Below are 55381 nucleotides of genomic sequence, written 5' to 3'. Positions count from 1 at the left end.
CAATGGCTTGTCGAAAATATCGTTCGGGCCGGGAATAACAGCGCCCCGCTGGCGATCTAGTTCGTCAGCGAGGGCGTCAGATGAATTGCAGTCTTCGCCAGTCGAAATACCATCAACAAGAGGAGGCATATTCATGTTTACCATGTCACGTCGCGCCGTCCTGGGATCGGCCGCTGCTGCGGCTGCATTCGGCCTGTCATCGAAGCTCGAATTCGTCATGCCGGCACTTGCCGCGACACCGTTGGAGCCGACGGTCGGCTTTTATAAATACAAGGTCGGCGATATCGAGGTTACGGCGATCTATGACGGCATCTGGAAAAAACCGCATGATCCTGCATTCATCAAGAACGCCTCGATCGGGGATACCAAAGAGGCGCTTTCCAAGGCAGGGCTGACGACCGAATTCATGCCGATCCCGCTGACGGTGGTCGTTTTGAAAGTCGGCGGGCGGCTGATCATGATGGATGCCGGCTCAGGCGTCGGTCAATGGCAGGAAAATGCCACACATCTTCCGGCGAATATGGCGGCGGCCGGTATCGATTATAAGAAGATCGATACGATCATGATCTCGCATTTCCATCCGGACCATGTCTGGGGCCTGATGGAAAAGGGAACGAACAATCCGGTCTTCCCGAATGCCGAACTCATCGTCAATGCTGCTGAATATAATTGGTGGACGGCACCGGGTCGTGTCGAGAAGCTCGCTGAAGGTCGGAAGCCGGCCGGCAAGCGCATCGCCGCCGTTTTCCCGACGYGGAAGAACTGGAAGCTGGTGGATGACGGGGCCGAGGTTGCTCCCGGCATCAGGCTGCTTTCAGCGCCCGGCCACACGCCCGGCCATTCGACCTACCTTGTCACCTCGGGCAACAAGCAACTGCTCGTCTCCGCCGACATCATGTATGTGCCGGCGCTGCTTGCCCCGCATCCCGAATGGCAGGGCAGCTACGACCAGGACGGGCCGACAGCCATCGACACGCGTCGCCGTCTCATCGATCGCGTCATTGCCGACAATATCGCGATCTGCGGCTCCCACTTCCCGTTTCCCGGCTCGGGCACCTTCGTCAAGGACGGAAGCGCCTATGCGTTCACCCCAACAATCCAGGCCTGAAAGGCCGAAGGAGGTTACAATGATGAAGTATGCAATTCTGGGATTCATCTGGGTTTGCGCCATTTCCGCCGGCTTTTCCGCGGTCACCGCATTTCCAGCCTTCGCCGTCGACAACATGGAGTCGACCGACGCTCCGGACCTGACTGCGGTGCGGGCCAAGATCGACGCCAAGGACTATACCGGCGCGCTTGCAGAGCTGCGCGATCTTGCCGAAGATAATCAGCAGGCGGACGTCTACAATCTGATGGGGTTCACGCTGCGCAAGACCGGTGATTACCGGACGTCGCTGACCTATTATACCAAGGCGCTGGAGCTTCAGCCCGATCATAAGGCGGCACGCGAATATCTCGGTGAACTCTATGTCGAGACCGGCGATATGGCGAAGGCTGAAGAGCAGGTGGCGGTCCTTAAACAGCTTTGCCCCGGCGGCTGCGAGGAGCTCGAAGACCTTCAGGGAGCCATCGCCGCAAAGGGCGGTAAGTGACCGACATATCAACGGCAGGAGCAGGCGGTTCGCCGCCTGCTCGTGATAAAGTGGAGGATATGATGGAAAACGCTGCAAGCTGGCCTCGGCTGGCCGATCTCATTCTTCTTCTGGGTAGGCTTCTCCTATCCCTGATCTTCCTGCATGAGGGTTCGTCGCTCATCTCAGACATCACCGCGACGCTTGCTATCTTCGAAAAGCTTGGCCTGCCGGCGCTGGTGACGTTTGCCGTCATTGCTCTGCAGCTCGGTGCCGGCCTTTCTATTGCTGCCGGTTTCCTCAGCCGGCTCGGTGCGGTGGCCCTCGGGCTGTTCTGCCTCGCGACGGCTTTTCTGTTCCACACCAACTTCGCGAACCAGAACGAACTGCTGCATTTCGAGAAGGATCTCGCAATTGCCGGCGGCATGTTCGTGCTTGCGGTTTCGGGTGCAGGATCGGTGTCTATCGACAATCTCATGAAAAGGCGGGTTAAGGGAATGCATCCCTGGCTGACGGCGGTGCTGTAGCGAACTTGTTTTGAAAAGCTGCCGTCGTCGTTATGCCATCTGGCATAGCCCCGTGGCTAGAAGATCGCCTGTCCTGCCATCAAGGCCAGGATGAGGAAGATCAGGAAGACGACGAGGAATATGCCGAAGAGCACGCGGGCGATCGTCGCGGTCGCCGCGGAGATGCCGGAGAAGCCGAAAAAGCCGGCGACGATAGAAATTACCAGAAATATAAGAGCCCATTTTAACATGGATATCTTCCTTCCGTGATTGCCGGAAGAAGACGCGCCAAAACTGATTTTGTTCCAGATCGGTTAGAATGGAACGGCAATCCTTGAAGGCGTGCTGCTCCGGCCTGCAAGGGCTTTTCAAAGGTGTCTCGATCTGTTTGAAGGGATCATCATCGATTTGCCCCATCGACGAAAGCCACCCTCCATGCACGCTTTTCTGGACCCCCAGGTCATTTCCGCCTACCTCGAAGTCATCATGATCAACATCATCCTATCAGGGGACAATGTGGTCGTTATCGGTATGGCAGCTGCAGGCCTTTCCACCGAGCTGCGCGGCAAGGCGATCGTCACCGGCATTGCCGCAGCCGCCGTTATCCGCATCGTTTTCGCCGTCATTGCCGCGCAGTTGCTCGTCATCAAGGGCATCAATCTCGTCGGAGGTCTGCTGCTTCTGTGGATCTGCTGGACGATGTTCAGGGAATTGCGCGAGGCAGAGGAAGAAGGGACTGGGCAGGAAGCCGGTCACCACGCTCACAAGCCGAAGCTTTTCCGACAGGCGATCGGCCAGATCATCTTTGCGGATCTTTCCATGTCGCTCGACAACGTCCTGGCCGTTGCCGGTGCTGCGAAGTCGAACATGAATGCCTTGATCTTCGGCCTCATCCTTTCCGTCGTCCTCATGGGTGTCGCATCCAACTTCGTGGCAAAGCTGCTCAACCGCTTCCGCTGGATCGGCTGGATCGGCCTTGCCATCATCGTCTATGTGGCGTTCGACATGATATGGGAAGGCGGCATTGAGCTGCTTGCGCTCTACGGTCAGGCCTAATAACCGGGTCTAGATTTTCAGGCTTGAGAGCAGGGAGATAAGCTGGGACTGGCGCTGTGTGCCAGTCTTGGCGAGAACCTTCTTCACGTAGCCGCGCGTTGTCTCATAAGTCAGGCCGGATATTTCGGCGATCTGGCGCGGCGACGAACCATCCATCAGCAGGCGCGCTACCGTCGTTTCCTGAGGAGTGAGCGAAAAGAGCCGGCGCAGCAGATCGCGGCTCGGGGCCGCGCGTTCGGAGAGATCCGTGATGATGGCGACGGCGGCGGAATGCGAGAAGAGTTCGGCCGGTACTCCGTTCAGTCGCTGAGCACGGATTATCAGCGGCGCCTTTCCCGGGCGGGAAAACAGAACCGGCGTGGAGACGGCCGGATTGGTGAAAGGCTCCTTCGAAAGGATTGCCTGCAGATGGCGGCGCAGGAGCCCCGTCTCCTCCTGACTGAGAGCAACGAGCTCCCGATCGAGAACCCGGATATTGCCATCGAGCAGCATCTCAGCGCGCTGGTTCAGCCGGGTGATGCGGCCAAAACGATCGAAGAAGACCACGGCAGTGCCGGCGAGCTCAAATGCCTCGCTCATGCTGTCGATCTTGGCGACATGCAGCGCGCGAATGATCTCGGCTGCGGCGGTCAGTTTCGACTGCATCTTTATGAGCAAGCGCTCGTCATCGCGATCGAACGGCTGGTCTTGAATGCGACGCTGCAGGTTGATGCTTAGCATCGTATCGCCGGAGGTGAAGCCCACCATGGCGGAGTAGCGGAAGCCGAAGCGGGCCAGGAACTCCGTATAGAAGATCTGATGGTTGAACTCCTCATCGCCGGCGATGTCGTGTTCGATGATGACCCCCTTGGCCATCGCAACCGCCAGGCCGCGTTCGCGGAAGTCGCGCTTGTACCATTCTTCGTCAAAATAGACCTGGAAGGCCTCCAGCAGATTCGGCGTGCTCAGGAAGCCGGAGGGGAATTTCCCGCGCACCGGCATGATATGCGTGCCGATGGAGCCGGTGGCGCCGCTGATCTGCTCCAGCGTGCGCTCCCAGCTTGCCGGCACCAGAGCGGATTCCAGCAATCCGTCCAGGGCCGTTTCGAGCTCGGAGATGTCGATGCGCGTCGCCATGGGTAAGTAATGCCTGACCGATTTCTTTGATCCAGTGAAGAACCACGTTTATCGCGGGTTGCCATATATAGCGAAACGGCAATTCCACGCTCAGAAATAGTATCTGCAGTTGTATTGTGACAAAGTGACAAAAGTCACTGATGGCGGCAGTGACTTTTGAAGAAGATTAAGACGCTTCTGTTCAACTATCCGTGATTGATCATCACATGGCGAACTGCCGTATAGTCTTCCAGGGCGTAGACAGACATGTCCTTGCCGTAGCCTGATTGTTTCAGGCCACCGTGCGGCATCTCATTGACCAGCATGAAATGCGTGTTGATCCAGGTACAGCCATATTGCAGGCGAGCAGCAGTCTTCATGCCGCGGCCGACATCCTTGGTCCAGACGGAGGAGGCGAGGCCGTAATCGCTGTCGTTTGCCCAGTTCACCGCATCCTCGACATCGGTGAAGCGGGTAACAGAGACGACGGGGCCGAAAACTTCGCGGCGGACGATTTCATCTTCCTGCGTGGCGCCTGCAATAACCGTCGGCGCGAAGAAGAAGCCCTTGTCGCCCGAGACCTTGCCGCCGGTGGTGATTTCCATATGCTTGTGTTCGGAGGCACGGGTGACGAAGCTTTCGACACGATCGCGCTGGCGCTTGGAAATCAGCGGGCCGATTTCGTTGTCGGTGTCATCGGCGTGGTTGAAGCGGATGCTGGAAACAGCGGAGGTCAGATCGGCGACGAAATTGTCGTAAACCTTCGCATCGGCATAGATGCGGCAGGCGGCAGTGCAGTCCTGACCGGCATTGTAGTAACCGAAGGTGCGGATGCCGGCGACCACGGTATCGATATCGGCGTCGTCGAAGACAATGACCGGCGCCTTGCCGCCAAGTTCCAGATGGGTGCGCTTGACGGTCTTGGCGGCAGCCTGCAGCACTTTCTTGCCGGTCGCGATGTCGCCGGTGATCGACACCATATTGATTTTCGGATGGTTGATCAGCGTGTTGCCAACACTCTCGCCGCGGCCGAGGATGACATTGACCACGCCCTCGGGGAGAATATCGGAAAGGAGCTTTGCCATCTTGAGCGCTGTCAGCGGCGTCTGTTCAGACGGCTTGAAGACGACGGTATTGCCGCCGGCTATGGCGGGCGCCAGCTTCCAGGCCATCATCATCAATGGATAGTTCCACGGCGCAATCGAGCTGACAATGCCGATAGGGTCACGGCGGATCATCGAGGTGTGTCCGGGAAGATATTCGCCGGCGACCGGTCCGTGCAGATTGCGCACCGCACCGGCAAAGAAGCGGTAGCAATCGACAATGGCCGGGATTTCGTCATTCAGCACGGCATTGATAGGCTTGCCACAGTTCAGTGCCTCGAGCGTGGCGAAGCCCTGCGCGTCCTTTTCGATGGCATCGGCGATTTTCAATAGATAGGCGGAGCGTTCGGATGGCGTCGTCTGCGACCAGGCGACAAAGGCCTTCTCCGCCGCATCCACGGCGGCATCGATCTGGCCGAGCGAAGCTTCGGCAAGGTTCAGCACGGTCTCACCCGTCTTCGGGTTCAGGATGTGCTCTTCCATTTCCGTGCCGGTCTCGAAGCGGGAACCGATCAGCATTTGCGTGTCCATGGGCGTTCTCCCTTGTGGTTGATCGAGTGGGAGCGGAAGGGGCTCCGCGTCCCACTCCGGGTTATTTGCCGGCGCCGGCGATCTGGTCGCCGTCGCGCGTAAGGTAATAGGCTGCCAGGATCGGCAGGAAGGTGACCAGCACGACGACCATCGCGACCACATTGGTGACCGGGCGCTGGCGCGGGCGGATCAGCTCTTCGAGCATCCAGATCGGCAGGGTGGATTGCTGGCCACCGGTGAAGGTGGTGACGATGACCTCGTCGAAGGACAGAGCGAAGGCGAGCATGCCGCCGGCCAGGAGCGCCGTGCCGATATTCGGCAGGATGACATGGCGGAAGGTCTGGAAGCCGTCGGCGCCGAGATCCATCGAGGCTTCGATCAGCGAGCCTGACGTGCGCCGGAAGCGGGCGACGGCGTTGTTGTAGACGACAACCACGCAGAAGGTGGCATGGCCAAGCACGATCGTCCAAACCGAGAAGGGTATGTCGAACAGGCTGAAGGCGGAGCGCAGCGCGATGCCGGTGATGATGCCGGGAAGGGCGATCGGCAGGATGACGAGCAGTGAGATCGCCTCGCGGCCGAAGAATTTCGTCTGGCTGACGGCGGCCGCGCAAAGCGTACCGAGGACCAGCGCGATTGCCGTTGCAATGCAGGCAACCTGCAGGGAGAGGCCAAGTGCCGACCAGACATCCGGCCGGTTCCAGGCGATGCCGAACCATTGCAGCGTCAGGCCGGGTGGCGGCCACTGATAGCTCTTCTCCTCGGTCGTGAAGGCGTAGACGAAGATCAGCAGGATCGGCAGATGCAGGAAGAGCAGGCCGCCGGCCGCGGCGATCTTCAGGACGAGGGGTGATTTCTGTCCGCGGTCAGAGCGCATCGAAGGCCCCCATGCGTTTGGCGAGCCAGAGATAGATCGCCATGATGACGATGGGTACGACGGAGAAGGCGGCGGCGAGCGGTACATTGCCGGCCGTTCCCTGCTGCGTATAGACGGCCTGACCGATGAAGAGGCGGGAAGAGCCGATGATCTGAGGGATGATGTAGTCGCCGAGCGTCAGTGAGAAAGTGAAGATCGAACCGGCGACTATGCCGGGCAGCGCCAGCGGGAAAAGCACAGTGCGGAATGTCTGGCGCGGGGTGGCGCCGAGATCGGCGGACGCTTCGATCAGATTGCCGGGCACACGTTCGAGTGCTGCCTGCGTCGGCAGGATCATGTAGGGCAGCCAGATATAGACGAAGACGATGAAAGTGCCGAGATAGCTGACGGAGAGCGAATTACCGCCGACAACAGGCAAAGCGAGGACGCCGTCGAGCAGCCAGGAGAGATAGAGCTTGTCGAAGAGCCAGGTGAGGATGCCTTCCTTGGCGAGGATCAGCTTCCAGGCATAGATCTTGACGAGATAGCTCGACCAGAGCGGCAGCATGACACCAAGGTAAAACAAGGCCTTCCATTTTCCTTGCGCATAGCGGGCGGCGTAATAGGCGATCGGGAAGGCGATGACGGCGGAGGCCACCGTCACCAGCGCCGCCATCAGGACGGTTCTGACGATGATGTCGAAATTGCCGGGGTTCAGGAGCTGGGCATAGGTATCGAGGGTGAATTCGTGGTTCACCATCCCCGAGAAATCATCGATCGAGAAGAAACTCTGCAACAGCAGCGCGATCAGCGAGCCGATATAGATGATGCCGAGCCAGAGCAGCGGCGGCGTCAGCATCAGGAACAGAAGGAGTTTCGGGTGACGCCAGAAGCTATCCGACAGGCCGCCGAAGAAACCGCCGCGGCGCGGCAGGATCGAGGTTTCCGCCTTGATCATCGCCAGAGCCGTCATGCCGCATCATCCATGTAATGCACGTCGCCCTGCTGCCACACGAGGCGGATGGCGGTGCCGATATCGGGGATGTCGCTGCCGGCCGGCAGCATGACATGCAGGCACGTTCCCCTGATATCGACGGTAAGCCGGGTCGCCGCGCCGAGGAAGCTGGCATTCTCGACCCTGGCTTCGACGCCGTCAGCGGCGAGGTGAATTGCCTCGGGACGCAGGCTCGCCCAGCGCTTCTCGCCGCCAAGAGCCGTCATGACGTCAGGGGAAATGACATTCGACGAGCCGACGAAATCGGCGACGAAGCGGGTCTTCGGACGGCGGTAGATATCCTGCGGCGTGCCCTGCTGGACGATGCCGCCATTGTTGAAGACCGCAACACGGTCAGCCATGGAGAGCGCCTCCCCCTGATCGTGGGTGACGAAGATGAAGGTGATGCCGAGGGCGCGCTGCAGGCTCTTCAGCTCTTCCTGCATCTGCTCGCGCAGCTTCAGATCCAGAGCGCCTAGGGGCTCATCGAGCAGGAGCACCTGAGGCTTGTTGACGAGTGCGCGGGCGAGCGCCACGCGCTGCCGCTGGCCGCCGGAAAGCTGGCCGGGGCGGCGGCTGCCATAGCCCGGCAGTTTCACCAGTTCCAGCGTCTTTTCAGCCTCTTTGATCCGCTCCGCCTTGCCGACGCCTTTGACCATCAGTCCGTAGGCGACGTTGTCGAGGATATCGAGATGCGGAAAGAGCGCGTAATCCTGAAAGACGGTGTTCACGTTTCGGCGATAGGGCGGGATGCCTTCGGCGGTTTCGCCGAAGATTTCGATATGTCCCGATGTAGGCTGTTCGAAGCCTGCAACCAGCCGCAGGCAGGTGGTCTTGCCGGAACCGGACGGGCCGAGCATAGCGAAGAACTCGCCGGGTACGATTTCGAGATCGACGCCATCGACGGCGCGCACCGCGCCGAAATGGCGAGAGACCTTCTGGAAACGGACGGCGGACGTCATGGGGGCTCCGGAGCTGTATTATCTGAGAGAGGCTTTGATCTTCAAAAAGACCCCGCCCCAAACCCCTCCCCACAAGGGGGAGGGGCTTAATCTGCCGCGCCCACGCTCAAACCTTTCGGCGTTTCGGCAGGAATGCGGCGGCGCCACTCTGGTCCCTCCGCCTTGTGGGGAGGGGTTGGGGAGGGGACTTTGTTTACGTGAACCGGCTTGGCGTTACCGCCCGCCGATCACACCGATATAATCCGATACCCAGCGATGATAGGGTACGCATTCGCTCTCGCTTGCGCATTTGGCGACCGGCGTTTTCCAGAACTTGATCTTGTCGAAGTGATCATAGCCGTTGGTATTGCAGCCTGCATCGGTCAACAGTTCATTGCCCTTGCAGGCAGCCGGAACGGATGGCACGGCGCCGAACCAGGCGGCAGCATCACCCTGGACCTTGGCCTTCAGCGAATGTTCCATCCACATATAGGCGCAGTTCGGATGTTCGCTGTCGGCGTGCAGCATAGTCGTATCGGCCCAGCCGGTGACGCCTTCCTCGGGGAAGGTGGAGGCGATCTTCTGTTTGTCGGCCTGCAGCAGGTTGACCTGGAACGGCCAGGAACCGGAGGCGACGACACCTTCGTTCTTGAAGTCGTCGACCTGGATCATCGCATCGTGCCAGTAGCGCGAGACGATCTTGCGCTGGCCGCGCAGCAGGTCGAGAGCGGCCTTGTACTGGTCCTCGTTGAGCTCATAGGGGTCCTTGATGCCGAGATCGGGCTTGTGCGCCATCAGATACAGAGCGGCATCGGCGATGTAGATCGGGCCGTCATAGGCCTGCACGCGGCCCTTGTTGGACTTGCCGTCCGGCAGGTTCTGTTCGTCGAAGACGATGTTCCAGCTCGTCGGCGCCTTATCCTTGAAGGCGTCGGTATTATACATCAGCACGTTCGGCCCCCAGAGATAGGGCACCCCGTAATGGACGCCGTTCACCGTATTCCACGGCGCATTCTGCAGGCGCTCGTCGACAGTCTTGAAGCTCGGGATGAGATCGGTGTTGATCGGCTGGACGCGTTTACCGGCAACGAGGCGGAGGGAGGCGTCGCCTGAGGCGGTGACGAGGTCGAAACCGCCTTCGTTCATCAGCGCCACCATCTCATCCGAGGTGGCGGCGGTCTTGACGGAAACTTTGCAGCCGGTTTCCTTCTCGAAGTCGGTGACCCAGTCGTAATTCTTGTCGGTCTCGCCGCGCTCGATATAACCGGCCCAGGCGACGATGCTGACGGCGCCTTCCCCCTTGCCCAGTGTCTTCAGGGGTTCGGCAGCAACAACCTGTGTGGCGAAGCTCAGACTCGCGAGCGCAGCAGTGCACGATTTCAGAAGATTCATCGTCTGTCTCCCGGTTCGGTGCCGCTTTTGCGGCGTTTTGTTCCCAGAAGAAAGGGTGACGCGGAAAGGCCGGTTTCGCAAATTCATTTATCAGAAAGGCGATATCGGAAATTCCGATATCTAGCGGGATCTTCCCGATCGCATGTTCTCGGCGATGGCCACGAAATCGCGTGCGGCCTGCGGCAGGCTGGAGCCCCTGCGCCAGACCATGCCGACCTGCACGACGGGCAGGGCGCCCGAAACATCGCGGCTCTCTATGCGGTCACCTTCCAGCGACCAGGGGCGGTAGACGAGATCGGGCAGCAGCGCGACGCCGGCGCCGGTCGCAACCAGGCTGCGCACCGCTTCAACCGAGCGGGTGCGGAAGGCGACATGCGGGCGGGCGCCGAGTGCGGTCAGCAGCTTGCCGGTATTCTCCTCGATTTCATCCACTGTCAGCATGATCAGAGGCTCGCGGGCGATATCGGCGATGGAGATGATATCTGCCGAAACCAGAGGATGGCCCATCGGCAGCCAGAGGCGATAGGGTGAGGTTTCCAGAATTTCGGCCTGCAGAGCCATGCGATCACGCAGATTTGAAATCACCATGACGGCGACATCAAGCTCGCCGCCGACCAGCAGATGCTCAACGTAACTGCCATTGTCCTCAATGGCGCTGACCTCCACACCTGGACAGGCGCGGCGATAGCGTGCCAACAGGTCCGAGAGCACATAGCCTGCAACGAGCGAGGTGACGCCGATATTGAGCGTGCCGGAGGGTATGTTCTCCTGGCCGGAAAAGCTGGTGCGGGCGTCGGAGACGGTTGCCAGGATTTTCGTGGCGTGCCGCAGGAACTGATGGCCGTTGTGGGTGACTGACAGCCCCCGCGGGTGACGCTCGAACAGCACGACGCCAAGGTCGTTTTCCAGTTCCTTCAGCGCCTCCGTTATCGAGGATTGGGAGATCGACAGGTTCTGCGCGGCGCGCGTGACCGAACCCTGTTCGGCAACGGCGACGAAATATTGAATCTGGCGAAGCGTGAAGGCCATGGCATTTTAGAGCATGTGCTTGAGTGATCTGGCAAGCTTGCGAATGGCTGGACCTTTTTTGGTATTTATTCAATTCGAGACAAAGTTGGACGGTCCACTTAAAGATTCGGAAACGTCATTTCCCTAGCTTCACAGTCACTTGTATTGCGTTGGAGTTTTCAGATGGCGGAGCAGTTGGCGTGAAGGCCTTACTGCGCATATTCCGGCCTTCCCGGAAATTGGCTTTGATCATCGGTGGTAGCGCCCTGTTAGCGGGCGTTTCCGGCGGTGCTGCGGTTTATGTCGGTAAAGACAGGCTGCTCGGTGATGAGGAATCCGCTGATGGCGTGGCCTGCACCGACGTCAATCTGGTGACGATCAAGAAGCAGGATCACGTCTGGGTCCGCAAATACATCAAGACCGAACCTGTTGACGGCATGACGCGCATCAAGACGGCGTTGCGTGTCGCTCAGGCGGTCTATGAAGCGCAGAAACCCGACCTCGTGCAGGTCGTCGTCCTCGACGAGAATGGTCCGACCTTGCGTTCGGATATTCGCGGCCGGGCGATCGGTGCCGATGTGGTCTATATTGCGCATCCCGACAAGATGGTCGAAGGGCTCGACGACAAGCCCTATACGGCCCGTTATTATGACGGCAAGGCGAGCGAGCAGGGCCTCTTTTATGGCGAGCGCATCGAATTGCCGGACGATCGGATCGCGGCGCTGAATGCGAGCCTTAAGGATCCTGCCGATTGCATCGATCCGGTTGCCGTTGCTTCCACCAAGAAAGAGAGCAAGCCGGAGGCCAAGGAGCCTGAGGAACCGTCTGCTGAAGAACAGGCTGCCAAAGATGCCGCTGCTCCGGGAGAAGCCGCCTCCGCAGAGGCACCGCCGGCCAAGAGCGGGCACTAACCCGAAAATCGTCAGGCCGCAGGCCTTATGTTTTCCATCATCAATAGGAATCGCAAAACGGAGCGTCCTTACCGGCGCTCCGTTTCTTCATTCAAACAGCGTGTTATTCAGTCGGCCTTGTTACGGCGAGCCGGGAAGAGAATGACGTCGCGGATCGACGGTGCGTTGGTCAGCAGCATGATCAGGCGGTCGACGCCGATACCGAGACCACCTGCGGGCGGCATGCCCTGGTCGATCGCATCGAGGAATTCTTCGTCGAGCTGCTTTTCCTTCTCACCGCGGGCATGGGCCTGTTCGAGCTGCTCCACCATGCGGCGGCGCTGCTCTTCCGGATCGTTGAGTTCGGAGAAGGCGTTGCCGAGTTCCCAGGCATTGCAATAGGTCTCGAAACGTTCGACGAGGCGCGGCTCGCCCGGCACTTCCTTGGCGAAGGGTGAGATGTCCTTCGGGAAATGGGTGACGTGCGAGGGCTGGATCAGCGTCTGCTCGACCCTCTCTTCGAAGATGAAGGCGAGGCATTCGCCCCAGGTCCAATCCTTCTCGACCTCGAAGCCGGCAGCCTTGGCTGCGGCGCGGGCTTCCTCGTCGGTCTTGATCGCCAGGAAGTCGATACCGGTCGCTTCCTTGACGGCATCAGGCATCGGGACGCGCTTGAACGGCCCCTTGAAGGACATGGTCTTGTCGCCGAAGGGGAATTCCGTYGTSCCGTGGATGGAAAGCGCCAGGCTCTCAAACAGCCGCTCGACGAGGTCCATGATATCCTCGTAATCGGCGTAAGCCCAGTAGCACTCCATCATGGTGAATTCCGGATTGTGCCGGGTGGAGACGCCTTCATTGCGGAAGTTGCGGTTGATCTCGAACACTTTGTCGGTGAGGCCCGAGACCAGCGTGCGCTTCAGGAACAGTTCCGGCGCGATGCGCAGGTACATGTCGAGCTTCAGCGTGTTGTGATGCGTCTTGAACGGCTCGGCGGTCGCGCCGCCGTAGACCGAATGCAGCATTGGCGTTTCGACTTCCATGAAGCCGTCATTTTCCATGAAGCGGCGGATGCCGGAGAGGATCTTCGAACGCTGCTGGAAGCGCAGCTTCGATTCCTCATTGGTCATGATGTCGAGGTGGCGCTTACGGTAGCGCAGCTCGATGTCGGACAAGCCGTGCCACTTTTCGGGCATCGGCAGCAGCGACTTCGTCAGCATCTCGATCTTCTGGGCGTTGATCGTCAGCTCGCCGCGTTTGGTGCGGCGCACGACGCCTGTCACGCCGATGATATCGCCGATATCGATCATCGGCAGCAGGGCACGAGCCTCTTCCGGGGTCGTGTCCTTGTGACTGAAAATCTGGATCTTGCCGCCGGCGTCGTGGATGTCCATGAACATGCCGGAGTTGCGCGACGAGTAAACGCGGCCGGCGACGGTCACGACATCCTGTGTCTCGACGTCAGGTTCCAGGCCCTCGTATTTCGCGGCCAATTCGGCATTGGTCAGCGTGCGGTGGAAATGCGCCGGATAGACGTCGCCGATCTGCTCGCGCAGCAGCTTCAGCTTCTGGGCGCGCACTTCCGTTGCGTCGGAAGAAAGGGTGTTTTCGGTCTTGTTGTCAGCCATTGTCGAAATCCTCTGACTGTTCTTACTTCGCGCCGACGAGGGCGGCGACGGCCTGCGAGGCGAGCTTGAGGCGCTGGCGAACGACCGAGCGGCCGAGGATCGCCATGGAATCGAAGAGCGGCAGCGAGCGCGACGAGCCGGAAACGGCGACGAAGAGCGGGGCCACCACGACCTTCAGTTTCTTGCCCATGCGGTCGGCGATGGCGCGCAGTTCGGCTTCGATCGTCTCGACGTTCCATTCCAGGATCTTTTCGAGATCCGGCTGAACCGTGTTGAGGATCTCAAGGATCTCTTCCGGCGGCGACTTGATCTTGGCGAAGTCTGACGGCTGCAGGCCGAGATCGGACTTCAGGAGGAAGCCTGCAAGATCCGGCAGTTCGCCGAGCTTCGAGATACGCGTCTGCGACAGGCGCAGGCCTGCCATCAGGCGATCGTTTTCCATCGCCCAGTTGAGCACGCGGTCGCGGAAGTCCTCTTCCGACAGCTTTTCGCGGATCCAGCGTCCGTTCAGCCAGTCGAGCTTCTGGATGTCGAAGATCGCGCCGGCCTTGGAGAGGTTCTCCGGATCGAACTTTTCCGACAGCTCGTCCATCGTCAGCAGCTCTTCGCCTTCGGAGATCTGGATGAAGAACAGGCCGAGGAAGTTCATCAGCGCTTCGGGGATGTAGCCGAGCGCGGAATAATAGGAGATCGAGGTCGGGTTCTTGCGCTTCGACAGCTTCGACTTGTCGGCGTTGCGCATCAACGACAGATGCATGAACACTGGCTGGCCCCAGCCGAAATAGCGATAGAGCAGAATGTGCTTTGGCACGGATGCCAGCCACTCTTCGCCACGCGCGACGTGGGTGATCTTCATCAGATGGTCGTCGATGACGTTTGCCATATGATAGGTCGGCATGCCGTCGGCCTTGATCAACACCTGCATGTCGACGGAATCCCACGGGATCGACACATCGCCATAGACGCCGTCGGTGAAGTCGCACGAGCCTTCGGTCGGGATCTTCATGCGGATGACGGTGGTTTCACCGGCTGCCATGCGCGAGGTGACCTCCTCGGCCTTGAGCGTCAGGCAGAGGCCATCATATTTCGGCGGCTTGCCGGCGGCGCGCTGGCTTTCGCGCATCTGCTCCAGCCGCTCAGGCGTGCAAAAACAGCGGAAGGCATGGCCCTTGTCGAGCAGTTCCTGGGCGTAGGGCTGATACATGTCCTTGCGGTCGGACTGGCGATAGGGGCCGTAGGGGCCGCCGATATCGGGGCCTTCCTTCCATTCCAGCCCGCACCATCTCAGCGCATCCAGCACTTTGGTCTCGAATTCCGGGGTCGAGCGCGTCGCATCGGTATCCTCGATGCGCAAGATGAACTCGCCGCCGTGCTTCTTGGCAAAGAGATAGTTGAAGAGAGCGATGTAAGCGGTGCCGACATGCGGCTCGCCGGTCGGCGAGGGAGCGATGCGGACGCGGACGCCGGAAGCTGTCATTTTATGTGCCCGTCAATGAATGCCGAGCGGCTTTTCAATGAAAGCGACGTCCGGCCTGGAGAATGCAGATATCTATCAGAAATCGGCTGGAGCAAGGCGTCTGCCCGCATAATCCGCCGATTATCCGTGTGGCTGCGCTTAGGCCATATTCAAAAGGGCGCGTCAAGAAAAACCGCTTCCAGCGGGCCTCTTCCGGCCCCTCCGGGCGACCGTTTCGAATGATCTGTTCTTCGAGGTGAAGCCCGGCGACGACATGAAACAGGCGATGTCTGTGCTTTTCACCACGGCCACCATGCACAGAGGAACCTCCGCCTTACCGAGTAAGGCGGAGAATTGGGTCTCAGATGGATGGACCGCCTTAGTGGCCGCCCTCACGCTTTCGCCGGCGCGCGTTCCTCGCCAGCATGTTCAGCATCTCCACGAGGGCCGAGAAGGCCATGGCGGCGTAGACGTAGCCCTTCGGCACGTGGAAGCCCATGCCATCGGCAATCAGCGTCGTGCCGATCATCAGCAGGAAGGCGAGCGCCAGCATGACGATCGTCGGATTGCGCTCGATGAAATTGGCCAGCGGCGTTGCGGCGACGAGCATGACCGTGACGGCAGCGATGACGGCGATGATCATGATCGGCAGATGCGGGGTCATGCCGACGGCGGTGATGATGCTGTCCACCGAGAAGACGAGATCGAGCAGCAGGATCTGGCCGATCGCCGAGGCGAAGCTTGTACCTGTTGCGCCTGCAATGAAATTCTCGTGCTGATCCTCCGGATCGACATTGTGGTGAATTTCCTTGGTGGCCTTCCAGACGAGGAAGAGACCGCCGGCGATCAGAATGAGATCCTTCCAGGAGAAGCCGTGGCCGAAAAGCTCGAAAAGAGGTTCGGTGAGCTGGACGATCCAGGCGATGGTGCCGAGCAGGGCAAGACGCATGACGAGAGCAAGAGCGATCCCGGTCTTGCGGGCTCTTTCCCGATGCTCGGGCGGCAGTTTGTTGGTGAGGATGGAGATGAAGATGAGGTTGTCGATCCCGAGAACCACTTCCATCACCACGAGCGTGACAAGCGCCACCCAGGCAGCCGGGTCCTGAATGAGCGTCATGATATCCTGCATCGGCGTATTTCCCCCTTGCGTCGCATATGGACGCGGACAATGTATCGTTGCGGCCCTGCCGGGCAAGCGCCGCAAGGGGGTATACGAAAACGGTCAGGCTTTTATTCCTTGACCGGCAGCCAGATTTCCGTTCCGCCCATCCCCGTGTGGGGATCGAAGCGCTCATCGTAGCGTTCGAACATGTCGGGCATGCTGCCGTGTTCGAGGCCTGAAGTCGGCCACCAGTTGCCGAAGATCAGGTCCATCGTGGCCGGTATACCGGAAACATGACCGCGGTGAGAGAAGACGGCGTAGCGCTGCGCCGGCAGCTTCAGTGTGGCAAAGCCATCCGGCAGATCGTCCGCATCGGATACCTCGACGGCCGCCATGTAACGGAATTTCTCTGCTTCTCCATCGATATGGGTGCAGATCCCGTAGGCGACATTACCCTTCTGGTTGGGGATATGGCCGAAATGCTGGTTGAACTTCTGCCAGAGCGAGGGGATCGCGGCATTACCGCCATAGGCGTAGGTTTCCTGCAGGCCGGCAAAAAGCATCGGCTGAAGGGTTTCGAAACGCGGCGGTTCGAGATCGGTAAGGCTTGCGGTTTTCATCCTGATAGGCTCCATCAAAGCGAGATTGCGAATGTGCCCCTGTCGKCGCACCGCTTCCGGTGTCATGCCGAATTGGTCGCGGAAGGCACGGGTGAAAGCCTCGTGCGAGCCGTAGCCTGCGTCGAGGGCAACCTCGAGAATGCTGGATGAGCCTGAGATGAGAGACAGCGCGGCGCCGCTCAGACGCCGTGCGCGGATATAGCCGCTGATCGAATGGCCGGTTACCAGACCAAAGACGCGCGAAAGATGGTAGCGCGACAATCCGGCGGCTTCTGCGATCTCATCGAGGCTTATATCGGTTTCGAAATGGCTCTCGATGAACCATATCGCCCGTCCGATGGCGCTCATCTGTTCTCCCCTGGTTGCCGCTTCATTCCTAGATGAAATGCGGCGGCCGGATTTGATCGCTATTGCGCAAATCCGGCAGAAAACCAATCAGGGTCGGGATGGGGATCAGGCGGGCTCGTGTTTGCGCACGCCATAGGCGGCCATGAAGACAAAGATCGCGCCGCGGATGACGCGCTCAATCTCGTTGCGCGGCGGCGGGCCTTCCATGTTGCCGAAGAGGCGCAGCTTGAAGAAGCTGCCGCTTGCAAGGTCGAGAAACTGGCCGGCGGCGAGATCGATATCGTCGATCTTCAGGGTGCCGGCTTGCACATGCCGCTCCAGGAAGTCGTGCATGATGGTGCGCAGGTTCTGCGGCCCCTTGAAGAAGCGCTGACAGAGAAGGGGCATGCGCTCACGCACACCGAGCACGGTGCGCATGGCGTCGATGACCTTGTCTTCGGTCATATGGGTGACGAAGGTTATCCCGAATTCGTATAGGCCGGCCTCGACATCGTCGTGCTCCGCAAGGACCATGCGCACGGCTGCGACGAAGGCGGCGCGCTCGGTCTCGACCATGGCGTGGAAGAGTTCTTCCTTGTTGGCGAAGTAGACATAAAGCGTTCCTTTGGAAACGCCGGCCTCGCGGGTCACGTCATTCATGCTGGCCGCGTCGAAGCCCATCTTCAGGAATACGCGCCTGGCACCATCAAGGATCTGCTGGCGCTTGGCGGGATCCTCACCCGCAGCAAAGCGGCCTCCCGGAACGGGTGGGCTGAATACGGCGGTCTCCTCGGGCTTCAGTGTCATGTCTCCTTAACCGTCTTGGCGAATTCGTGTTTTCTTTTAAAGAAATCGAACCGATTGGTTCTATGCATCTTGATATGAAGTCAAAAACCATTTATGTCAACTGAACCGAACCGTTCAGTTCGATTATTTTACTCCAGATCGGTAGCCTGTCTATGTCGACAAACCAGAAAAGCAACGTCGCGCGCATCGTCAGCGAAAATGCCGACGCCGAAGAGGCAAAAGCGGAAACCGCAGTTCCCGTTGAAGCCCCGAAGGCCGAGGCACCGCAGACGGCTCCCGCGCAGTCCGCGCCTGCTGTCGCACTGGCTCCGTCTGCCCCGAAGAAGCGCCGTAGCCTCGTACTGCCCGTCATCGTGCTCGCTTTTCTCGCCGGTGCCGGCTGGTATGGCTACGACTGGTGGACCAATGGCCGCTTCATGGTGTCGACCGACGACGCATACATCGAGGGCGATATCGCGACGATATCGCCGAAGGTCACCGGCTATGTCGCGAAGGTGAATGTTGTCGCCAACCAGGAAGTCAAGGCAGGCGACGTTCTCGCTACCCTTGATAACGGCGACTACCAGAACGCCCTCGACCAGGCCAACGCTCAGATCGAAACCGAGCAGCTGTCGCTCAGCCGCATCGATGCGCAGATCGAAGGCGCCAAGGCGAGCCTCGTGCAAGCCCAGGCCCAGAAGACTGCCCTCGAAGCCACCGTGCGCGGCGCGGAGATCAAGCAGAAGCGTCAGAGCGACCTGCAGGCGAAGTCGGTCGGCACCACCGCAGATCTCGATGACGCGAATACGGCTCTTGATCAGGCGAAGGCAAATCTTGCCGGCGGCGATGCCAATATCGTTGCTGCCCAGGCCAATATTGCCATCCTCGAAGCCCAGCGCAAGGAAGCTGAGGGTTCCGTCCGTACGCTGGAAATCCAGCGCGACAAGGCCGCCCGCGACCTTTCCTTCACGGTGCTGAAGGCACCCTATGACGGCGTCGTCGGCAACCGTTCGGTTCAGGAAGGCGATCTCGTCTCGCCCGGCCAGCGGCTGATGGCGCTCGTGCCGACCCGCCAGCTCTATATCGACGCCAACTTCAAGGAAACGCAGATCCAACATCTCGTTGCCGGCTCGAAGGTGAACGTGCATGTCGATGCCTATAGCGATTATCCTGTTGTCGGCACCGTTGAATCGATCGCGCCGGCCTCCGGCTCGGTCTTCTCGATGCTACCGCCGGAAAATGCGACTGGTAATTTCACCAAGATCATCCAGCGCGTGCCGGTTCGCATCGCCTTGCCGCAGGATGCGCTTGATAGCGGCCGCCTGCGCGCCGGTCTCAGCGTCGTCGTCGACGTCGATACCCGCACGGCGCCGGTGAAGTAAGCGCCAGGGCGGAGGTAATCCCATGGCCGGGAGCGCGACAGCAACGGCAGGTTCGATCCCGGCAGCGCCTGCGCATGCCGCCGATCGCATGGATCCCAAAAGGCTCATCGCTTTCTTCGCGATGGTGCTTGGCATGTTCATGTCGATCCTCGACATTCAGATCGTCTCCGCTTCGCTCGCCGAAATCCAGGCAGGCCTATCTGCCGGCACGGACGAAATCGGCTGGGTGCAAACTGCTTATCTGATCGCCGAAGTCATCATGATCCCGCTGTCGGGCACGCTGGCTCGTATCATCTCGACACGGTATCTCTTCGCAATCTCGGCTGCCGGTTTCACCATGGCGAGCGCCCTGGCCGCAACGGCGACGAATATCGACCAGATGATCGTCTACCGTGTCATTCAGGGCTTCATCGGCGGCGGCATGATCCCCTCGGTCTTCGCGGCCGCCTTCACGATCTTCCCGCCGTCGAAGCGTGCGATCGTCTCGCCGATCATTGGCCTCATCGCGACGCTGGCGCCGACCATAGGCCCGACGGTCGGCGGTTACCTGAGCCATGCCTTCTCCTGGCACTGGCTGTTCCTGGTCAATATCGTGCCCGGTATCATCGTCACGATCGTCACCTGGAATTTCATCGATTTCGACAAGCCGGAACTGTCGCTCTTCAAGAAGTTCGACTGGTACGGCCTGCTGTCTATGGGTGTTTTCCTTGGCGCACTGGAATATGTGCTGGAAGAAGGCAATTCGAACGACTGGTTCAATGACAGCTACATCGTCATCGGCGCCGTTGCCTCCGCCGTCGCCTGTGTCGTCTTTTTCTACCGGGCCTTCACGGTGGAATTTCCGGTCGTCGATCTCACGGCCTTTGCCAACCGCAATTTCTCCTTTGGTTCGGTGTTCTCCTTCGTCATGGGCATCGGCCTTTACGGGCTCACTTATATCTATCCGGTCTATCTCGGCCGCATCCGCGGTTACGATTCGCAGATGATCGGCGAGACGATGTTCGTGTCGGGCCTTGCGATGTTCTTCACCGCGCCGATTGCTGGCCGGCTGTCGACGAAACTCGACCTGCGTTTCATGATGGCGATCGGTTTCGTGAGCTTTGCCGCCGGCACCTACATCATGACGCATCTGACGCAGGACTGGGACTTCTACGAACTCTTCATCCCGCAGATCCTGCGCGGTTTCGGCCTGATGATGTGCATGGTGCCGATCAACAACATCGCGCTCGGCACCCTGCCGCCGCAGCGTATCCGTGGCGCATCCGGCCTCTTCAACCTAACGCGTAATCTCGGCGGCGCCGTTGGCCTTGCTGTTATCAACACCGTGCTGACCACCCGACAGGACGTGCACTACGAACGCCTGCGTGAAAACGTGCACTGGGGCAACACGGCTGCGATCGACCAGATGAACAACATGACCAACAACTTCAATAATTGGGGTCTGGATGGTGCGAATGTTGCAGTCAAGCAGATGGTCGGCTTGGCCACCAAACAGGCGATGATCCTTTCGTTCGGCGACATTTTCCTGATGCTGACTGTGCTTTTCCTGGCGATGGTCCTTGGCGTCTTCATGATCAAGAAACCCGCACCGCAAGGCGGCGGGGGAGGCGGTGGCGGCCACTGACCTCCGGCCGTCATTGCGAGAAAGGCCCTCTTCGGAGGGCCTTTTTGTTTTTCTGCACAGGTGGCTTCAGTTCCCCTTCAACAGGGTGTTTGCCACCTCGCGCACTTTTTTGATTTACGTACATCAAATTTGGCGCTAATGGTCTCGTCCAGGAGGAGTGATGAGGCCAACCGTTCATGATATCGCCGCTGCGGCGGGCGTCAGTCTTGCGACCGTGGACCGGGTTCTGAACCAGCGTCCGGGTGTGCGCCATGTGACGCGGGAGAAGGTCGAAACCGCGATCCGCGATCTCGGCTATGTGCGCGACGTGGCCGCTGCAAACCTCGCCAAAGGTCGCGTCTATCCGCTGACCTTCATCCTGCCCGCCAGCGACAACTCCTTCATGCATGGCCTGAATGCCGAAATCCGCACAGCGATCGCGCGCTCGGTCGCCGAGCGTACGGATATCCGCATCGTCGAGGTGCCCGCCTTCGATCCGCAGGCGCTGGTGCGTGAGCTGGAAATGCTCGCGGCCGAAAAGCCCTCCGGTGTCGCGCTTGTCGCGACTGATGCGCCTGACGTGCGCGCCGCCGTCGACCGGTTGGTGAAAGATGGCATTCCGGTCGTCACGCTCGTCTCTGATCTGACAGGATCGCTGCGCCACCACTATGCCGGCGTCGACAATATTGCGGCAGGGCGCACCGCTGCGCGTCTGCTCGGACGCTTCCTTGGCGGCGCCAAGGGCGAGATTGCCATTCTCGCCGGCTCCATGCTGGTACGCGACCATCGCGAACGCCTGGAGGGCTTCGCCGCCATCATGGCTCAGGAGTTTCCGGCGCTGCATCTACTATCGGTTCTCGAAGGCCGGGACGACCCTGAAGTTGCACACATGCTGATTGCCGATGCGCTTGGGAAGAACGACGGCATCATCGGCATTTACAGCCTCGGTGCCGGTAACCGCGGTCTGATCCGGGCGCTCAAGGAAAAGGCAGCAGACAGGTCGCTGACGGTGATTGCCCATGAATTGACGGCGCATACGCGCGCTGCGCTTCTCGACGGCACTATCGACGCAATCCTCAATCAGGATGCCGGCCATGAAGTGCGCAGCGCGATCCGTGTTCTCAAGGCAAAGGCGGACGGGCTTTCGGTCATCGACGCACAGGAGCGCATTCGCCTCGACATATTCCTGAAAGACAATCTGCCGTAACGGCAAAGGGAGAAATACCACATGTATCTGGGTCTCGATCTCGGAACTTCGGGCGTCAAGGCGATGTTGATCGATGGCGATCAGAAGATCATCGGCTCCGCCAATGGTTCGCTCGACGTCTCGCGTCCGCATTCCGGCTGGTCCGAACAGGAGCCGGCCCATTGGGTACGCGCCACGGAAGAGGCCGTTGCCGGCCTCAAGGCCAAACATCCGAAGGAGCTTGCAGCCGTCAAGGGTATCGGCCTCTCCGGCCAGATGCACGGCGCCACTCTGCTCGACGCCTCCGATAAGGTGCTGCGTCCCTGCATCCTCTGGAACGATACGCGTTCCTATATCGAGGCTGCGGCCCTCGACGCCGATCCGCGCTTCCGCAAGCTGACCGGCAATATCGTTTTTCCAGGCTTCACCGCACCGAAGCTTGCCTGGGTCGCCAAGAACGAGCCCGAGATCTTCGCCAAGGTCGCTAACGTTCTGTTGCCGAAGGACTATCTGCGCCTCTGGCTGACGGGTGAACATATCTCTGAGATGTCCGACTCGGCCGGTACGTCCTGGCTCGATACCGGCAAGCGCGCCTGGTCGCCCGAACTGCTGGCTGCAACCAATCTCGACGAGAAGCAGATGCCGACGCTTGTTGAAGGCACCGAGCAAGGCGGCAAACTGCGCGGTGAGCTCGCTTCGGCCTGGGGCATTTCCGGCGATGTCGTCGTTGCCGGCGGAGCAGGGGACAATGCGGCTTCCGCCTGCGGCATGGGTACGGTCAGCGATGGGGCTGCTTTCGTTTCGCTCGGCACGTCGGGCGTTCTCTTTGCCGCCAATGCTGCCTATCTGCCGAAGCCGGAAAGTGCTGTTCATGCCTTCTGCCATGCGCTGCCGGATACCTGGCACCAGATGGGCGTTATCCTCTCTGCGACCGATGCCCTGAACTGGCATTCGTCGGTTACCGGCAAGTCGGCCGCTGATCTCACCGGCGAACTCGGCGAAAGCCTGAAGGCGCCGACCGGCGTCACCTTCCTTCCTTACCTCTCTGGCGAGCGCACGCCGCACAATGATGCGGTCATCCGCGGCGCCTTCATCGGCCTCGAGCATGAAAGCAGCCGTGTCGTGCTGACGCAGGCAGTGCTCGAAGGCGTCTCCTTCGCGATCCGAGACAATCTGGAAGCGCTGCGTTCTGCCGGCACGGATATTTCCCGTGTCACGGCGATCGGCGGTGGCTCGCGTTCACGCTACTGGCTGGCCTCTATCGCCACCGCGCTCGGCGTTCCCGTCGACTTGCCTGCGGACGGCGATTTCGGTGCTGCCTTCGGTGCTGCCCGCCTCGGCCTGATTGCGGCAACGGGCGCCGATCCGGTTGCCGTCTGCACACCGCCGGTCACGGCCGGCACGATCGAGCCAGTCGCCGCGCTCAGCGGCGCCTATGAAGATGCCTACAAGCGCTACCGCTCCGTCTACCCGGCGATCAAGTCGCTGGCCCATTGATCCATCCATACGAACTGAACCCAAGGAGAACCCAAATGAGCACCGGATTTTTCGGCGACATCCAGAAAGTGAAGTACGAAGGCCCTGACAGCACCAACCCGTTGGCCTTCCGTTACTACCAGCCGGACGAAATCGTTCTCGGCAAGCGGATGGAAGATCATCTGCGCTTCGCAGTCGCCTACTGGCACACGTTTACCTGGCCTGGCGGCGACCCCTTCGGCGGTCAGACCTTCCTGCGTCCGTGGTTTGAAGACACGATGAAGGCTGCCAAGCTCAAGGCTGACGTAGCCTTCGAATTCTTCTCGCTGCTCGGCGCGCCCTATTACTGCTTCCACGACGCCGACGTGCGCCCGGAAGGCAAGAATTTTGTCGAAAACACCAAGAACCTGAACGAGATCGTCGACTACTTCGCCGAAAAGCAGGCTGCCTCCGGCACGAAACTGCTCTGGGGCACGGCGAACCTTTTCTCGAACCGCCGCTACATGTCGGGTGCTGCGACCAACCCGGATCCGGATGTCTTCGCTTTCGCCGCTGCGACGGTCAAGACCTGCATAGACGCCACGCAGAAGCTCGGCGGAGAAAACTATGTTCTGTGGGGTGGCCGCGAAGGCTATGAAACCCTGCTCAACACCGATATCGGCCGCGAGCTCGACCAGCTCGGCCGCTTCCTCAACCTTGTTGTCGAGTACAAGCACAAGATCGGCTTCAAGGGCACGATCCTCATCGAGCCGAAGCCGCAGGAACCGACCAAGCACCAGTACGACTACGACGTTGCGACCGTCTATGGCTTCCTGAAGAAGCATGGCCTCGAAAACGAAGTGAAGCTCAACATCGAGCAGGGCCACGCGATTCTCGCCGGCCACTCCTTCGAGCATGAGCTGGCACTCGCCAACGCTCTCGGCATCTTCGGCTCGATCGACATGAACCGCAACGACTACCAGTCCGGCTGGGATACCGACCAGTTCCCGAACAATGTTCCGGAAATGGCGCTTGCCTATTACCACGTTCTGGCAGGCGGCGGCTTCAAGACCGGCGGCACCAACTTCGATTCGAAGCTGCGCCGTCAGTCGCTCGACCCGGCAGACCTGCTGATCGGCCATATCGGCGGCATGGATTGCTGCGCCCGCGGCCTGAAGGCCGCTGCCAAGATGATCGAGGACAAGGCGCTCTCCCAGCCGCTCGCAGACCGCTATGCCGGCTGGAATTCGGCTGAGGGACAGAAGCTCTTCCGCGGCGAATATTCGCTGGAAGAGATCACCCATTGGGTCGAGAGCAAGGACGTCAACCCGCAGCCGAAATCCGGTAAGCAGGAACTGCTCGAAAACATTGTCAACCGCTACGTTTGATTGCCGGTTTGATTTTACTGGAAGAGCCGGGGAGCGAAGCTTCCCGGCTTTTTCGTTTACGGAGACGGGAGATGGCCAGTTGTGCTGGTCGGGCAGACGGAAATCTGGCATGCCATCAGTGGCGGTGGAGAAAACGTTTGGAGCGTTTCATGACTGACGATCGCAAGCTGCACTGGGAAAATGTCTATTCGACCAAGGGCGAGAATGATGTCAGCTGGCTTCAGGAAAATCCAGCACCCTCCCTCGAGCTGATCCATCTGGTGCAGGCAAAACAATCGGACGCCATCGTCGATGTGGGCGGCGGAGCTTCAAGGCTGGTCGACAGCCTTCTTGCCGACGGGTTCGGCGATGTGACGGTGCTCGATCTTTCGGCGGCAGCCCTCGATACGGTGCGAAAGCGCCTTGGTGCCAAAGGCAACGAGGTGATGTGGATTGCCGCTGACGCGACCCTTTGGGAGCCGCCGCGGACCTATGATATCTGGCACGACCGAGCAGCCTTTCATTTCTTGACCGATGCGGCCCAGCAAGCAGCCTATATCGAGCGGCTGAAACGCGCGTTGAAAATGGGCGGACATCTAGTCATGGGGACTTTTGCCCTCGATGGGCCGGAAAAGTGCAGCGGCCTGCCTGTGGCGCGTCATAGTTCCGACAGTCTGGGAGAGCTAATCGGACCAGGTTTCGAGCTGATCGACAGCCGCCGCCACGATCATTCGACACCCTGGGGTAGCGTGCAGAGGTTTCAGTTCAGCACGTTCAAGCGGATCGCGTAATCGGAGGGGAAGCTCCGTGTTTCAAAGCTGGGCTTCGATGGCTGCCCTGTCTATGACCGACCAGACGCTCTCGATCTTTCCATCCAGAAACTCGTAGAAGACGTTTTCGGCGAACTGCACTCTCCTGCCGTTGACGGGAAGACCGAAAAGTTCGCCCTTCGGTATGCAGTCGAACTGCAAACGGCTCGCCACACGTGGCGGCTCGCAGATCAGGAGCTGGATGTCGAAGAAGAGATCGGGGATGGCGCGAAAATCACCTTCCAGCATTTCCCGATAGCCGGACAGGCCGATGTGCTTGCCATTGTAGCGAACCTCTTCGTGGACGAAATTTCCCAGGTTTGCCCAGTCCTGTTCGTTCAAGCAAGCGATGTAGCCTCGGTATCTATCGGCCAGCAGTGTCATTTCGGTTGCCTCGTCTTCGCAAAGGAGTCTGTCGGCAAACTAGAACGGGGCGGAGATCAGGCAATGGCAGATGGTTGGTCGAGGTTTCGAGGCTACCGCTTCTGCCAGTTACGCGGCGGTGCGGAGACCGAATTGCGCACCACAAGATCCGGCCGCAGCAGGATTTCCGTCTCGGCAGGACGGCCATCGGAGAGGAGCTCCAGAAGCAGCGCCATGGCCTGCTTGCCGATTGCCGTGCGCGGCTGGCGAATGGTCGTCAGCGACGGGCTCATGAAGACGGCTTGCGGCACGTCATCGAAGCCGGTGACGGAGAAATCCTGCGGGATGTTGTAGCCGCGGGCGTTGAGGCCGATCATGACGCCGATTGCAGTCTGGTCGTTGACGCACATGAAGGCGGTGGGCAGCGTGTCGCGCATGAAGAGCTGCTCCACAGCATGGCGGCCGCTCTCGATTGTGCCGTCGCCCTCCAGCACGATACGCATGTCCTTGGGGACACCGGCTGCGTCGAGGCCGGCGTCATAACCCTGCCGGCGGCGGCTGTAGGCGAGGCGGGTGCGGGAATCGCCGATAAAGGCGATCTTGCGGTGTCCCTCGGCCAGAAGCAGGTCGACAGCCTTCCTCGCGCCTTCCATATCGTCGACGCCAACATAGGGAATGCCGCCATTGAAGACGGGTTCAAAGACGCCGACGCTCGGCGGCAGCTGCGCCGTCACCATCTGATGGCCGAAGGGCAGGATGCCGGTAAAAAGGATCAAGCCGGCCGCCTGGTTGGAATTGAAGAATTTCAGATATTCCAGGCCGCGCTGCGCATCATTCTGCGTGTGGCCGATCAGCACGCCGTAGCCATGGGCCCGTGCCTCGTTTTCCAGGCCGATCAAGATATTGGAAAAGTTGGGGTCGCCGATATCGGGCGCCACGACCAGGATCATGTTGGAGCGTCCAAGCCTCAGGCTGCGCGCCATGGCATTGGTCGTATAGCCGGTGATGGCGATCGCCTGGTTGACCTTCAGGCGCGTGGAATTGGCCACCTTTTCGGGCATGTGAATTGCCCGCGAAACCGTCGCGATGGAAACCTCGGCGATCCGGGCGACGTCTTCGATTGTTGCGGGCGTGGAATTCGACACGGGGGCTCTGCCTTGGGCTGTCTTCGCCGCACACTACACAGACTTGTCGGGAGGTCAAAGGCGACTGCCAACAAGTCTGTGTAAATCCCCGATGTAAACCTTTACATGCCTGATGTAAAGGTTTACATATGCCCAACATAAGCGGATGGGAGCCGCAGGAGGAAATCATGACCGTGGATACCGCAGAGGCTGCACCGGTGGTGTTGTCCGCCAGGCGCATTTGCAAGTCTTTCAGCGGCGTGCAGGTTCTTTTCAGCGTCAACTTCGATCTTCGCGCCGGTGAAATCCATGCGCTGATGGGTGAAAACGGCGCCGGAAAATCCACCCTTGTCAAGATTCTCTCCGGCTTCGAGCAGCCAACATCGGGTGAGATCCTGCTCGATGGCAAACCCATAGTGCTGCCGCCGAATGGTGCTGCCGAGGCGCTGGGCATCGTCATCATCCATCAGGAATTCAATCTCGCTGAACATTTGACCGTGACGGAGAGCCTGTTTCTCGGCCGCGAGGTCACGCATTTCGGCGTGCTCGATCGCAAGTACATGCGCGGTGAGACGCGCCGAGTGCTCGACATGCTCGGTTCGCATGTCGACGAGAATGCGATGATCAGCTCGCTTTCCATCGCCGACAAGCAGATGGTCGAGATTGCCAAGGCGATCAGCCGCGATGCGCGCGTGGTCTTCATGGACGAGCCGACGGCGGTTCTGTCGCGCGAGGAGATCAATATGCTCTTCAAGCAGGTGCGCAAGCTTCGCGATAAGGGCACCAGTTTCGTCTTCGTTTCCCACAAGCTCGACGAAGTCATGGAACTGACCGACAGGGTCACGGTCCTGCGGGACGGCCAATGGGTGAAGACGGCGCCGACCTCCATGCTGGACGGCGAATCCATCGCGCAGCTCATGGTCGGCCGCGAGCTTTCCAGCCTCTATCCCGCCAAAGTCGAGCCCAATGTCGACGAGGAAGTTGTGCTTCGCGTCAGTTCGGTTTCGACCGGCTACGTGCAGGATGCGAGCTTCGAAGTGCGCAAGGGCGAGGTGATCGGGTTTTCCGGACTTATCGGTTCGGGTCGTACCGAGCTGATGGAAGCGATTGCCGGCCTGCGCTCGCGCCTGTCGGGCGAGGTCGTCATCCACGGCGAAAGCGCGTCTTCGGGTGATGCGCGCGCCGCCAATCGCGCCGGCCTTGCCTATATGACCAAGGATCGCAAGTCGAAGGGGCTGCTGCTCGGTTCGGGCATGATCGCCAACCTGACACTGCAATCGCTCGAACGCCATGTCAGCCATGGTTATCTGAGCCCGAATAGCGAAGCGGCAGCGCTTGCAAAGGCCAAGCGGCGCTTCGACATCCGCGTACGCGACGGCAATATCGTTGCCGGCCGCATGTCTGGTGGTAACCAGCAGAAGCTGCTGCTTGCCAAGGTCATGGAAACAGAGCCGCAGATCATCATTATCGACGAGCCGACGCGCGGCATCGATGTCGGTACCAAGCAGCAGATCTATCATTTCATCTCGGCGCTCGCCCGCGACGGGCGGTCGATCATCGTCGTCTCCTCGGAAATGCCTGAGATCATCGGTCTCTGCACACGCGTGGCTGTCATGCGTGAAGGCCGGATCGTCGGCATGCTCGAGGGGGATGAAATTTCCGAACAGGAAATCATGCGTTACGCCGCGGGGCTGAAGCGTCAGGCGGCTGCCTGAGCCGGCACGGCGCGGCACGGGCGTGCTGCGCGCGGGACAAACAAAGTGCCCAGCAGTCATGGGACGGGAGGTTGGTTTTGGACATGAGTGTTAACGAGGAGACCAGGGAAATCCGGCGCAGATCCTGGCGTGACGTCGATCTGCGCGCGGTTGCGCCCTTTGCCGCACTGGCCCTGCTCCTCATCGTGGGCGCACTGGTCAATCCGAATTTCATCGGCATCACCAACCTTACGAATGTCGCGACGCGCTGTGCCTTCATTGCCATCATCGCTGTCGGTGCGACCTTCGTGATCTCGGCCGGCGACCTCGATCTTTCCGTCGGCTCGATGGTGGCCTTCGTCGCCAGCCTGATGATCCTGCTTATCAATTCCGGTGTCATTGCCGATCCGGTGCTGATGCTGGCGGCTGCTGTCGTCTTCGCCGTGGTCGCCGGTGCGCTCTGCGGTCTCGCAAACGGCCTCATCACGACAGTCGGCAAAATCGAGCCCTTTATCGCGACGCTCGGTACGATGGGCATCTATCGCGGCCTGACGACATGGCTCTCGCAGGGTGGCGCGATCACGCTGCGCTCGGCAGATATCCAGACGCTCTATCGTCCGGCTTATTTCGGCAGCATTTTCGGCATGCCGGTGCCGATCGTCGTCATCCTGGCTGTTACCGCCGTTGCGGCCTTCATTCTCTACCGCACGCGCTACGGCCGGCATGTCGTGGCTGTCGGTTCGAACAGCGATGTTGCCCGCTATTCCGGCATTGCGGTCAACCGCGTGCGCACAATTGCCTTCGTCATCCAGGGCTTCTGCGTGGCGATCGCCGTGCTGCTCTATGTGCCGCGCCTAGGCTCGACCTCGGCAACGACCGGCATCCTGTGGGAACTGCAGGCCATCACGGCTGTCGTCGTGGGTGGTACGGCGCTGAAGGGTGGTGCCGGCCGGGTATGGGGCACGATCTGCGGCGCCTTCATTCTCGAGCTCGTTGGAAACATCATGCTGCTTTCGAATTTCATCAGCGAATACCTGATCGGCGCAATCCAGGGTGCGATCATCATCATCGCGATGCTGGTGCAGCGGTCGCTGGTGCGCAAATCGTAAGACAAGTGCTTCTCGGATTGGCCGGGCTATCCAGGGCACCCGGCCCGGATTGAATAAGTCCCTGATATTTTTGGGAGGAAATAGCATGCGCAAGCTCATGTTGGGTCTGGCGGTTGCGGGGGTGGCTTTTGCCGGCGCAGCCTACGCCCAGGACAAGAATTACACGATCGGCGTGTCCATTCCGGCCGCTGACCATGGCTGGACGTCGGGCGTCGTGTTCCATGCCGAGCGCGTTGCCAAGAAGCTGATGGCCGAACATCCGGGCCTGAACGTCATCGTCAAGACCTCGCCGGATGCCGCAACGCAGGCAAACGCCGTGCAGGACCTCGACACGCAGGGCATCGACGCACTCGTTATCCTGCCGTCGGATCCGGATCCGCTCGTCAACGCCATCAAGGAAGTCAAGGGCAAGGGCAAGTTCGTCGCGCTCGTTGACCGCGCGCCGTCGAATAACGACAATTCCGTGCGTGACCTCTACGTCGCCGGCAACAATCCGGCACTCGGCGAAGTCGCCGGCAAGTATATTGCCGAAAAGACCCCGGAAGCTGAGGTCGTCATCATCCGCGGCTTGCCGATCCCGATCGACCAGCAGCGCCAGGACGGTTTCGACAAGGGTATTGCCGGCTCCAAGGTAAAGGTTCTCGACCGCCAGTACGGCAACTGGAACCGTGACGACGCCTTCAAGGTCATGCAGGACTATCTGACGAAGTATCCGAAGATCGATGTTGTATGGTGCCAGGATGACGACATGGCAGTCGGCGTTCTGCAGGCCATCGAGCAGGCCAAGCGCACCGACATCCAGTATGTCGTTGCCGGCGCCGGCTCCAAGGACATGGTCAAGAAGGTCATGGATGGCGACAAGCTGATCCCGGTTGACGTTCTCTATCCGCCGGCAATGGTCGGTACGGCCATGGAACTGACGGCTGCTGCGCTCTACGATCAGGTTCCGGTTCACGGCAACTACATCCTCGACGCAACGCTCGTTACCAAGGAGAATGCCAAGAACTTCTACTTCCCGGATTCTCCGTTCTGATAATACTTTCATGCATGCGCCCATTCGAAAGGATGGGCGCATTTTTCATGCCTTCAGACAAGTTGAAGCCAAAATGCGGCACGTACCTCTTGCCGATCCGCGGTGAGCGTGATTAGGTCCAGACCGCGTTGATTTTGGCCCACCCGCTAAATCTTTCGCACTGGCGGGGAGGCGCCTTTTCTTTGTCGAACGGCGCACTAAGATTTATCGGAAACGTTTACGATCGATATTCAGGGAGGAATCTGACATGAAGACGATCAAGGGACCGGGCCTGTTCCTCGGACAGTTCGCGGGTGATACCGCTCCTTTCAATTCCTGGGACGCGATCACCAAATGGGCGGCCGATATCGGCTACAAGGGCGTGCAGGTTCCGACCTGGGCAAGCCAGCTCATCGACCTCAAGAAGGCGGCGACCTCCAAGGACTACTGCGATGAATTCGCTGGCAAGGCGCGTGAAAACGGCGTCGAAGTCACCGAGCTTTCCACCCATTTGCAGGGCCAGCTCGTTGCCGTCCATCCGGCCTATGACGAAGCCTTCGACGGCTTTGCGGCGCCGGAAGTGCGCGGCAATCCGAAGGCGCGTCAGGAATGGGCCGTCCAGCAGGTCAAGTACGCGCTGACGGCTTCCAAGCATCTCGGCCTCAAGGCGCATGCGACCTTCTCCGGCGCGCTTGCCTGGCCCTTCATCTATCCGTGGCCGCAGCGCCCCGCCGGTCTCGTCGAGACCGCTTTCGACGAGCTTGCCCGTCGCTGGAAGCCAATCCTCGATCATGCAGACGAAAACGGCATCGACGTCTGCTACGAAATCCATCCGGGCGAAGACCTGCATGACGGCATCACCTACGAGATGTTCCTGGAGCGCGTCGGCAATCATCCGCGCGCCAACATGCTCTACGACCCGTCGCACTATGTTCTGCAGTGCCTCGATTACCTCGACAACATCGACATCTACAAAGACCGGATCAAGATGTTCCACGTCAAGGATGCCGAGTTCAATCCGACCGGACGCCAGGGCGTCTACGGCGGCTATCAGGGCTGGGTCGAGCGTGCCGGCCGCTTCCGTTCGCTGGGCGATGGCCAGGTCGATTTTGGCGCCGTCTTCTCGAAGATGACCGCCAATAATTTCGATGGCTGGGCCGTGGTCGAGTGGGAATGCGCTCTGAAGCATCCGGAAGACGGTGCGCGTGAAGGCGCTGAATTCGTTGCGGCACATATCATCCGTGTCACCGAAAAGGCCTTCGACGACTTCGCTGCCGGCGGCACCGATCAGGCGGCCAACCGACGCATGCTGGGCTTGTCGTAACCGGATCAGGATTTCGAGGAGAATACTATGGCAATCGAAGCATCATCCGAACAGACCCGCGAGCCACGCATCCGGCTCGGCATGGTCGGCGGCGGCGCAGGGGCTTTCATCGGGGCCGTCCACCGTATCGCAGCGCGTATCGACGATCAGTATGACCTGATCGCCGGCGCACTGTCGTCGACGCCGGAAAAGGCTGCCCAGTCCGGTCGCGATCTCGGTCTCGATCCGTCGCGCACCTATTCCAGCTACCGGGAAATGGCGATCCGCGAAGCGAAGCTGAAGAACGGCATCGAAGCCGTCTCCATCGTCACGCCGAACCATGTGCATTATGACGCCGCCAAGGAATTCTTGCGCCGCGGCATCCATGTCATCTGCGACAAGCCGCTGACCTCCAACCTTGCCGATGCCAAGAAGCTGAAGAAGGTTGCCGACGAGAGCGGTGCACTGTTCATCCTGACGCATAATTATACCGGTTATCCGATGGTTCGTCAGGCGTGCGAAATGGTCGCCAATGGCGAGCTTGGTGATATCCGTATCGTCCAGGCCGAATATCCGCAGGACTGGCTGACGGAAGCGATCGAGCAGTCCGGCCAGAAGCAGGCTGCATGGCGCACCGACCCGGCACAATCAGGCGTCGGCGGTTCGACAGGTGATATCGGCACGCATGCCTATAACCTCGCTTCGTTCATCACCGGGCTGGAGCTCGACAGCCTTGCTGCCGATCTCGACAGCTTCGTGCCTGGCCGCCGTCTCGACGACAACGCCCATGTGATGCTGCGCTTCAAGGCCAAGGGTTCGGAAATGCCGGCGAAGGGCATGCTCTGGTGCAGCCAGGTGGCGCCGGGTCATGAGAACGGCCTCAAGGTGCGCGTTTACGGCACCAAGGGCGGGATCGAATGGGTTCAGGCCGATCCGAACTATCTCTGGTACACGCCGTTCGGCGAATCCAAGCGGCTGATCACCCGCAACGGCGCCGGTTCCGGCGCTGCCGCCGCCCGCGTTTCCCGTGTTCCGTCGGGTCATCCTGAAGGTTATCTCGAAGCCTTTGCGACGATCTATACGGAAGCCGCGCATGCCATCAACGCTCACAAGAAGGGTAAAGCGGTCGACAAGGCCGTCGTCTACCCGACCGTCGATGATGGTGTGAAGGGTGTCGCCTTCGTCGAAGCCTGCGTGGCGTCGTCCAAGCGCAACGGGGCTTGGGTCAAGGTCTGAGCTTCTGAGCCGATAAGGCGCATGTCGTTAAAAAAGCCGGGGCGCTTCGATATCGCCTCGGCTTTTCCATTTGTGGTGATCAGGCGGTAGCCGTCGTGCGACCGCGCTTCAGCAGATTATCGACGCTGAACGGACCTGCGCCGGCGGCGACCAGGTAAAGGAAAACGAAGCAGAACAGGATCGCCGCGACGCCACCATTCTGTGCCGGGAAGAAGCTCTTCGATGCGTGGCCGATGAAATAGGCAAAGGCCATCAGGCCGGAAAGCACGAAGGCTGCGATGCGGGTCTGGAAACCGATGAGTACCAGGAAGCCGAGCGTGAGTTCGATAAGGCCGGCAACCCAGGACAGCGAACCGACGGGCGGCACGCTTGCCGCGGCCGGGAAAAGCAGGATCTTCTGCGTTCCGTAGCTGAAAAGCACGAGGGATGAGACGATGCGCAGCAGGCTCAGGAGATGCGGCTGCAGCAAATGGATCGAAGAGAACATTCGTTTCCTTTCATATTGCGATGCTCTTTCCGTGTAAGGATCGCGGTCGCAACAGCAAATCACGACTGCTGACATTGGCGTTATGAGATTGGGAAGAGGGCGTCTGGCGGGCTTGCAGCTGTCTTGTTTTTCTTCCTGCAACGTTGCAGTTTTCTTTCCGCCGGCCTGTATTTTGCCATCAGGCTTGGCTAAACCCCCGCGCAAACGGTCAGTCCACAACTGAGAGATGGGATTCACAGATGATCGATCCGAAAAAGCTTGCAGACCGCTTCCCCGGTGATTTCACCTTCGGTGTTGCCACCGCTGCCTTCCAGATCGAAGGCGCCAGCAAGGCAGATGGCCGCAAGCCGTCCATCTGGGACGCCTTCTGCAACATGCCCGGCCGCGTCTATAATCGCGACAACGGCGATGTTGCCTGCGACCACTATAACCGGCTGGAACAGGACCTCGATCTCATCAAGGACATGGGTGTCGAGGCCTATCGCTTCTCGATCGCCTGGCCGCGCATCATCCCCGACGGCACAGGCCCGGTAAACGAGGCCGGCCTCGATTTCTACGATCGTCTCGTCGACGGCTGCAAGGCACGTGGCATCAAGACCTTCGCAACGCTCTATCACTGGGACCTGCCGCTGCTGCTCGCCGGTGACGGCGGCTGGACCGCGCGTTCGACGGCCTATGCATATCAGCGTTACGCCAAGACGGTCATGAACCGCCTCGGAGATCGCCTCGACAGTGTTGCCACCTTCAACGAGCCATGGTGCATCGTTTGGCTTAGCCATCTTTACGGCATTCATGCGCCGGGCGAGCGCAACATGCAGGCCGCGCTTCATGCCATGCACTACATGAACCTGGCGCATGGTCTCGGTGTCGAAGCGATCCGTTCTGAAGCGCCTGGTGTGCCCGTCGGTCTGGTGCTCAACGCTTCGTCGATCATTCCGGGCTCGGACAGCGCGGCCGATCTCGCCGCTGGCGAACGCGCGCACCAGTTCCATAACGGCGCCTTCTTCGATCCGGTCTTCAAGGGCCAATATCCTGACGAGTTCGTCGAAGCGCTCGGCGATCGTATGCCCATCATCGAAGACGGCGATCTCAAGATTATCAACCAGAAGCTCGATTGGTGGGGTCTGAACTATTACAAGCCGGAGCGCGTTGCGGATGATGCGAGCCGGAAGGGCGATTTCCCCTGGACGGTGGAAGCGCCTCCCGCAAGCGACGTGAAGACGGATATCGGCTGGGAAGTCTATTCGCCGGGCCTCAAGCTGCTCGTCGAAGATCTCTATCGCCGTTACGAGCTGCCGGAATGCTACATCACCGAGAACGGCGCCTGCGACAACACCGATGTGGTCAACGGCGCGGTGGATGACGTGATGCGCCTCGACTATGTCAGCGACCATCTCAATGTCGTCGCCGACCTTATCAAGGACGGTTATCCGATGCGCGGCTACTTCGCCTGGAGCCTGATGGACAATTTCGAATGGGCGGAAGGCTATCGCATGCGCTTCGGCCTCGTTCACGTCGATTACAAAACGCAGGTTCGCACGGTCAAGAAGAGCGGCAAGTGGTATCGGGAACTTGCCAGCCAATTCCCGAAGGGGAACCACAAGGCCGTCTGAGGCCAGGTATTTTCGGCAGGGCATTGATGCCCTGCCGATTCAGATCGCGTTCAACGTCTTTGCCGCGGCGAGACGTTTTCCTCTCGTCATTTTCCGCCCGTCGCGGAAATTGAGGGCAAGTAGCGTCAGCTGCACGCAGCCAGCCAGAACTTCGAGCGTCTGCATGGCATAGAAAACACCGTCAAACAGGCCTGCCGCCGCGCGAAGGTAAAGCAGGATTGCCAGGGGCAGCAGGATCAGCAGCCCGTTTGCGGCGATAATCTTCATGCGTCCGCGTTTCCTTTCGATAGCCGGCGAATGACGACCTCTGGCCAGCGAAAATCCGCTGCCGCCAGTGATTGCCAGCATCGGGATCAGCAGACAGAGACCGGTAAGGATCGCTTTCTTGACGGTAAGAATAGCAGTCGTATCCAGAAGAAATTCGGAGATCAGCGTTGCGGTCAGAAAACCCGCAATCAGGACCATGGCAAGAGTGCCTGCGCCGGCATGAACGATCGTTTTCATCTCTGCTCCTCGCTTTCCGTGGCGTCCAGCGCCAGCCGTTGGTCGAACCTGTTCAGGAGATCGAGCGCCGCCCGCAATTCCGGTGCATTTAGTCCGCCGGCCAGCGCATTGGCCCAGCCGGTATGAAGCGCTGATATCCGCGCATAGCTCTCAGTGCCTTGCGGTGTCAGCACATAGAAGGGCGAGCGCTGATGGCGCGGGTTGGGCCGCTTTTCGATAAAGCCATCTTCCTCGAGCTTGTTCACCTGCTTTTGGGCGCCCTGCCGGGTCGTGCCCATCATCTCTGCAATTCCCGGCACCGTGATATGACCTGGGGACAGCGAAATTGCTCCGAGTACCTGCCAGCGGGCACTGGTGAGGTTCAGCGATGCGCCCAGCCGGTCGCCGCCATCCAACAGTCGTCCGTTGATGCGGAAGACCATCAGCATGATGTCCGTCAGCAGATCGGCTTCGATCGTGCGCTTCAAAATTCGCAATCCTCCGTTTCCAATAATGGAAACTAGTTACCATTATTGGAAACTAGTTGTCAACTTGCGAAAACATGCGGTATTCAGGTAAATCCTGAGCCGGATTCTCGATAGTTCCCATGATCTTAAGCGTTTCTTGACCCTTGACTGCGAAGATTTCTCGAACGGGGAGTTGTATGAATTGCCGGCAGTCTTGAGGTCTAAAAGCAGCGGATCGGGTTTAGGCCGCCATACCACGGTTACTGGCGTGCTTTTTTCCTTTGCGGTCATTGTCGCAGTTGTCACCATCATGGTTCTGACAGCGCTGGAGCGCGTCTCGGAAAATGCCAATGTGCTCGATGACGAGCGCTCGCGTGAAACGACCGTCGGAGCGCTCAAGACCTTCGAAGATCAGCTTGCCGCCACGCTTGACGACTATGCCGCCTGGGATGATGCGGCTGCCAATGTCTATGAGCCGGAGGGCATGGCGTGGACGATCAGCAACTACGGCGAGATGTCCCTCAATAGCCCCCTCTTCGATATGGCCATCGTCATTGACGACCAGAAGAAAACCGTCATGGCCTATCAGGACGGTTTGCCAATGCAGATGTTGGTCAGTGATTTCTTCTCCCCCTCGCTTTGGCGGCTTCTGGACAAGGTTCGTGCACCTGATGCCGGCGAGAAGCCGGAAGCCATCGGTTTCATCAAGACCGCAAGAGGCATTGCCGCCGTTGGTATCGCGCTGGTGCGAGAGAAGTCAGGTGAGCTTGATATGCCTGCCCGTCAGCATCGCTATCTGATTTTTGCCCGGCATCTTGATGATGCAAAAATATCTGCTCTCGGCACCACTTATGTGCTGAATGGATTGCGGCTGGTGCCTGCGGATTTTGCCTCGGCCTATTCGGTGGAAATTGCAGATCCTGCTCGCGCGGTTCTTGGCAAACTTGTCTGGGTGTCGCGTTCGCCCGGCGATATCGGTTATGCGCAGGTCAGGCCCATGGTCATCCAGGCGCTTGGTCTCGTCGGCCTGTTCTTCGTCGTCCTCCTCATCATCGGCTGGCTGGCCGGGCGGCGCCTGAAGGCGGAGGAAAACAGTGCGCGTGAAGAAGCACTTCGCGATCGTCTGAGCGGCCTTTCCAATCGCGATGGCCTGGGGCTTGCCGTCGACAGCTTCGTTGCGGAAGCCCAGCAGACGAAGCGGAACGTCCTGCTGCTCTATCTCGATCTCGACGGCTTCAAGGAAGTCAACGACAGTTATGGGCACGGCACCGGCGACCAGCTGATCCGCGCTGTTGCGGCAGGGTTGGACGTGCTGATCCCTGAGGATGCCGTGCTCGCGCGCATCGGCGGTGATGAATTCGCGATCGCTTTCCTTTCGGATGCGGAGAATGCGGCCGCGCTGCAGCTTGCGGAGCAGATCCTCGATTTCCTTGCCGAACCGCTCGAAGTCGGCCGGCGTATCGTCGTGGTCGGCGCCAGCATCGGCATCGCCATGTCGTCGCTCGGTTCGATCGGCCGGGAGGAACTGGTGCGCCGCGCCGACCTTGCCATGTATAAGGCCAAGGAAGCCGGCCGCGCCCGCATGACGCTCTACGATCCGGCCATGGATACCGATCGCGCGCAGCGCAATGCGCTGGAGCTCGATCTGCGCATGGCGATCGAAAGCGGCGATCTCACGCTTGCCTATCAGCCGCTCGTCGATGCCGCGACGCATGAGATGAATGGCGTGGAGGCGCTGGTGCGCTGGAACCGGCCGGGTCACGGTCCTGTTTCGCCTGAAGTTTTCATTCCGATCGCAGAGACCAGCGGGCTCATCGAATCCCTCGGCCTTTTCGTACTGCGCAAGGCCTGCGAAACAGCAAAGCAGTGGCCGGAGCTGAAGATCTCGGTCAACGTTTCACCGGGCCAGTTCCGCAATCCGGCCTTCACCGATTATGTTCGTTATGTGCTGAAGCAGACGGAGATCGAGGCGAGCCGCGTCACGCTGGAAATCACCGAAGGCTACATGATCCAAAATCCGCAGCGCACGCGCCAATCGATCGAGCGACTGAAGTCGCTCGGCGTCAAGGTGGCGCTCGACGACTTCGGCTCCGGCTTTTCTTCGATCGGCTACCTGCGGCAGTTCGGCTTCGACCGCATCAAGATCGACCGCTCGCTCGTGACCGATATTACCGGCGACAGCCGGCAGCGGGAAATGCTGCAGGCGACGGTCGCACTTGCGCGCGCGCTGGATATCCCCGTCACCGCGGAGGGCATCGAGACCGAAGAGCAGGCGGTTGCGCTCCGCCTCTTCGGCTGCGACAGTCTGCAGGGCTATTTCTTCGGCAAGCCCATGCCCGCCGACCAGATCAATGGCCTGTTGCAGGAGCGCCGCGAAGCCCGGGTCCTGCGCCGGATCGCAGGCTAAAACGTCGCTCTATCTCTTTGTTTTCATGCAATTCCGGACGCAAAACCGCTACGCAGTTTTGCTGGAATTSCTCTACGTGCCGATATGCTTCTGGCCGCGCTTCTTGGCGAGCGCGATCTGGTGCTGGCGCTGACGATAGCGCAGRCGGTCTTCTTCRCTGCGCGTATCGTAGCAGTTGCTGCAGGAAACGCCTTCCTCGTAATAGGGCGAGGTGACCTCTTCTGCCGTGATCGGGTTGCGGCAGGCGTGGCAGAGCTTGTGCTCGCCTTCCTTCAGACCATGCTCCACTGAAACGCGCTCGTCGAAGACGAAGCATGCCCCGTCCCAAAGACTTTCCTCCTGCGGCACTTCCTCCAGATATTTCAGGATGCCGCCCTTGAGGTGATAAACCTCTTCGAAGCCCTGTTCCTTCATGAAGGCCGTCGCCTTCTCGCAGCGGATGCCGCCGGTGCAGTACATGGCGATCTTCGGCTTGTTGTGCAGGCCGGGATTGTTGCGCACCCAATCCGGAAACTCACGGAAGGTCTTGGTCTTGGGGTCAACCGCGCCGCGGAAGGTGCCGATTGCCGTCTCGTAGTCGTTGCGGGTGTCGATGACGATCGTATCGGGATCGGAGATCAGGGCATTCCAGTTGCTTGGATCGATATAGGTCCCAACCACCTTGTTGGGGTCGATATTCTCGACGCCCATGGTGACAATTTCTTTCTTCAGCTTTGCCTTCATGCGCAGGAAAGGCATTTTGGATGCGCGGCTTTCCTTGTGCTCCAGGGCAGCAAATTCCGGCTGTGCACGCAGGAAGGAGAGGACGGCATGGATGCCGGCATCCGGTCCTGCAATCGTGCCATTGATGCCTTCATGGGCAAGCAGAAGCGTACCCTTCACGCCATTCTCCTCGCAGAGCGCCTGCAATGGCGCCTGCAGGCTCTCGAAGCGTGGCAGGGATACGAAATGATAGAGCGCTGCCACCAGGAAGGGGCTTGTTTGGGTCGCATTGTCGGTCATGCGCGTGGAAATACAGAATATGTCGTCCCTGCGCAATGACATTACGCAAGGACGGCATTGTGGGATTGTGCCTATCCGCGCGCCTTCCATTCGGCGTAGGACCGCATGCCAAACGCAGCATCCGGCTCTTCGTCGAGCACGCTCAGGAATTCGATCGAATGTCCGTCGGGATCGTTGAAATAGAGCGACAGTGCCGGCACCCAGCCGATGACGATCGGTTCGGTGATCGGCTCGCCGTGAAAGCCATGCAGCTTCAGGCCCTTGTGGATCAGCAGCGCCGGCGCCCGCATCATTTCTTCCCGCGACAGGCGGAAGGCCATGTGCAGGCGCATCTTCAAGGGGCCGGTGCCGGTTTCCCAAAGGCCGAGCATGGCGTTCTTCTTGCCGTTCACCCAGAAGAAGGCACTGCGGCGCTCGGGAAATTCGGCGGCGAGCTCCAAGCCGAGAATATCGCGGTAGAAAGGAATGGAGGTCTTCAGATCGGCGACGGTGAGATGGGTTTCATAGATGCCCTGGATCTGGGGCGTCGCGGCATTGTCTGCAAACATATTTTCCTCGATCGGTTCATTGACCGGGTCGAGGCTAAGACCTCAAGTAAAGTTGAGGTCAACAGATCAAATGCGTCAATTGCCGATAGACACCCAGAGCAGTTCCAGACGCTGGGCCTCATCGTCAGGATCATCGCCATAGAGTGTTTCGGCGTCGCTTAACGCTTCGCGCCGATCCTCCTGCTGGCGGAAGATGATGGCATCCAGCAGATGGGCGAGATCGTCGTTGCGGGTGAAGAGCTGCGGTTCTGCCTCCACGAGGCCTGAAAGCACGGCGAGATCGTTGATATGGCCGAGACGTTCAACAAGGTCCTTGGCGAAGTCGCGCTTGGCCTTCATGGCGCTTGGCCAGAGATCGCGCAGAAGCGCGTGATAGAGGCGATAATCGTAGGAGCGCTTGCGCAGCTCGTGGAAATCACCGGCCGCTGTGTCCTCTTGGCAGGCATCGAGCGCCTCCCTGGCGCGCGATGCCGTCCTGCGCCAGCTTTTTGCCAGCATACGGGCATTCTTGCGGTGGCTTTTGTCGAAGGCGACATCGTCGAGTGCCGCGATCGCTTCCCGCAACTTGCCGGCAGCATCATGCAGCCTTTCCTCAAGGCCGCTTTCGGCCTCCGCCATCCAGTCGCGCCGGGCTTCCAGAATGGAAACGATACGGCCGAGCGCCTCGGCCTCTTCCAGATTGCGAGCATTGTCCTGCAGGTAGCGGGCGGTACCAACGATTGCCGCGGCATCGCGGATGGCCGACAGCGACCGTGCCGTTTCTCTCAGCCGGGCATTTTCCCGCTTCTGGAATTCCGGCACTTCGCGGGACACAAGACGATAAAGTGAACGCAGCCGCTTGATGTTCTTGCGGAAGGCGTGGATCGCCTCATGGGCGCCTTCCGGCCGCTTGTCGAGAACGGTGATGGCACGCTTCAGCTGCTCCTCAGCGGTGCTTCGGAACTCGTCGGTAAAGTCGGCCTCAGGCCGTATGCGATAGCCCATGCCTGTCGTGCTCAAATTCTGTGGCCAGCGCCTGATTGGAATAACGGAAATCGCCCGTGACCTCGCGGCCGAGCCAGGCGGGTAGGGGAGGATTGTCAGTTTCGGCTTGCATCTCGACTTCAGCGATGACGAGGCCGCGATGGGCGCCGGCAAAGACATCGACTTCCCAGACGAAACCTTCATAGGGGACGCGGTAACGCGTCTTTTCGATGACGATACCGATGGCGTTTTCCAACAGTTCCTCGGCGTCGGAGACAGGGATCTCGTATTCGAATTCATCGCGGGTGAGGGTGCCGCGGCCGATTTTCATCGTCAGCCGCGCGGTCTTCTCATCAAGGATGCGAATCCGCACAGAGCGATCATCCATCGAGGCGACATAGCCTTGTTTCAGGACCGACTTGGACTCTACGGCAGAGCGCCATGCTTCGCCGCGTACGAGGAACTTCCGTTCGATCTCTTTCGCCATACGAATGAACCTTTTGTGACGATCGTCGCACGGTACCCCAATTTATAATGATTTAATACCCGGCTTGTCTTAGGGGCCGGTTTTATCTCGACAAGCCTCTGTGGGGGCGCTATTCGAAAATCGATTTCAATCGTTTAAGGGAACCGTGGCCATGGGCGAGAAGACAGAAAAACTCCTTTCCATCCTGAAACTCCAGCCCGTCGTTCCGGTCCTGATCGTCGAGGACGCGAAGTCGGCCGTGTCTCTCGCTCGAGCCCTCGTTGCCGGCGGCCTGAAGGCCATCGAGATCACGATGCGCACCCCGGCCGCTCTCGATGCCGTGCGCGCGGTTGCTGCTGAAGTGGAGGGTGCTGAAGTCGGCGCCGGCACAATCCTCAACGCCGCTCACTGGGAAGCCGCCGTGCAGGCAGGCTCCAAGTTCATCGTCAGCCCCGGCACGACCCAGGAGCTTCTGGATGCCGCCGCCGATTCTCCGGTGCCGCTGCTTCCTGGCGCCGCCACCGCAAGTGAAGTCATGGCCTTGCGCGAAGAAGGCTATCAGGTGCTGAAGTTCTTCCCGGCCGAGCAGGCCGGCGGTGCCGCCTATCTCAAGGCGCTTTCCTCCCCGCTTGCTGGCACGCTCTTCTGCCCGACGGGCGGCATCTCGCTGAAGAATGCCAATGACTATCTGTCGCTGCCGAACGTCATCTGCGTCGGTGGTTCGTGGGTCGCACCGAAGGAACTGGTTGCTGCGGGCGATTGGGCAGGCATCACCAAGCTTGCCTCCGAAGCGTTCGCGCTGAAGGGCTGAGCTCTCAAAGCTTGTCGGTTTTTAGAGCAGATGGATTTTGAACGAGGGTGGCCGCGCCGCCCTCGTTTGTTTTTCGGCAGTCGCAAACCTATGTTCTCCTCCAGCCTCTAGAACAGGGAGAAGATGAGGACATGTTCGACGCGAAGAAGCTACTCGACCAGTTTCTGGGATCACAAGTGCCGGGTGTGGGCGGCAGCGTGCGCGACCGGGCGGGCGACGCGATCCAGATGGCGAAGGACAATCCGTTGAAGACCGCCGGTCTTGCCGCCGTCCTTCTCGGCACCAAGACCGGTCGTGACATTGCCGGCAATGCCGTCGCCATCGGCGGTCTCGCAGCAATCGCAGGTCTCGGATATCAGGCCTGGAAGAATTATCAGGCCGGGCAAGCGCCTGCGGCACCCTCTGATGCGCCGACGGCGAACAATCCCGTTCTCCTGCCTCCGCCCACGGAATCCGGCTTCGGTCCGGCCTCGCCTGCGACCAGCAATGAATTCGTGCTCATCCTCATCCGTGCCATGATCGCTGCCGCCAAGGCCGACGGTCATATCGACGATGCAGAGCGCGCGCTCATCATGGACAAGGTCAAGGCCGCCGATGTCAGCGGCGAGGCGGCGAGCTTCATCGAGCGCGAGCTTTCGGAGCCGACGGACATCGATGCGCTTGTCGCAGCCGCCGTGACCGAGGAGCAGAAGGTCGAGCTCTACACAGCCTCGCGCCTGACGATCGAGCCGGATTCGCGTGCCGAACGCGGCTATCTCGATCTGCTTGCGGGCAGGCTCGGTCTTCCCGATCAGCTCGTCGACCATATCGAGGCGACGGTTTCCTCCGCCAAGATCACCCTCTCTCAATGATGTCAGCGGTACAGTGATCCTGGGGCCAGTTGCCTTTGCGAAGCGGCTGGCCTATCCACTCCCGGACAAGAGGAGTGAGCATGTCCATGAGCCCGGAAAGCCGTTCGCAGGCGATCGCCGCCGCTATCATTCTGTTTTCTGCCGGGCTGGTGATCTACTTCCTGCCGACCATCGTGCTGTGGATCGGCAGTTTCTCGCCGACATTGGCCGTCATCGTCGGCGTCTGCCTGCTGATGTGTTTCTTCGGCATATTCTGGCTGCGGGCGCGCTATCAGCGCAGCAGAAAGCCCTGAAGACTATCCCTGCAGGGAGGCTCCGAGCAGCAATACACCCATCAAGATTACAAGAATTGCACCTGATATCTCGATCGCATTGCCGATCCAGACGGAGGCGGACGAACCGCGGCCGGAGAGGCGCACCGCGGTGCTCTTGGCAGTGACGGCGAGCGTGGCAAGAATTGCAACGGTAATGGCGGTGCCGAGCGACATGGCGACGACCGAGAGCACGCCGCCGAGATAAAGCCCGTTCAGCAGTGAGAAGGTCATGACCAGCAATGCGCCGGAGCAGGGGCGCAAGCCCACGGCAATCACCGCAGACCACGCCTCACGCGCGCTAAACTTGTCGCCGCTGACCAGCGAGGGATCGGGTAGGTGTGAATTGCCGCAGGTCTCGCAGACCATGCCGGGCACATAGGTATGGCCGGGGTCCACGGCCTGCGCCTTGCCGTTGAAGCTGAAATTGGCGCGCTGGCGTTCGGCGGCATTCTCCTTCCAGTCCAGCATCATGCTGACAGGCCCAGCCGGCGTTGCCATGAGCCGACGGCGTGGCAGGCTGCCGGCCATCGAGCGCAGCTTTCGGAAGAGCAGCCAGCCACCGAAGAGGATGACCATCACGAAGCTTGCGATTTCCATGGCCTGTGTTGCCATGGTCAGTGTGATACCGGTGCCGCGCAGCACCAGCCACGCGCCGCCGACAAGCACGACGGCCATAACGCCCTGGACGAAGGCTGAGATGAAGGAGATGACGATGCCACGTCGAAGCTCGACTTCGTTGGCGATCATGTAGGACGAGATGACGGCCTTACCGTGGCCGGGGCCGGCGGCATGAAAGACGCCATAGGCAAAGGAAAGGCCGATCAGCGAGGAAAGCTGCCAGGGATCCTGGCGCATCTCCTTCAGCGCGCCAGTCAGCGCACGATAGAAGGCCTGCTGCTCGTAATTCACGTAGAGAAAGAGTGGCGCCAGCGGCCCGCCCGTCGGCTGGAAGCTCGGCTCGGCCGTGCCGATGCCGAGCGGCGATTGCGCATGGGCAGCGACGGACATGACAGCGAGCGCAAGCAGGGCGAGGGGCAGGCGCTTTATCAGCATGTGACCTCCAGCCGCGTGGCAAAGAGCTTCGACATATTGGTGCCGGTCGGATCGTTGAAGAAAGCGTCGGTCAGCGACTGCTTGTTTTCCGAGATTACCTCGTCTGCGTCCGGGCGCACGACCGCGTGCTTGCAAGCCTTGAAGCCGTCGCCGACCGTGGCGAGTTCGTTGTCGGTCGGGAAGTCGATCGAGGTGTAGAGCGTCGGATCATAGACGCCGAAGGTCAGCTTGCCCTTCAGCGGCATCTTTTCGACCGGTTTGACCGCAAAAAACATCAGAAGCTGACCTTCCTTGTAGTCGACGTGGATGATGTCGGGCTTCTGGACGGTGATGTTCTTCCCGTTGATCGTCAAGTTCATGTAGTAATCGTAGTCGGCAAGCGAATCTCGGACCGTCTTGCCGACCTCGGCAAGTTCGTTCGGCTCCAGCTTCAGATCGGTGTTCTTGTCGAAATCCATGACGACCGAAGAGGAGAAGACCTCATCGAAGCGCCAGACATTGCGCAGTTCCTGAATGCTGCCGTCGGGTGCTGCGACAACTTCCAGCCGCGCTTCCACGAAGATATGCGGATGGGCGAAGGCGGTGGCGGGGGCGAGCGAAAGAAGCCCAGCCGTCAGAAGTGTCGATCTTTTCATGCTTACCCGCTGCCCTGTTCGGTTGGGGTGATTTCTCACCAGAAAATGGGACGGAATTGGGACCGCCCCTGCGACGCTTAGGCGCGCATCCCGCTCGCTTCAGGGATGTTTCTTGAACCAGTTGTAAAGGTAGTCCACGAAGATCCTGACCTTTGCCGGCAGATAGCGGCGGTGCGGATAGACGGCATAGATGCCGCGGTCAGTCGGAATATAGTCGTTGAACAACGTCACCAGCCGGCCGTCTTCGATCGGTTTGCGAGCGATGAAGTCTGGAATCAGCGCAATCCCGATCCCTGAGAGCGAGGCGCGCAGTGTCGCGTGCGGGCTGTTGACTTCCATCGGGCCGGAAACGGCGACCGCAAAGGAGGTGCTGTCGGGATTGTAGAAGCGGATGCTCGCCTGGTTGCGGGAATTGGTATCGACGATGAAGGGCACGTTGGAGATATCGCTCGGGTGCTCGATGTTGGGGTAGCGTTCGAGGAATTCCGGCGTGGCGCAGATATGGACGCGGAAATCGGAGATCTTGCGGGCGATCATACCGGAATCTTCGAGTTTGGTGACGCGGACCGCGACGTCGAAGCCTTCCTCGATCAGGTCGACGAATCGGTCGTCGGCGGCAATCTCCAGCTGCAGGTTTGGATTTTCCTTGGCGAAGTCGATCAACGACTGGCCGACATCGGCATCGACGAAGGTGCGCGGCACAGAAACCTTCAGGCGGCCCTTCAGTTGCGCATTGTTCTCCCGCACGAGGTCGGCGAGGTTATCGATCTCCTTCAGGATGTCGGATGCCGTGCGATAATAGGTGTGTCCGGCCTCGGTCATCGAGAACTGACGGGTGGTGCGATTGAGCAGCAAGGCGCCGAGTTCGTCCTCCAGTTCGCGCACGTATTTCGAGAGCAGGGCCTTGGAGCGGCCGGTGCGCCGCGCAGCAGCAGAAAAACCTTCAGCTTCGACCACATCGATGAAGGCGCGTATGCGGGTCAGCGTGTCCATGATTCCTCCGATCTGTTTCAGAATATTGAACAAATCTGGCTGCTTTGTTCAATTTATTTTTTGGGGCGCAATCAAAAATTCTCTTGATTATGTCGGCGAATATTCTTATTTCCCACTCAGCCCAAAGTCGCACGTGCCCATGGGTGTCCGCCGAACCCTCGAATTGGTGAGGAAATCGGTAAGGTACCTGGAATTAACCCCTCCAGTCGCTATTCCGGCCAACCGGAAAATGCGAGGACGCCTGAAGCAACGACGGTGCGGGCCTTTTTGTTCTCTCCCTGCTTTCCATCAGCGGGGGTTACTGAAGAGGCACACCTTCATTGCCGGAAGTGCGGCAGGGATACTCCCTCCAATCCATGGCAGACAAAGCCGAACCCATACCGCGTCAGCGGCGTTGGTTCACTATTCGCGCATCAAGCGCCGTCAAGGATCCGGGGTCTCCACCGGCTGGTTCCTGAGCGGTTCTTGTATGCCCTTTGTCCTCCGGTTCGTGCCGGAGCTCTGGAATTGGAAGAGGGAATCGATATGACCACCCAGCGCATCCGCGACTTTCTCGCAACCCGACGTCCCGACGGTCCCTGCCTCGTGGTTGACCTCGATGTCATCAGAGACAATTTCCACGCCTTCCGTCACGCGATGCCGGACAGCGCGATCTATTACGCCGTCAAGGCCAACCCGGCTCCGGAAGTCCTGAAGCTGCTCGCCAGCCTCGGTTCCAACTTCGATTGCGCGTCCGTCGCAGAAATCGAAATGGCGCTGGAAGCCGGTGCGACCGCAGCCCGTATCTCCTACGGCAACACGATCAAGAAGGAACGCGACGTCGCCCGTGCGCATGCACTCGGCGTCAGCCTCTTTGCAGTCGACAGCCACGAAGAAGTCGAGAAGATTTCCCGTGCAGCTCCGGGTGCTCGTGTATTCTGCCGCGTCCTGACGGACGGCGAGGGTGCCGAATGGCCGCTGTCGCGCAAGTTCGGCTGCGTTCCGCAGATGGCCGTCGACGTTCTCGTCTATGCTCACCAGCTCGGCCTGCAGTCCTACGGCGTCTCGTTCCATGTCGGCTCGCAGATGACCAAGGTCGATGCCTGGGATTCGGCTCTTGCCGATGCCAAGCGCGTCTTCGTCCAGCTTGCCAAGCAGGGCATCCACCTGCAGATGGTCAATATGGGCGGCGGCTTTCCGACCAAGTATCTGCGCGATGTTCCGTCCGCAGAAGCTTACGGCAAGTCGATCTACCAGGCGCTTCGCACGCATTTCGGCAACCAGATCCCGCAGACGATCATCGAGCCGGGCCGCGGCATGGTTGGCAATGCAGGCGTCATCAAGGCTGAAGTCGTGCTGATTTCCAAGAAGTCGGACAATGACGACGCCCGCTGGGTCTTCCTCGACATCGGCAAGTTCGGCGGTCTCGCCGAGACGATGGACGAAGCCATTCGCTACCCGATCCGCACCGAGCGCGACGGCGACGAGATGGAGCCCTGCGTGATCGCCGGCCCGACCTGTGACTCGGCCGACGTGCTGTACGAAAAGAACCTCTATCCGCTGCCGATGTCTCTGACGATCGGCGACGAGGTTCTGATCGAAGGTACCGGCGCCTACACGACGACCTACTCGGCAGTCGCTTTCAATGGCTTTGAGCCGCTGAAGGCCTACGTCATCTAAGGTCTTGTTTCTGCCAGCCCCGTAACCAGCCGGGGCGGCAACTTCACAATTTCCAGTCATCACCGCTGATAACGGTATTGGGTACGGGAGGCCAAGATGGTCGCTGTTCTTGATTCTGTCCGCGCATTCTTTGCGCCTGTTACTTTCACTATCGATGCGGAAAATCCGTCCGACGTCGTTCCTCGCGAAACCCTGCTCGATCGCGTCATGGGTCCGGATCGCCGCAAGAAGTCGTCGGAAATGATCCGCCGCAACCGTGTGCCGGCCGAAGGCCTGGCGCTGGTCGCGCGCGACCGCGACGGCCATGTGATCGGCACGGTGCGTCTGTGGAATGTCGAAGCCGGCATCAACTACGAGGGTACGCCGCTCGACGCGCTGCTGCTCGGCCCGCTCGCCGTCGATGGTAAGCATGGCGGCAAGGGCATCGGCTCTGCGCTGATGCGCGCGGCGATCCTCGAAGCAAAAAACCGCGGCCACGGCGCGATCCTGCTCGTCGGCGATGCGGACTATTACGAGCGTTTCGGCTTTTTTGCCGAGAAGGCTCGTCACCTTGTCATGCCCGGCCCCTTCGAACGCTCGCGCTTTCTGGCGCTGGAGCTCGTCGAGGGCTGGCTTGGCGGCGCGGCCGGCATGATCGTCCCTTCGGGACGCATGCTGGCCGGCGCGCCGGTCCGGAAGGCGGCCTGACCGGCAAAGCCCCTCCCATTCTCCGGGAGGGGCTTTTTGTTTAAGGGCTATCACTGATAGCTCAGGGAGCCTTTGCCTCGACGCGGCCATTGCCGATCAGCCAGCGGACGGCTTCCTGCACGGCTTGTAGTGAGCCGTGCCGCGGCGCGAATCCGAGCAGCCGGCGGGCTTTTTCCATCGAACAGTTGGGGCTGCGGGCGATATGCTCCCAGGTGGCTCTGGCCTCTTCCGGGTTCTGTTTTTTTGCCCAGGCCTCATAGGGAAGGAATTCCAGCTTCGCTTCCTGGCCGAACCAGGCCGCCATCGCCTCGGCGTAGCCTCGCAGCGTGACAGCCTTTTCCGATACCGCGTGGAAGGCCTCGCCAATCGCCGCCTCGGGCTTTGCGATGGCGGCCATGAAGAGTTCAGCAATGTCGTCGGCATGGACATGATGCACCGTTTCCATGCCGAAATTCGGCAGCGCAAGCGTTTCGCCGCGTGCCAGCGTCGTGAAGACAGCGGGGTTGAAATGGCCGGCGGGGTTCAACGGGTTCCAGCCGGGACCGACGATGTGGCCGGGATGGATCAGCGTTACGGGAAAGCTTTTCTCTCGCGCCCTCCGCAGCAGGTCGAATTCGATCGCCGCTTTCTTCACGCCGTAGTCACCGAAGGGCTTCTTCGGTGCCTCCTCCGGTGTCGGGACCACCGTTGAGAAACCATGCGTCCAGATCGTGCCGGTATGAAGAAAATGGCGGACATGACCCTCAAGCGCGGTTGCGAGCTGTTCGTTGCTTTCGGGCGTGAAGCAGATCATGTCGATGACGATCTCGCCCTCCAGCGCACGGATCGCATCGCCGAAGCGGCCTTCGGCTTCGAGCGCTGCGCGGTCCATATGCCTGATATCGGCGCGACTCCATGCTTCATGCGCCTTATAGGGCGCGGCCGTGCCGCGGCTGATCGCCACCACCTCATGGCCGGCCTCGACGAGGCGGGGTACGAGATAGGTGCCGACATGTCCTGTTGCTCCGATGACGATCACGCGGGCCATGCAGTCTCCTCCAGATGCGAATATGGGCTGGTCATGCGCAGTATGTCGTGCCGCTTCGCGGAACTGCAAGTGGCCAGTGCGCGGATCATAAAGTTTCACGTCCGCGTGAATCGGCGCTTTCCGCTGCTGATTTCACCGCGTAGCTGCGCTAGCTCATCGCTCCATGATCAAGCGCCTCGCTCTCTGCCTTCTGCTGCTCGCCCCCATTGCCGCTCTCGCCCAGCAGCAGGGAAGCTCCGTTTCGAATCTCCTGGATAGTCTCGGAAGTCGGGATGAGCTGAAACCGCTGAAAACCGTCATTGTCGCCCGTAATGGGCGCGCGGTGGCAGAGCATGGCTATCGCGGTCATACGCCGTCGGAGCCGAGCAACATCAAATCCGCTTCGAAATCGATTATTTCGGCGCTGGTCGGCATTGCTATCGGCAAGGGCCTGCTGGAAGGGCCGGATCAGAAGATCGCGCCGATCCTGAAGGCGGATCTGCCTGCTTCTCCGGATGCTCGCCTCAACGATATCACGATCGGCAATCTGCTCTCCATGCAGGCGGGGTTGGATCGCATGTCCGGGCCGAATTACGGCCGCTGGGTCTCCTCACGCAACTGGGTGCGTTTTGCGCTCTCGCAGCCTTTCGTCGATCAGCCGGGCGGGGAGATGCTCTATTCCACGGCCTCGACGCATCTTCTCTCCGCTATTTTGACCAAGGTCGGTGGCAAGTCGACGCTGGCGCTGGCGCGAGAGTGGCTCGGTCCCATCGAGGGCTTTAGCATCGGTGCTTGGGAGCGCGATCCGCAAGGCATCTATCTTGGCGGCAACCAGATGGCGATGAGCGCCCGATCCTTGCTTGCTTTCGGTGAGCTTTACCGCAACGGCGGGCGCACGGACGAAGGCAAACAGGTGGTTCCGGCGGACTGGGTTGCCCAATCCTGGCAGCGCCGCACCAATTCGCGCTTCTCCGGTGATGAATATGGTTACGGCTGGTTTACGCGGCAGATCGGCGGAGAGCAGGTGCATTTCGCCTGGGGCTATGGAGGCCAGATGCTCTATATCGTGCCGTCGCTCAATCTCACGGTCGTCATGACCTCGGAGGAGAGCGGCCCTTCCGCGCGCAACGGCTATCGGGATTCGCTGCACGGCCTGCTGGCTGATATCATCGGCGCGGTACGGGCCGCCTGACGCTGAAAAACCAAATGTCGCTAAATTTTTAGCGAAGCATCCAATCAAACTGCAAATCGCTTCCTGTAGGGTCCGCGGTGTGGGACTTCGGGATAGGCTCGATGCTGCTGGATCTGCGGACAATTTATTTCATCGTTGCGGTGAGCTGCGTCGTTCTGAGCGCTCTCCAGTTCGCTGCCTATGCGACGGGCCGCTTCGAACGCTGGCCGCTCTGGTGGGGCGCCAGCAACCTGCTCGTCGGTATCGGTTCCTTCCTCGTCGCGCTGCGCAATCTCGTTCCCTACTATATCTCCATCGATGCGGGCAATGTGCTGACCATCGTCGGCTACATGCTGATGTTCTTTGCCGTCCGCGCCTTTGCGGGACATCCCATCGACCGGCGCTATTCCTGGCTCGTGATAATCTGCGGCAGCATGCCGGTGGCGCTTTTCATCAGCGATCCCGCAGCGATATCTGAGCGTCTCCTCTATGTCTCGGTGATCTGCTGCCTCTGCGATATCACGATCGCCAGGGAAGCAGCCGGCATTCTCCGCCGCGAGAAACTTTATTCGGCGGCTCTTCTTCTGGGGCTTTACGTCGTCACCGCGGCGATCTTCGCAGTTCGCAGCCTTCTAGCCGCAACCGGAGACATCGGCGGGCCGGATCCCTTCGGCGGCAGCGTCATCCATAGCTGGATGGCGGTATCGGCCGTGGCCTTCATCATGCTTCGCAGCATGGCAATGGTGCTGATGGCGGCCGAAAGGAGCCGGAACCAGCTCATCGAGCTTGCTCATCACGATCCCCTGACCGGAACGCTCAACCGTAGCGGCCTTGCCCAGCATGTGCCGTTGCTTACCGGCCAGCCGGTATCGCTCCTCGTCATCGATATCGACAATTTCAAGCAGTTGAACGACCAGCACGGTCATGCCGCCGGCGACGAGGTCCTGCGACTTTTCTCTAAAGTGTCGAAGGGCATCATGCGCTCCGGAGATCTGCTCGCCCGGCAAGGCGGAGACGAATTCCTGGCGGTGCTCCGCAATGTCGATCGGGAAGAAGCGGTAGAGATCGCAAACCGCATCCGTCTTTCCTTTGCGGCAACCGTCATGCAGATGCCGGACCTGGCGATCTTCCCGACACTGAGCATCGGCGTTTCCACACGCATGAACGAGAGCGGGGATTTTGAGCGGCTCGTGCAGAAGGCGKATGAGGCGCTCTACCGTTCGAAGCGCGAAGGCCGCAACCGCGTCGAGGCGGCAGGGGAAAACCAGCAAGCCGCTTAGATATTCTGATCCATTGTCTCGGCCGGAATTTCATCATTGCGATGAATACGCACGACAGCTGCCGGAACGCCGGCAACCGTGCAATGAGCCGGCACCGGCTTCAGCACGACACTGCCGGCCGCAATCTTGCTGAAAGCACCGATCTCGATATTGCCGAGGATCTTCGCACCGGCGCCGATCATCACGCCGTGGCGGATTTTCGGGTGGCGATCACCTGTCTCTTTGCCCGTACCACCAAGCGTAACGTTCTGCAGGATAGAGACTTCATCTTCGATGACGGCCGTCTCGCCGATGACGATGCCCGACCCATGGTCGAGCATGATCGAGGAACCGATCCTTGCAGCCGGATGGATATCCGGACCGAAGACCAGCGAGGCGAGGTTTGAAAGCCAGCTCGCAATCTCGACACGGCCAACCATCCACAGGGCATGGGCAATGCGATGGGTCTGCAGGGCGTGAAAGCCCTTGAGGTTCAACAATGCGTGCAGATAGGTGGTGCAGGCGGGATCTCGTTCGCGCACGGCCAGAAGATCGGCTTCGATGGCGGCGCCGATATCGGGGTGTTCCTGCAGTGTGCTGTAAAACAGCTGGAACAGGTCTTCGGCATCGACCCTCGCGACTGAGAGGCGCGCCGAAATCACATGCGCGATGATGTCAGCGTCATTCTCTGCGCGGATGATCTGTGTTTCAAGGAGTGTCCGCAGGGTTGGTTCCCGCGTTGCCAGATCGACCGCTTCCGTGCGGATTGCCGACCAGACGGACCAGAACGCGCACGGCTCATCGGCGGCAGCGTTATTCGGAACAGGCATTGTCGGGTCCTTCTCAAAAATCTTCTTGCGACGGCGTGTCAGCGATGGGCTGGGCCGGGATCATACACCGGTTCTGGTAGGCGGCGCCAATGATAGAGCATGTCGGGCTCTCTTTCCTCGTTGCCGCTGCCGTCTGTTTCTTCAATGGACGAGAATCCATGTGATTCATAGAAGGCACGGGCGCGGCGATTTTGCTGGAAGGTCCAGAGGCGAAYATCGTCCATATCATTCATTGCCGAAGAGAGAAGCGTCGTACCGATTCCCGCACGCTGGGCGTCGGGCAGAACGTAGAGCTGCTCGATCCAACCATTGCCGTAGGCGATAACGCCAACCAGCCGTCTGTCGACAAGCGCGCCAAGAACCGTGTGTTCTCGCAGCAGATGTGTTCGCCAGTATTCCTCGTCTTCCTCAGGGGCGTGAAGATCGGGAAGGTGCGGCATCACGCTCCATAGTGCGATGCGCCGCACCATGGCAGCCTCATACATGTCCTTGGAACCCAGGGCTGTAACTTCGACAGCCATGGGATCAGGCCGTCGCAATATCCACGACGCCGCAATCGCCGGTCTCGGAAGCAAAAGCGAGCAGCTTGCCGTCCTTGCTCCAGCTCATACCGGTGATAGCGCCCTTGCCGGGGCGGCGCAGTAGCGCTTCCTTACTGTCGGCGAGGCGAACGGCAAGGATCATGCCGTCGATGAAGCCAATGGCGAGTATATCCTCGACCGGGTGGAATTTCACCGCAGTTGCCATGATGTTGGCGCGCGTGCCGAGCTCCAGTGGCGCCTTGCCCATCGGACCGTCCTTGCCCTGGAAGGGCCAGACGATGGCGGCAGGCGCACCGGAGGAGGCAAGCCACTTGCCCTTGGCGGACCAGGAGAGCGACTTCACCTTGGCCGGATAGCCGGTCATACGCATGTGGCGGGCTTCGGTGCCCGACTTGACGTCGAGCTTCCAGCCGTGAAGCGCATTTTCCTGCATTGATGTGACCAGGAAATTGCCGTCGGGCGAGAAGGTGACGCCGGTGTGGGCGCCCTTCCATTCGAGATCAACAGGCTTGGCGCTTGTGCCGACCCAATGCAGCGATACGCCGTTATAACGGGCTGCTGCGATGCGCAGGCCCTTGGGTGCGAAGGCGATGCCTTCGACCGTGCGCTCTTCGGGAAATTCCTTCGTCGTGCCATCGGTGAGGCGCACGAGCGTGCTCTTGCCATAGGAATAAGCGATCGCACCCTGCGGGCCGGCGGCGACTTGCGAAATCCACTTGCGCGGGGCCGAGGCAATTTCGCTGACGCCGCCGTCAGCGGTAATGCGCAGCACCTTGCCATCCTCGCCGCCCGAAATCAGGCTTTCGCTGTAGGGGTCGCGGATCGCTGTCAGCATGCCCTGATGGGCTTCGATCACCTTTTCGCCGCCATCGAGCCGGTGAAAGGTACCGTCGGCATTCGCGAAAAAGGGGACATCACCTAAAAATTCGACGGCCAGAACGTGGCCGTCGAGATCAAGCGGTGCAACTGTGGGCATCAGGCAGTCGCCTCGCACGCCTTGAAGGATTCTTCCAGCTTTGCGCGATCAAGGTCGCGGCCGATGAAGACGAGACGGCTTTCGTGCTTTTCGCCATCCTTCCACGGACGCTGGTGATCGCCTTCGATGATCATATGCACGCCCTGGACGACATAACGCTCGGCGTCCTCCTTGAAGGCGATGATGCCCTTGAGGCGCAGAATGTTCGGGCCCTGCGTCTGGGTGATCTTCTGGATCCAGGGGAAGAAGCGCTCCGGGTTCATCTCGCCGCCGCGCAGCGAAACGGACTGCACCGTTATGTCATGGATGGCCGACATCTCACCATGATGATGGTGGTGATGGTCGTGGTCATGATCGTGATGATGGTGGTCATGACCATGGTGATCATGATCGCAGTCCGGGCCGCAGACATGATCGTCATGGCCGTGCTCGAGGAAATGCGGATCGTTTTCCAGCGCGCGCTCGAGGTTGAAGGCGCCCTGGTTCAGAACGCGGGCAAGATCAACGCCGGAACGGCTTGTCTTGTAGACGCGAGCAGCGGGGTTGATGGCGTTCACGATGTCTTCGATCTGGGCCAGTTCTTCTGGCGTGACGAGATCGGTCTTGTTGATGATGACGACGTCGGCGAAGGCGATCTGGTCTTCGGCCTCGCGGCT

Annotated in this window: 55 protein-coding genes (1 of these 55 cut by a window edge); 25 read left to right on the top strand and 30 right to left on the bottom strand. The window is 59.9% G+C overall.

Annotated elements, in window-relative coordinates:
- Window positions 1-133 precede the first annotated feature (133 nt).
- From AC1DTN_RS06605 to AC1DTN_RS06595, 3 genes are all read left to right on the top strand, one after another.
- Window positions 134-1108 (top strand): MBL fold metallo-hydrolase, encoded by a 975-nt coding sequence (locus AC1DTN_RS06605; RefSeq protein ID WP_477920138.1) that lies wholly within the window; start codon window positions 134-136, stop codon window positions 1106-1108.
- Between the two features lie 19 nt (window positions 1109-1127).
- Complete coding sequence (locus AC1DTN_RS06600) at window positions 1128-1592, top strand: tetratricopeptide repeat protein (protein ID WP_442206474.1); 465 nt, start codon at window positions 1128-1130, stop codon at window positions 1590-1592.
- 62 nt (window positions 1593-1654) lie between these two features.
- The gene (locus tag AC1DTN_RS06595) at window positions 1655-2098 is read left to right on the top strand and encodes a DoxX family protein (RefSeq protein WP_442206492.1); all 444 of its coding nucleotides are present in this window, start codon (window positions 1655-1657) and stop codon (window positions 2096-2098) included.
- A gap of 56 nt (window positions 2099-2154) precedes the next feature.
- On the opposite strand, the gene AC1DTN_RS06590 is transcribed toward AC1DTN_RS06595, so the two are convergent.
- The gene (locus AC1DTN_RS06590; protein WP_007817547.1) at window positions 2155-2328 is read right to left on the bottom strand and encodes a DUF1328 domain-containing protein; all 174 of its coding nucleotides are present in this window, start codon (window positions 2326-2328) and stop codon (window positions 2155-2157) included.
- A gap of 184 nt (window positions 2329-2512) precedes the next feature.
- Between AC1DTN_RS06590 and AC1DTN_RS06585 the strand changes: the two genes are divergently transcribed.
- On the top strand, window positions 2513-3133 hold the full coding sequence (locus AC1DTN_RS06585; protein WP_442206473.1) for a TerC family protein: 621 nt from the start codon (window positions 2513-2515) through the stop codon (window positions 3131-3133).
- Between the two features lie 9 nt (window positions 3134-3142).
- Here AC1DTN_RS06585 and AC1DTN_RS06580 read toward each other — a convergent pair whose 3' ends face one another.
- The 7 genes from AC1DTN_RS06580 to AC1DTN_RS06550 all read right to left on the bottom strand — a co-directional run bounded on the left by AC1DTN_RS06580 (window position 3143) and on the right by AC1DTN_RS06550 (window position 11074).
- Window positions 3143-4249, bottom strand: a complete 1107-nt coding sequence (locus AC1DTN_RS06580; protein ID WP_442206472.1) for a helix-turn-helix transcriptional regulator — start codon at window positions 4247-4249, stop codon at window positions 3143-3145.
- A gap of 185 nt (window positions 4250-4434) precedes the next feature.
- Window positions 4435-5862, bottom strand: coding sequence for a gamma-aminobutyraldehyde dehydrogenase (locus tag AC1DTN_RS06575; RefSeq protein WP_442206471.1), 1428 nt, complete (start codon window positions 5860-5862; stop codon window positions 4435-4437).
- 61 nt (window positions 5863-5923) lie between these two features.
- Complete coding sequence (locus tag AC1DTN_RS06570; RefSeq protein WP_442206470.1) at window positions 5924-6739, bottom strand: ABC transporter permease; 816 nt, start codon at window positions 6737-6739, stop codon at window positions 5924-5926.
- Window positions 6729-7691, bottom strand: a complete 963-nt coding sequence (locus AC1DTN_RS06565) for an ABC transporter permease (RefSeq protein ID WP_442206469.1) — start codon at window positions 7689-7691, stop codon at window positions 6729-6731. The genes AC1DTN_RS06570 and AC1DTN_RS06565 overlap by 11 nt, the downstream gene beginning before the upstream one ends.
- Entirely contained in the window at window positions 7688-8674 is a 987-nt protein-coding gene (locus AC1DTN_RS06560) for an ABC transporter ATP-binding protein (RefSeq protein ID WP_442206468.1), read from the bottom strand. Before AC1DTN_RS06560 ends, AC1DTN_RS06565 begins: the two co-directional genes overlap by 4 nt.
- Before the next feature lie 213 nt (window positions 8675-8887).
- Window positions 8888-10045: an ABC transporter substrate-binding protein gene (locus AC1DTN_RS06555; RefSeq protein WP_442206467.1), complete on the bottom strand. Its 1158-nt coding sequence runs from the start codon at window positions 10043-10045 to the stop codon at window positions 8888-8890.
- 120 nt (window positions 10046-10165) lie between these two features.
- The gene (locus tag AC1DTN_RS06550; RefSeq protein WP_113321935.1) at window positions 10166-11074 is read right to left on the bottom strand and encodes a LysR family transcriptional regulator; all 909 of its coding nucleotides are present in this window, start codon (window positions 11072-11074) and stop codon (window positions 10166-10168) included.
- A 179-nt stretch (window positions 11075-11253) separates the two neighbouring features.
- Between AC1DTN_RS06550 and AC1DTN_RS06545 the strand changes: the two genes are divergently transcribed.
- Window positions 11254-11964: a hypothetical protein gene (locus AC1DTN_RS06545; protein WP_442206491.1), complete on the top strand. Its 711-nt coding sequence runs from the start codon at window positions 11254-11256 to the stop codon at window positions 11962-11964.
- A 107-nt stretch (window positions 11965-12071) separates the two neighbouring features.
- On the opposite strand, the gene lysS is transcribed toward AC1DTN_RS06545, so the two are convergent.
- The 5 genes from lysS to AC1DTN_RS06520 form a co-directional block, all read right to left on the bottom strand.
- The gene (gene lysS / locus AC1DTN_RS06540; protein ID WP_442206466.1) at window positions 12072-13568 is read right to left on the bottom strand and encodes a lysine--tRNA ligase; all 1497 of its coding nucleotides are present in this window, start codon (window positions 13566-13568) and stop codon (window positions 12072-12074) included.
- A gap of 22 nt (window positions 13569-13590) precedes the next feature.
- Window positions 13591-15045, bottom strand: coding sequence for a glutamate--tRNA ligase (gene gltX / locus AC1DTN_RS06535; protein WP_442206465.1), 1455 nt, complete (start codon window positions 15043-15045; stop codon window positions 13591-13593).
- Between the two features lie 358 nt (window positions 15046-15403).
- Window positions 15404-16153, bottom strand: a complete 750-nt coding sequence (locus tag AC1DTN_RS06530; protein WP_113321931.1) for a TerC family protein — start codon at window positions 16151-16153, stop codon at window positions 15404-15406.
- A 101-nt stretch (window positions 16154-16254) separates the two neighbouring features.
- The gene (locus AC1DTN_RS06525) at window positions 16255-17094 is read right to left on the bottom strand and encodes an AraC family transcriptional regulator (protein WP_442206464.1); all 840 of its coding nucleotides are present in this window, start codon (window positions 17092-17094) and stop codon (window positions 16255-16257) included.
- A 105-nt stretch (window positions 17095-17199) separates the two neighbouring features.
- Window positions 17200-17880, bottom strand: coding sequence for a TetR/AcrR family transcriptional regulator (locus AC1DTN_RS06520; RefSeq protein ID WP_310383818.1), 681 nt, complete (start codon window positions 17878-17880; stop codon window positions 17200-17202).
- Window positions 17881-18032: 152 nt separating this feature from the next.
- On the opposite strand from AC1DTN_RS06520, the gene AC1DTN_RS06515 reads away from it, so the two are divergent.
- From AC1DTN_RS06515 to AC1DTN_RS06490, 6 genes are all read left to right on the top strand, one after another.
- Entirely contained in the window at window positions 18033-19241 is a 1209-nt protein-coding gene (locus tag AC1DTN_RS06515) for an HlyD family secretion protein (protein ID WP_442206463.1), read from the top strand.
- 22 nt (window positions 19242-19263) lie between these two features.
- Complete coding sequence (locus tag AC1DTN_RS06510) at window positions 19264-20865, top strand: DHA2 family efflux MFS transporter permease subunit (RefSeq protein ID WP_113321927.1); 1602 nt, start codon at window positions 19264-19266, stop codon at window positions 20863-20865.
- A gap of 160 nt (window positions 20866-21025) precedes the next feature.
- Window positions 21026-22051, top strand: a complete 1026-nt coding sequence (locus AC1DTN_RS06505; RefSeq protein WP_442206462.1) for a LacI family DNA-binding transcriptional regulator — start codon at window positions 21026-21028, stop codon at window positions 22049-22051.
- Window positions 22052-22072: 21 nt separating this feature from the next.
- On the top strand, window positions 22073-23527 hold the full coding sequence (gene xylB, locus AC1DTN_RS06500; protein WP_442206461.1) for a xylulokinase: 1455 nt from the start codon (window positions 22073-22075) through the stop codon (window positions 23525-23527).
- A 35-nt stretch (window positions 23528-23562) separates the two neighbouring features.
- The gene (xylA, locus tag AC1DTN_RS06495; RefSeq protein WP_439016623.1) at window positions 23563-24873 is read left to right on the top strand and encodes a xylose isomerase; all 1311 of its coding nucleotides are present in this window, start codon (window positions 23563-23565) and stop codon (window positions 24871-24873) included.
- A 149-nt stretch (window positions 24874-25022) separates the two neighbouring features.
- Window positions 25023-25643, top strand: coding sequence for a class I SAM-dependent methyltransferase (locus tag AC1DTN_RS06490; protein ID WP_442206460.1), 621 nt, complete (start codon window positions 25023-25025; stop codon window positions 25641-25643).
- 21 nt (window positions 25644-25664) lie between these two features.
- Here AC1DTN_RS06490 and AC1DTN_RS06485 read toward each other — a convergent pair whose 3' ends face one another.
- Together AC1DTN_RS06485 and AC1DTN_RS06480 are read right to left on the bottom strand one after the other, a co-directional pair.
- Window positions 25665-26045, bottom strand: a complete 381-nt coding sequence (locus tag AC1DTN_RS06485; RefSeq protein ID WP_439016621.1) for an ester cyclase — start codon at window positions 26043-26045, stop codon at window positions 25665-25667.
- A gap of 92 nt (window positions 26046-26137) precedes the next feature.
- On the bottom strand, window positions 26138-27169 hold the full coding sequence (locus AC1DTN_RS06480) for a LacI family DNA-binding transcriptional regulator (RefSeq protein WP_113321922.1): 1032 nt from the start codon (window positions 27167-27169) through the stop codon (window positions 26138-26140).
- A gap of 167 nt (window positions 27170-27336) precedes the next feature.
- Here AC1DTN_RS06480 and AC1DTN_RS06475 point away from each other — a divergent pair, with 167 nt between their 5' ends.
- The 5 genes from AC1DTN_RS06475 (at window position 27337) to AC1DTN_RS06455 (ending at window position 33502) form a co-directional block, all read left to right on the top strand.
- Window positions 27337-28863 (top strand): sugar ABC transporter ATP-binding protein, encoded by a 1527-nt coding sequence (locus AC1DTN_RS06475; RefSeq protein ID WP_439016620.1) that lies wholly within the window; start codon window positions 27337-27339, stop codon window positions 28861-28863.
- Between the two features lie 83 nt (window positions 28864-28946).
- Window positions 28947-29951 (top strand): ABC transporter permease, encoded by a 1005-nt coding sequence (locus tag AC1DTN_RS06470; protein ID WP_442206459.1) that lies wholly within the window; start codon window positions 28947-28949, stop codon window positions 29949-29951.
- A gap of 85 nt (window positions 29952-30036) precedes the next feature.
- Window positions 30037-30984 carry a substrate-binding domain-containing protein gene (locus AC1DTN_RS06465; protein WP_007817501.1) on the top strand — a complete coding sequence of 316 codons (948 nt, stop codon included), beginning with the start codon at window positions 30037-30039 and terminating at the stop codon, window positions 30982-30984.
- Between the two features lie 247 nt (window positions 30985-31231).
- Window positions 31232-32287: a sugar phosphate isomerase/epimerase family protein gene (locus AC1DTN_RS06460; RefSeq protein WP_007817498.1), complete on the top strand. Its 1056-nt coding sequence runs from the start codon at window positions 31232-31234 to the stop codon at window positions 32285-32287.
- 27 nt (window positions 32288-32314) lie between these two features.
- Window positions 32315-33502, top strand: a complete 1188-nt coding sequence (locus AC1DTN_RS06455; protein WP_442206458.1) for a Gfo/Idh/MocA family protein — start codon at window positions 32315-32317, stop codon at window positions 33500-33502.
- A 79-nt stretch (window positions 33503-33581) separates the two neighbouring features.
- Here the strand turns inward: AC1DTN_RS06455 and AC1DTN_RS06450 are convergent, their stop codons facing one another.
- Window positions 33582-33989 (bottom strand): DoxX family protein, encoded by a 408-nt coding sequence (locus AC1DTN_RS06450; protein ID WP_442206457.1) that lies wholly within the window; start codon window positions 33987-33989, stop codon window positions 33582-33584.
- A 239-nt stretch (window positions 33990-34228) separates the two neighbouring features.
- On the opposite strand from AC1DTN_RS06450, the gene AC1DTN_RS06445 reads away from it, so the two are divergent.
- A complete protein-coding gene (locus AC1DTN_RS06445) occupies window positions 34229-35602 on the top strand; it encodes a GH1 family beta-glucosidase (protein ID WP_442206456.1) in 1374 nt (457 codons plus the stop codon).
- Window positions 35603-35641: 39 nt separating this feature from the next.
- Here the strand turns inward: AC1DTN_RS06445 and AC1DTN_RS06440 are convergent, their stop codons facing one another.
- Together AC1DTN_RS06440 and AC1DTN_RS06435 are read right to left on the bottom strand one after the other, a co-directional pair.
- On the bottom strand, window positions 35642-36106 hold the full coding sequence (locus AC1DTN_RS06440) for a hypothetical protein (protein ID WP_442206455.1): 465 nt from the start codon (window positions 36104-36106) through the stop codon (window positions 35642-35644).
- The gene (locus tag AC1DTN_RS06435) at window positions 36103-36573 is read right to left on the bottom strand and encodes a MarR family winged helix-turn-helix transcriptional regulator (protein WP_439016615.1); all 471 of its coding nucleotides are present in this window, start codon (window positions 36571-36573) and stop codon (window positions 36103-36105) included. Before AC1DTN_RS06435 ends, AC1DTN_RS06440 begins: the two co-directional genes overlap by 4 nt.
- Window positions 36574-36754: 181 nt before the next feature.
- Between AC1DTN_RS06435 and AC1DTN_RS06430 the strand changes: the two genes are divergently transcribed.
- On the top strand, window positions 36755-38959 hold the full coding sequence (locus tag AC1DTN_RS06430) for a bifunctional diguanylate cyclase/phosphodiesterase (protein WP_442206454.1): 2205 nt from the start codon (window positions 36755-36757) through the stop codon (window positions 38957-38959).
- Window positions 38960-39031: 72 nt separating this feature from the next.
- Here the strand turns inward: AC1DTN_RS06430 and trhO are convergent, their stop codons facing one another.
- The 4 genes from trhO to AC1DTN_RS06410 all read right to left on the bottom strand — a co-directional run bounded on the left by trhO (window position 39032) and on the right by AC1DTN_RS06410 (window position 41959).
- Complete coding sequence (trhO, locus tag AC1DTN_RS06425; protein WP_442206453.1) at window positions 39032-39961, bottom strand: oxygen-dependent tRNA uridine(34) hydroxylase TrhO; 930 nt, start codon at window positions 39959-39961, stop codon at window positions 39032-39034.
- A 71-nt stretch (window positions 39962-40032) separates the two neighbouring features.
- Entirely contained in the window at window positions 40033-40509 is a 477-nt protein-coding gene (locus AC1DTN_RS06420) for a VOC family protein (protein ID WP_113321914.1), read from the bottom strand.
- 75 nt (window positions 40510-40584) lie between these two features.
- A complete protein-coding gene (locus AC1DTN_RS06415) occupies window positions 40585-41493 on the bottom strand; it encodes a CHAD domain-containing protein (protein ID WP_439016611.1) in 909 nt (302 codons plus the stop codon).
- Window positions 41471-41959: a CYTH domain-containing protein gene (locus AC1DTN_RS06410; RefSeq protein ID WP_113321912.1), complete on the bottom strand. Its 489-nt coding sequence runs from the start codon at window positions 41957-41959 to the stop codon at window positions 41471-41473. The genes AC1DTN_RS06415 and AC1DTN_RS06410 overlap by 23 nt, the downstream gene beginning before the upstream one ends.
- Window positions 41960-42110: 151 nt before the next feature.
- On the opposite strand from AC1DTN_RS06410, the gene AC1DTN_RS06405 reads away from it, so the two are divergent.
- The 3 genes from AC1DTN_RS06405 (at window position 42111) to AC1DTN_RS06395 (ending at window position 43893) form a co-directional block, all read left to right on the top strand.
- Window positions 42111-42749 carry a 2-dehydro-3-deoxy-phosphogluconate aldolase gene (locus AC1DTN_RS06405; RefSeq protein WP_442206452.1) on the top strand — a complete coding sequence of 213 codons (639 nt, stop codon included), beginning with the start codon at window positions 42111-42113 and terminating at the stop codon, window positions 42747-42749.
- A gap of 131 nt (window positions 42750-42880) precedes the next feature.
- Complete coding sequence (locus tag AC1DTN_RS06400; protein WP_442206451.1) at window positions 42881-43600, top strand: tellurite resistance TerB family protein; 720 nt, start codon at window positions 42881-42883, stop codon at window positions 43598-43600.
- 86 nt (window positions 43601-43686) lie between these two features.
- Window positions 43687-43893, top strand: coding sequence for a hypothetical protein (locus AC1DTN_RS06395; RefSeq protein WP_037104016.1), 207 nt, complete (start codon window positions 43687-43689; stop codon window positions 43891-43893).
- A 3-nt stretch (window positions 43894-43896) separates the two neighbouring features.
- Here the strand turns inward: AC1DTN_RS06395 and AC1DTN_RS06390 are convergent, their stop codons facing one another.
- From AC1DTN_RS06390 to AC1DTN_RS06380, 3 genes are all read right to left on the bottom strand, one after another.
- Window positions 43897-44967 carry a nickel/cobalt transporter gene (locus AC1DTN_RS06390; protein WP_442206450.1) on the bottom strand — a complete coding sequence of 357 codons (1071 nt, stop codon included), beginning with the start codon at window positions 44965-44967 and terminating at the stop codon, window positions 43897-43899.
- Complete coding sequence (locus AC1DTN_RS06385) at window positions 44961-45602, bottom strand: DUF1007 family protein (protein WP_113321908.1); 642 nt, start codon at window positions 45600-45602, stop codon at window positions 44961-44963. The genes AC1DTN_RS06390 and AC1DTN_RS06385 overlap by 7 nt, the downstream gene beginning before the upstream one ends.
- A 99-nt stretch (window positions 45603-45701) precedes the next feature.
- On the bottom strand, window positions 45702-46595 hold the full coding sequence (locus tag AC1DTN_RS06380; RefSeq protein WP_442206449.1) for a LysR family transcriptional regulator: 894 nt from the start codon (window positions 46593-46595) through the stop codon (window positions 45702-45704).
- A gap of 525 nt (window positions 46596-47120) precedes the next feature.
- Here AC1DTN_RS06380 and odc2 point away from each other — a divergent pair.
- A complete protein-coding gene (gene odc2 / locus AC1DTN_RS06375; protein WP_113321906.1) occupies window positions 47121-48254 on the top strand; it encodes an ornithine/lysine decarboxylase in 1134 nt (377 codons plus the stop codon).
- 96 nt (window positions 48255-48350) lie between these two features.
- A complete protein-coding gene (locus tag AC1DTN_RS06370; RefSeq protein WP_442206448.1) occupies window positions 48351-48941 on the top strand; it encodes a GNAT family N-acetyltransferase in 591 nt (196 codons plus the stop codon).
- 61 nt (window positions 48942-49002) lie between these two features.
- Here AC1DTN_RS06370 and AC1DTN_RS06365 read toward each other — a convergent pair whose 3' ends face one another.
- Window positions 49003-49968 carry an NAD-dependent epimerase/dehydratase family protein gene (locus AC1DTN_RS06365; protein ID WP_442206447.1) on the bottom strand — a complete coding sequence of 322 codons (966 nt, stop codon included), beginning with the start codon at window positions 49966-49968 and terminating at the stop codon, window positions 49003-49005.
- 163 nt (window positions 49969-50131) lie between these two features.
- On the opposite strand from AC1DTN_RS06365, the gene AC1DTN_RS06360 reads away from it, so the two are divergent.
- Window positions 50132-51139 (top strand): serine hydrolase domain-containing protein, encoded by a 1008-nt coding sequence (locus tag AC1DTN_RS06360; RefSeq protein WP_442206446.1) that lies wholly within the window; start codon window positions 50132-50134, stop codon window positions 51137-51139.
- 101 nt (window positions 51140-51240) lie between these two features.
- Window positions 51241-52398: a GGDEF domain-containing protein gene (locus AC1DTN_RS06355; RefSeq protein WP_477920120.1), complete on the top strand. Its 1158-nt coding sequence runs from the start codon at window positions 51241-51243 to the stop codon at window positions 52396-52398.
- Here the strand turns inward: AC1DTN_RS06355 and cysE are convergent.
- The 4 genes in view from cysE to AC1DTN_RS06335 are tightly spaced (at most 38 nt apart) and all read right to left on the bottom strand, a layout consistent with a single transcriptional unit that may run on beyond the window.
- Complete coding sequence (cysE, locus tag AC1DTN_RS06350; RefSeq protein ID WP_442206444.1) at window positions 52395-53207, bottom strand: serine O-acetyltransferase; 813 nt, start codon at window positions 53205-53207, stop codon at window positions 52395-52397. The two genes, AC1DTN_RS06355 and cysE, sit on opposite strands and share 4 nt — an antisense overlap.
- Before the next feature lie 38 nt (window positions 53208-53245).
- The gene (locus AC1DTN_RS06345) at window positions 53246-53728 is read right to left on the bottom strand and encodes an N-acetyltransferase family protein (RefSeq protein WP_477920117.1); all 483 of its coding nucleotides are present in this window, start codon (window positions 53726-53728) and stop codon (window positions 53246-53248) included.
- A 4-nt stretch (window positions 53729-53732) separates the two neighbouring features.
- Window positions 53733-54725, bottom strand: coding sequence for a WD40 repeat domain-containing protein (locus tag AC1DTN_RS06340; protein ID WP_477920115.1), 993 nt, complete (start codon window positions 54723-54725; stop codon window positions 53733-53735).
- On the bottom strand, window positions 54725-55381 hold the 3' portion of the coding sequence (locus AC1DTN_RS06335; RefSeq protein WP_442206441.1) for a CobW family GTP-binding protein. The gene runs 435 nt beyond the window's last position; only the last 657 of its 1092 coding nucleotides appear in the window; its start codon lies beyond the right edge, outside the window — the gene reads right to left on this strand; its stop codon occupies window positions 54725-54727. The genes AC1DTN_RS06340 and AC1DTN_RS06335 overlap by 1 nt, the downstream gene beginning before the upstream one ends.

It is taken from the genome of Rhizobium sp. 01T444 (assembly GCF_056398305.1).
The sequence above is the reverse complement of the archived record's forward strand: the minus strand, read 5'-3'. Positions and strand labels throughout refer to the sequence as shown.

Excerpts from the sequence above, each read along its gene's own strand:
- AC1DTN_RS06600 (WP_442206474.1), top strand. The coding sequence starts at position 1,128 with ATGATGAAGTATGCAATTCTGGGATTCATCTGGGTTTGCGCCATTTCC.
- AC1DTN_RS06595 (WP_442206492.1), top strand. The coding sequence starts at position 1,655 with ATGGAAAACGCTGCAAGCTGGCCTCGGCTGGCCGATCTCATTCTTCTT.
- AC1DTN_RS06590 (WP_007817547.1), bottom strand. The coding sequence starts at position 2,328 with ATGTTAAAATGGGCTCTTATATTTCTGGTAATTTCTATCGTCGCCGGC.
- AC1DTN_RS06585 (WP_442206473.1), top strand. The coding sequence starts at position 2,513 with ATGCACGCTTTTCTGGACCCCCAGGTCATTTCCGCCTACCTCGAAGTC.
- AC1DTN_RS06580 (WP_442206472.1), bottom strand. The coding sequence starts at position 4,249 with ATGGCGACGCGCATCGACATCTCCGAGCTCGAAACGGCCCTGGACGGA.
- AC1DTN_RS06575 (WP_442206471.1), bottom strand. The coding sequence starts at position 5,862 with ATGGACACGCAAATGCTGATCGGTTCCCGCTTCGAGACCGGCACGGAA.
- AC1DTN_RS06570 (WP_442206470.1), bottom strand. The coding sequence starts at position 6,739 with ATGCGCTCTGACCGCGGACAGAAATCACCCCTCGTCCTGAAGATCGCC.
- AC1DTN_RS06565 (WP_442206469.1), bottom strand. The coding sequence starts at position 7,691 with ATGACGGCTCTGGCGATGATCAAGGCGGAAACCTCGATCCTGCCGCGC.
- AC1DTN_RS06560 (WP_442206468.1), bottom strand. The coding sequence starts at position 8,674 with ATGACGTCCGCCGTCCGTTTCCAGAAGGTCTCTCGCCATTTCGGCGCG.
- AC1DTN_RS06555 (WP_442206467.1), bottom strand. The coding sequence starts at position 10,045 with ATGAATCTTCTGAAATCGTGCACTGCTGCGCTCGCGAGTCTGAGCTTC.
- AC1DTN_RS06550 (WP_113321935.1), bottom strand. The coding sequence starts at position 11,074 with ATGGCCTTCACGCTTCGCCAGATTCAATATTTCGTCGCCGTTGCCGAA.
- gltX (WP_442206465.1), bottom strand. The coding sequence starts at position 15,045 with ATGACAGCTTCCGGCGTCCGCGTCCGCATCGCTCCCTCGCCGACCGGC.
- AC1DTN_RS06530 (WP_113321931.1), bottom strand. The coding sequence starts at position 16,153 with ATGCAGGATATCATGACGCTCATTCAGGACCCGGCTGCCTGGGTGGCG.
- AC1DTN_RS06520 (WP_310383818.1), bottom strand. The coding sequence starts at position 17,880 with ATGACACTGAAGCCCGAGGAGACCGCCGTATTCAGCCCACCCGTTCCG.
- AC1DTN_RS06515 (WP_442206463.1), top strand. The coding sequence starts at position 18,033 with ATGTCGACAAACCAGAAAAGCAACGTCGCGCGCATCGTCAGCGAAAAT.
- AC1DTN_RS06510 (WP_113321927.1), top strand. The coding sequence starts at position 19,264 with ATGGCCGGGAGCGCGACAGCAACGGCAGGTTCGATCCCGGCAGCGCCT.
- AC1DTN_RS06505 (WP_442206462.1), top strand. The coding sequence starts at position 21,026 with ATGAGGCCAACCGTTCATGATATCGCCGCTGCGGCGGGCGTCAGTCTT.
- xylB (WP_442206461.1), top strand. The coding sequence starts at position 22,073 with ATGTATCTGGGTCTCGATCTCGGAACTTCGGGCGTCAAGGCGATGTTG.
- xylA (WP_439016623.1), top strand. The coding sequence starts at position 23,563 with ATGAGCACCGGATTTTTCGGCGACATCCAGAAAGTGAAGTACGAAGGC.
- AC1DTN_RS06490 (WP_442206460.1), top strand. The coding sequence starts at position 25,023 with ATGACTGACGATCGCAAGCTGCACTGGGAAAATGTCTATTCGACCAAG.
- AC1DTN_RS06485 (WP_439016621.1), bottom strand. The coding sequence starts at position 26,045 with ATGACACTGCTGGCCGATAGATACCGAGGCTACATCGCTTGCTTGAAC.
- AC1DTN_RS06475 (WP_439016620.1), top strand. The coding sequence starts at position 27,337 with ATGACCGTGGATACCGCAGAGGCTGCACCGGTGGTGTTGTCCGCCAGG.
- AC1DTN_RS06470 (WP_442206459.1), top strand. The coding sequence starts at position 28,947 with ATGAGTGTTAACGAGGAGACCAGGGAAATCCGGCGCAGATCCTGGCGT.
- AC1DTN_RS06465 (WP_007817501.1), top strand. The coding sequence starts at position 30,037 with ATGCGCAAGCTCATGTTGGGTCTGGCGGTTGCGGGGGTGGCTTTTGCC.
- AC1DTN_RS06460 (WP_007817498.1), top strand. The coding sequence starts at position 31,232 with ATGAAGACGATCAAGGGACCGGGCCTGTTCCTCGGACAGTTCGCGGGT.
- AC1DTN_RS06455 (WP_442206458.1), top strand. The coding sequence starts at position 32,315 with ATGGCAATCGAAGCATCATCCGAACAGACCCGCGAGCCACGCATCCGG.
- AC1DTN_RS06450 (WP_442206457.1), bottom strand. The coding sequence starts at position 33,989 with ATGTTCTCTTCGATCCATTTGCTGCAGCCGCATCTCCTGAGCCTGCTG.
- AC1DTN_RS06445 (WP_442206456.1), top strand. The coding sequence starts at position 34,229 with ATGATCGATCCGAAAAAGCTTGCAGACCGCTTCCCCGGTGATTTCACC.
- AC1DTN_RS06440 (WP_442206455.1), bottom strand. The coding sequence starts at position 36,106 with ATGAAAACGATCGTTCATGCCGGCGCAGGCACTCTTGCCATGGTCCTG.
- AC1DTN_RS06420 (WP_113321914.1), bottom strand. The coding sequence starts at position 40,509 with ATGTTTGCAGACAATGCCGCGACGCCCCAGATCCAGGGCATCTATGAA.
- AC1DTN_RS06415 (WP_439016611.1), bottom strand. The coding sequence starts at position 41,493 with ATGGGCTATCGCATACGGCCTGAGGCCGACTTTACCGACGAGTTCCGA.
- AC1DTN_RS06410 (WP_113321912.1), bottom strand. The coding sequence starts at position 41,959 with ATGGCGAAAGAGATCGAACGGAAGTTCCTCGTACGCGGCGAAGCATGG.
- AC1DTN_RS06405 (WP_442206452.1), top strand. The coding sequence starts at position 42,111 with ATGGGCGAGAAGACAGAAAAACTCCTTTCCATCCTGAAACTCCAGCCC.
- AC1DTN_RS06400 (WP_442206451.1), top strand. The coding sequence starts at position 42,881 with ATGTTCGACGCGAAGAAGCTACTCGACCAGTTTCTGGGATCACAAGTG.
- AC1DTN_RS06395 (WP_037104016.1), top strand. The coding sequence starts at position 43,687 with ATGAGCCCGGAAAGCCGTTCGCAGGCGATCGCCGCCGCTATCATTCTG.
- AC1DTN_RS06390 (WP_442206450.1), bottom strand. The coding sequence starts at position 44,967 with ATGCTGATAAAGCGCCTGCCCCTCGCCCTGCTTGCGCTCGCTGTCATG.
- AC1DTN_RS06385 (WP_113321908.1), bottom strand. The coding sequence starts at position 45,602 with ATGAAAAGATCGACACTTCTGACGGCTGGGCTTCTTTCGCTCGCCCCC.
- AC1DTN_RS06380 (WP_442206449.1), bottom strand. The coding sequence starts at position 46,595 with ATGGACACGCTGACCCGCATACGCGCCTTCATCGATGTGGTCGAAGCT.
- odc2 (WP_113321906.1), top strand. The coding sequence starts at position 47,121 with ATGACCACCCAGCGCATCCGCGACTTTCTCGCAACCCGACGTCCCGAC.
- AC1DTN_RS06370 (WP_442206448.1), top strand. The coding sequence starts at position 48,351 with ATGGTCGCTGTTCTTGATTCTGTCCGCGCATTCTTTGCGCCTGTTACT.
- AC1DTN_RS06365 (WP_442206447.1), bottom strand. The coding sequence starts at position 49,968 with ATGGCCCGCGTGATCGTCATCGGAGCAACAGGACATGTCGGCACCTAT.
- AC1DTN_RS06360 (WP_442206446.1), top strand. The coding sequence starts at position 50,132 with ATGATCAAGCGCCTCGCTCTCTGCCTTCTGCTGCTCGCCCCCATTGCC.
- cysE (WP_442206444.1), bottom strand. The coding sequence starts at position 53,207 with ATGCCTGTTCCGAATAACGCTGCCGCCGATGAGCCGTGCGCGTTCTGG.
- AC1DTN_RS06340 (WP_477920115.1), bottom strand. The coding sequence starts at position 54,725 with ATGCCCACAGTTGCACCGCTTGATCTCGACGGCCACGTTCTGGCCGTC.